Source organism: Ruegeria sp. AE3 (genome assembly GCF_056542225.1).
This window is the reverse complement of sequence record NZ_JBQFZL010000011.1, coordinates 1-53,595: the sequence shown is the minus strand read 5'-3', so window position 1 is coordinate 53,595 and position 53,595 is coordinate 1. Positions and strand designations below refer to the sequence as shown.

At 57.4% G+C, this 53,595-nt stretch carries 69 protein-coding genes and 1 tRNA gene (1 of these 70 only partly in view); 35 read left to right on the top strand and 35 right to left on the bottom strand.

All coding sequences use genetic code 11. From position 1 onward, the window contains the following. A protein-coding gene (locus ACR0NZ_RS16425; protein WP_480520379.1) for an SDR family NAD(P)-dependent oxidoreductase crosses the window boundary here: on the top strand, positions 1–804 show its 3' portion. The gene continues 39 nt to the left of window position 1, outside the view; 804 of the gene's 843 nt are visible here — the last part of the coding sequence; the start codon falls outside the window, past its left edge; its stop codon occupies positions 802–804. 182 nt (positions 805–986) lie between these two features. Here ACR0NZ_RS16425 and ACR0NZ_RS16420 read toward each other — a convergent pair whose 3' ends face one another. The 10 genes from ACR0NZ_RS16420 to ACR0NZ_RS16375 all read right to left on the bottom strand — a co-directional run bounded on the left by ACR0NZ_RS16420 (position 987) and on the right by ACR0NZ_RS16375 (position 10,161). Continuing rightward, positions 987–1,679 (bottom strand): substrate-binding domain-containing protein, encoded by a 693-nt coding sequence (locus ACR0NZ_RS16420; RefSeq protein ID WP_480520377.1) that lies wholly within the window; start codon positions 1,677–1,679, stop codon positions 987–989. A gap of 431 nt (positions 1,680–2,110) precedes the next feature. Next, positions 2,111–2,746 carry a hypothetical protein gene (locus ACR0NZ_RS16415; RefSeq protein WP_480520375.1) on the bottom strand — a complete coding sequence of 212 codons (636 nt, stop codon included), beginning with the start codon at positions 2,744–2,746 and terminating at the stop codon, positions 2,111–2,113. A 31-nt stretch (positions 2,747–2,777) separates the two neighbouring features. After that, positions 2,778–3,194 (bottom strand): MarR family transcriptional regulator, encoded by a 417-nt coding sequence (locus ACR0NZ_RS16410; RefSeq protein ID WP_480520373.1) that lies wholly within the window; start codon positions 3,192–3,194, stop codon positions 2,778–2,780. A 628-nt stretch (positions 3,195–3,822) separates the two neighbouring features. Further along, the gene (locus tag ACR0NZ_RS16405; RefSeq protein ID WP_480520371.1) at positions 3,823–4,032 is read right to left on the bottom strand and encodes a MerR family transcriptional regulator; all 210 of its coding nucleotides are present in this window, start codon (positions 4,030–4,032) and stop codon (positions 3,823–3,825) included. A 111-nt stretch (positions 4,033–4,143) separates the two neighbouring features. Beyond that, positions 4,144–5,127, bottom strand: a complete 984-nt coding sequence (locus tag ACR0NZ_RS16400; protein WP_480520369.1) for a hypothetical protein — start codon at positions 5,125–5,127, stop codon at positions 4,144–4,146. 2 nt (positions 5,128–5,129) lie between these two features. Next, positions 5,130–6,317, bottom strand: coding sequence for a tyrosine-type recombinase/integrase (locus tag ACR0NZ_RS16395; RefSeq protein ID WP_480520367.1), 1,188 nt, complete (start codon positions 6,315–6,317; stop codon positions 5,130–5,132). 148 nt (positions 6,318–6,465) lie between these two features. Then, positions 6,466–6,542 (bottom strand) — tRNA-Arg (locus tag ACR0NZ_RS16390). A 64-nt stretch (positions 6,543–6,606) separates the two neighbouring features. Then, positions 6,607–7,989, bottom strand: coding sequence for an ATP-binding protein (locus ACR0NZ_RS16385; protein WP_480520365.1), 1,383 nt, complete (start codon positions 7,987–7,989; stop codon positions 6,607–6,609). An 18-nt stretch (positions 7,990–8,007) separates the two neighbouring features. Continuing rightward, entirely contained in the window at positions 8,008–9,426 is a 1,419-nt protein-coding gene (locus tag ACR0NZ_RS16380; protein ID WP_480520363.1) for a dihydrolipoyl dehydrogenase family protein, read from the bottom strand. Between the two features lie 3 nt (positions 9,427–9,429). After that, the gene (locus ACR0NZ_RS16375) at positions 9,430–10,161 is read right to left on the bottom strand and encodes a TVP38/TMEM64 family protein (RefSeq protein ID WP_480520433.1); all 732 of its coding nucleotides are present in this window, start codon (positions 10,159–10,161) and stop codon (positions 9,430–9,432) included. Positions 10,162–10,457: 296 nt separating this feature from the next. On the opposite strand from ACR0NZ_RS16375, the gene rpmH reads away from it, so the two are divergent. From rpmH to yidD, 3 genes are read left to right on the top strand one after another with little or no spacing between them, the layout of a single operon-like run. Continuing rightward, positions 10,458–10,592: a 50S ribosomal protein L34 gene (rpmH, locus tag ACR0NZ_RS16370; protein WP_005980833.1), complete on the top strand. Its 135-nt coding sequence runs from the start codon at positions 10,458–10,460 to the stop codon at positions 10,590–10,592. Positions 10,593–10,618: 26 nt separating this feature from the next. Further along, positions 10,619–11,044, top strand: a complete 426-nt coding sequence (gene rnpA, locus ACR0NZ_RS16365) for a ribonuclease P protein component (RefSeq protein WP_480474021.1) — start codon at positions 10,619–10,621, stop codon at positions 11,042–11,044. After that, a complete protein-coding gene (yidD, locus tag ACR0NZ_RS16360; protein ID WP_480474022.1) occupies positions 11,041–11,274 on the top strand; it encodes a membrane protein insertion efficiency factor YidD in 234 nt (77 codons plus the stop codon). Before rnpA ends, yidD begins: the two co-directional genes overlap by 4 nt. Here the strand turns inward: yidD and ACR0NZ_RS16355 are convergent. Then, positions 11,271–12,206, bottom strand: coding sequence for an alpha/beta fold hydrolase (locus ACR0NZ_RS16355; RefSeq protein ID WP_480520361.1), 936 nt, complete (start codon positions 12,204–12,206; stop codon positions 11,271–11,273). The genes yidD and ACR0NZ_RS16355 overlap by 4 nt on opposite strands. Positions 12,207–12,320: 114 nt before the next feature. Here ACR0NZ_RS16355 and ttcA point away from each other — a divergent pair, with 114 nt between their 5' ends. From ttcA to ACR0NZ_RS16315, 8 genes are all read left to right on the top strand, one after another. Then, the gene (gene ttcA / locus ACR0NZ_RS16350) at positions 12,321–13,214 is read left to right on the top strand and encodes a tRNA 2-thiocytidine(32) synthetase TtcA (RefSeq protein ID WP_480520359.1); all 894 of its coding nucleotides are present in this window, start codon (positions 12,321–12,323) and stop codon (positions 13,212–13,214) included. Between the two features lie 44 nt (positions 13,215–13,258). Then, positions 13,259–14,815: a putative bifunctional diguanylate cyclase/phosphodiesterase gene (locus ACR0NZ_RS16345; RefSeq protein WP_480520357.1), complete on the top strand. Its 1,557-nt coding sequence runs from the start codon at positions 13,259–13,261 to the stop codon at positions 14,813–14,815. 126 nt (positions 14,816–14,941) lie between these two features. Continuing rightward, entirely contained in the window at positions 14,942–16,771 is a 1,830-nt protein-coding gene (gene yidC, locus ACR0NZ_RS16340) for a membrane protein insertase YidC (RefSeq protein ID WP_480520355.1), read from the top strand. Then, positions 16,768–17,505 (top strand): MOSC domain-containing protein, encoded by a 738-nt coding sequence (locus ACR0NZ_RS16335; protein WP_480520353.1) that lies wholly within the window; start codon positions 16,768–16,770, stop codon positions 17,503–17,505. Before yidC ends, ACR0NZ_RS16335 begins: the two co-directional genes overlap by 4 nt. Further along, entirely contained in the window at positions 17,502–18,155 is a 654-nt protein-coding gene (gene yihA, locus ACR0NZ_RS16330; RefSeq protein ID WP_480474029.1) for a ribosome biogenesis GTP-binding protein YihA/YsxC, read from the top strand. The genes ACR0NZ_RS16335 and yihA overlap by 4 nt, the downstream gene beginning before the upstream one ends. 60 nt (positions 18,156–18,215) lie before the next feature. After that, positions 18,216–19,079 carry an acetylglutamate kinase gene (argB, locus tag ACR0NZ_RS16325; RefSeq protein WP_480474030.1) on the top strand — a complete coding sequence of 288 codons (864 nt, stop codon included), beginning with the start codon at positions 18,216–18,218 and terminating at the stop codon, positions 19,077–19,079. Between the two features lie 22 nt (positions 19,080–19,101). Next, positions 19,102–19,788 (top strand): ferredoxin, encoded by a 687-nt coding sequence (locus tag ACR0NZ_RS16320; protein WP_480520351.1) that lies wholly within the window; start codon positions 19,102–19,104, stop codon positions 19,786–19,788. Then, entirely contained in the window at positions 19,785–20,282 is a 498-nt protein-coding gene (locus tag ACR0NZ_RS16315) for a SixA phosphatase family protein (protein ID WP_480520349.1), read from the top strand. Before ACR0NZ_RS16320 ends, ACR0NZ_RS16315 begins: the two co-directional genes overlap by 4 nt. A gap of 44 nt (positions 20,283–20,326) precedes the next feature. On the opposite strand, the gene ACR0NZ_RS16310 is transcribed toward ACR0NZ_RS16315, so the two are convergent. From ACR0NZ_RS16310 to rplO, 17 genes are all read right to left on the bottom strand, one after another. Further along, positions 20,327–21,118 (bottom strand): amino acid ABC transporter ATP-binding protein, encoded by a 792-nt coding sequence (locus ACR0NZ_RS16310; protein WP_480484762.1) that lies wholly within the window; start codon positions 21,116–21,118, stop codon positions 20,327–20,329. Positions 21,119–21,130: 12 nt separating this feature from the next. Then, a complete protein-coding gene (locus ACR0NZ_RS16305; protein WP_480484763.1) occupies positions 21,131–22,435 on the bottom strand; it encodes an amino acid ABC transporter permease in 1,305 nt (434 codons plus the stop codon). Position 22,436: 1 nt separating this feature from the next. After that, positions 22,437–23,705: an amino acid ABC transporter permease gene (locus ACR0NZ_RS16300; protein ID WP_480474035.1), complete on the bottom strand. Its 1,269-nt coding sequence runs from the start codon at positions 23,703–23,705 to the stop codon at positions 22,437–22,439. 128 nt (positions 23,706–23,833) lie between these two features. After that, a complete protein-coding gene (locus tag ACR0NZ_RS16295; RefSeq protein WP_480474036.1) occupies positions 23,834–24,850 on the bottom strand; it encodes an amino acid ABC transporter substrate-binding protein in 1,017 nt (338 codons plus the stop codon). 205 nt (positions 24,851–25,055) lie between these two features. Further along, on the bottom strand, positions 25,056–25,763 hold the full coding sequence (locus tag ACR0NZ_RS16290) for an ATP12 family chaperone protein (protein WP_480520347.1): 708 nt from the start codon (positions 25,761–25,763) through the stop codon (positions 25,056–25,058). Positions 25,764–25,766: 3 nt separating this feature from the next. Continuing rightward, complete coding sequence (locus tag ACR0NZ_RS16285; RefSeq protein ID WP_480520345.1) at positions 25,767–26,438, bottom strand: HAD-IA family hydrolase; 672 nt, start codon at positions 26,436–26,438, stop codon at positions 25,767–25,769. Then, positions 26,435–27,478: an RluA family pseudouridine synthase gene (locus tag ACR0NZ_RS16280; protein ID WP_480520343.1), complete on the bottom strand. Its 1,044-nt coding sequence runs from the start codon at positions 27,476–27,478 to the stop codon at positions 26,435–26,437. The genes ACR0NZ_RS16285 and ACR0NZ_RS16280 overlap by 4 nt, the downstream gene beginning before the upstream one ends. Before the next feature lie 186 nt (positions 27,479–27,664). Continuing rightward, a complete protein-coding gene (locus ACR0NZ_RS16275; protein WP_480520341.1) occupies positions 27,665–28,975 on the bottom strand; it encodes a replication-associated recombination protein A in 1,311 nt (436 codons plus the stop codon). Between the two features lie 3 nt (positions 28,976–28,978). Beyond that, a complete protein-coding gene (locus ACR0NZ_RS16270; RefSeq protein ID WP_480520339.1) occupies positions 28,979–30,364 on the bottom strand; it encodes a trypsin-like peptidase domain-containing protein in 1,386 nt (461 codons plus the stop codon). Positions 30,365–30,429: 65 nt separating this feature from the next. Then, positions 30,430–30,837 carry a glycosyltransferase gene (locus ACR0NZ_RS16265; protein ID WP_480520337.1) on the bottom strand — a complete coding sequence of 136 codons (408 nt, stop codon included), beginning with the start codon at positions 30,835–30,837 and terminating at the stop codon, positions 30,430–30,432. Between the two features lie 110 nt (positions 30,838–30,947). Continuing rightward, positions 30,948–31,370, bottom strand: a complete 423-nt coding sequence (gene rplQ / locus ACR0NZ_RS16260; protein WP_267363765.1) for a 50S ribosomal protein L17 — start codon at positions 31,368–31,370, stop codon at positions 30,948–30,950. A 175-nt stretch (positions 31,371–31,545) separates the two neighbouring features. Next, complete coding sequence (locus ACR0NZ_RS16255; protein ID WP_480474044.1) at positions 31,546–32,562, bottom strand: DNA-directed RNA polymerase subunit alpha; 1,017 nt, start codon at positions 32,560–32,562, stop codon at positions 31,546–31,548. A gap of 114 nt (positions 32,563–32,676) precedes the next feature. Beyond that, positions 32,677–33,066, bottom strand: coding sequence for a 30S ribosomal protein S11 (gene rpsK, locus ACR0NZ_RS16250; protein WP_170462414.1), 390 nt, complete (start codon positions 33,064–33,066; stop codon positions 32,677–32,679). Positions 33,067–33,081: 15 nt separating this feature from the next. Further along, entirely contained in the window at positions 33,082–33,450 is a 369-nt protein-coding gene (gene rpsM / locus ACR0NZ_RS16245) for a 30S ribosomal protein S13 (RefSeq protein WP_480474045.1), read from the bottom strand. A 201-nt stretch (positions 33,451–33,651) separates the two neighbouring features. Next, positions 33,652–34,296 (bottom strand): adenylate kinase, encoded by a 645-nt coding sequence (locus tag ACR0NZ_RS16240; RefSeq protein ID WP_267363761.1) that lies wholly within the window; start codon positions 34,294–34,296, stop codon positions 33,652–33,654. Continuing rightward, a complete protein-coding gene (gene secY, locus ACR0NZ_RS16235; RefSeq protein WP_480474046.1) occupies positions 34,293–35,657 on the bottom strand; it encodes a preprotein translocase subunit SecY in 1,365 nt (454 codons plus the stop codon). Before secY ends, ACR0NZ_RS16240 begins: the two co-directional genes overlap by 4 nt. Positions 35,658–35,767: 110 nt before the next feature. Beyond that, complete coding sequence (gene rplO / locus ACR0NZ_RS16230) at positions 35,768–36,241, bottom strand: 50S ribosomal protein L15 (RefSeq protein WP_480496037.1); 474 nt, start codon at positions 36,239–36,241, stop codon at positions 35,768–35,770. Between the two features lie 320 nt (positions 36,242–36,561). Here rplO and ACR0NZ_RS16225 point away from each other — a divergent pair, with 320 nt between their 5' ends. Continuing rightward, on the top strand, positions 36,562–37,596 hold the full coding sequence (locus tag ACR0NZ_RS16225; RefSeq protein WP_480520431.1) for a fatty acid desaturase: 1,035 nt from the start codon (positions 36,562–36,564) through the stop codon (positions 37,594–37,596). 121 nt (positions 37,597–37,717) lie between these two features. Here ACR0NZ_RS16225 and ACR0NZ_RS16220 read toward each other — a convergent pair whose 3' ends face one another. Further along, a complete protein-coding gene (locus ACR0NZ_RS16220; protein WP_480520335.1) occupies positions 37,718–37,966 on the bottom strand; it encodes a hypothetical protein in 249 nt (82 codons plus the stop codon). A 126-nt stretch (positions 37,967–38,092) separates the two neighbouring features. Here ACR0NZ_RS16220 and ACR0NZ_RS16215 point away from each other — a divergent pair, with 126 nt between their 5' ends. The 22 genes from ACR0NZ_RS16215 (at position 38,093) to ACR0NZ_RS16110 (ending at position 49,130) form a co-directional block, all read left to right on the top strand. Then, positions 38,093–38,269 (top strand): hypothetical protein, encoded by a 177-nt coding sequence (locus ACR0NZ_RS16215; RefSeq protein WP_480520333.1) that lies wholly within the window; start codon positions 38,093–38,095, stop codon positions 38,267–38,269. Positions 38,270–38,539: 270 nt separating this feature from the next. Beyond that, entirely contained in the window at positions 38,540–39,382 is an 843-nt protein-coding gene (gene rplB / locus ACR0NZ_RS16210) for a 50S ribosomal protein L2 (RefSeq protein ID WP_480474051.1), read from the top strand. 3 nt (positions 39,383–39,385) lie between these two features. Continuing rightward, positions 39,386–39,664 carry a 30S ribosomal protein S19 gene (rpsS, locus tag ACR0NZ_RS16205; protein WP_005980699.1) on the top strand — a complete coding sequence of 93 codons (279 nt, stop codon included), beginning with the start codon at positions 39,386–39,388 and terminating at the stop codon, positions 39,662–39,664. A 3-nt stretch (positions 39,665–39,667) separates the two neighbouring features. Further along, positions 39,668–40,048 carry a 50S ribosomal protein L22 gene (gene rplV / locus ACR0NZ_RS16200; protein WP_480520331.1) on the top strand — a complete coding sequence of 127 codons (381 nt, stop codon included), beginning with the start codon at positions 39,668–39,670 and terminating at the stop codon, positions 40,046–40,048. Continuing rightward, positions 40,048–40,758, top strand: coding sequence for a 30S ribosomal protein S3 (gene rpsC / locus ACR0NZ_RS16195; protein ID WP_209505853.1), 711 nt, complete (start codon positions 40,048–40,050; stop codon positions 40,756–40,758). Before rplV ends, rpsC begins: the two co-directional genes overlap by 1 nt. Positions 40,759–40,770: 12 nt before the next feature. Continuing rightward, complete coding sequence (gene rplP, locus ACR0NZ_RS16190) at positions 40,771–41,184, top strand: 50S ribosomal protein L16 (RefSeq protein WP_267364819.1); 414 nt, start codon at positions 40,771–40,773, stop codon at positions 41,182–41,184. 235 nt (positions 41,185–41,419) lie between these two features. Next, the gene (locus ACR0NZ_RS16185) at positions 41,420–42,040 is read left to right on the top strand and encodes a 2OG-Fe(II) oxygenase family protein (protein WP_480474052.1); all 621 of its coding nucleotides are present in this window, start codon (positions 41,420–41,422) and stop codon (positions 42,038–42,040) included. A 253-nt stretch (positions 42,041–42,293) separates the two neighbouring features. Next, the gene (locus tag ACR0NZ_RS16180) at positions 42,294–42,500 is read left to right on the top strand and encodes a cold-shock protein (protein WP_480474053.1); all 207 of its coding nucleotides are present in this window, start codon (positions 42,294–42,296) and stop codon (positions 42,498–42,500) included. 184 nt (positions 42,501–42,684) lie between these two features. After that, entirely contained in the window at positions 42,685–43,188 is a 504-nt protein-coding gene (locus ACR0NZ_RS16175) for a hypothetical protein (RefSeq protein WP_480496043.1), read from the top strand. A gap of 202 nt (positions 43,189–43,390) precedes the next feature. Beyond that, positions 43,391–43,597 (top strand): 50S ribosomal protein L29, encoded by a 207-nt coding sequence (rpmC, locus tag ACR0NZ_RS16170; RefSeq protein ID WP_209505847.1) that lies wholly within the window; start codon positions 43,391–43,393, stop codon positions 43,595–43,597. A 4-nt stretch (positions 43,598–43,601) separates the two neighbouring features. Next, a complete protein-coding gene (gene rpsQ / locus ACR0NZ_RS16165) occupies positions 43,602–43,832 on the top strand; it encodes a 30S ribosomal protein S17 (RefSeq protein WP_209505845.1) in 231 nt (76 codons plus the stop codon). 75 nt (positions 43,833–43,907) lie between these two features. After that, positions 43,908–44,276, top strand: a complete 369-nt coding sequence (gene rplN / locus ACR0NZ_RS16160; protein ID WP_480520329.1) for a 50S ribosomal protein L14 — start codon at positions 43,908–43,910, stop codon at positions 44,274–44,276. A gap of 2 nt (positions 44,277–44,278) precedes the next feature. After that, positions 44,279–44,590 (top strand): 50S ribosomal protein L24, encoded by a 312-nt coding sequence (rplX, locus tag ACR0NZ_RS16155; protein WP_480484776.1) that lies wholly within the window; start codon positions 44,279–44,281, stop codon positions 44,588–44,590. Further along, the gene (gene rplE, locus ACR0NZ_RS16150) at positions 44,583–45,143 is read left to right on the top strand and encodes a 50S ribosomal protein L5 (protein WP_480484777.1); all 561 of its coding nucleotides are present in this window, start codon (positions 44,583–44,585) and stop codon (positions 45,141–45,143) included. Before rplX ends, rplE begins: the two co-directional genes overlap by 8 nt. Positions 45,144–45,162: 19 nt before the next feature. Further along, positions 45,163–45,468 (top strand): 30S ribosomal protein S14, encoded by a 306-nt coding sequence (rpsN, locus tag ACR0NZ_RS16145; RefSeq protein ID WP_142639784.1) that lies wholly within the window; start codon positions 45,163–45,165, stop codon positions 45,466–45,468. 13 nt (positions 45,469–45,481) lie between these two features. Then, entirely contained in the window at positions 45,482–45,874 is a 393-nt protein-coding gene (rpsH, locus tag ACR0NZ_RS16140; protein WP_209505841.1) for a 30S ribosomal protein S8, read from the top strand. Between the two features lie 11 nt (positions 45,875–45,885). After that, positions 45,886–46,419: a 50S ribosomal protein L6 gene (gene rplF / locus ACR0NZ_RS16135; protein ID WP_039523384.1), complete on the top strand. Its 534-nt coding sequence runs from the start codon at positions 45,886–45,888 to the stop codon at positions 46,417–46,419. An 11-nt stretch (positions 46,420–46,430) separates the two neighbouring features. After that, a complete protein-coding gene (rplR, locus tag ACR0NZ_RS16130) occupies positions 46,431–46,790 on the top strand; it encodes a 50S ribosomal protein L18 (protein WP_010437103.1) in 360 nt (119 codons plus the stop codon). A gap of 147 nt (positions 46,791–46,937) precedes the next feature. Then, the gene (gene rpsE / locus ACR0NZ_RS16125) at positions 46,938–47,507 is read left to right on the top strand and encodes a 30S ribosomal protein S5 (protein WP_480474056.1); all 570 of its coding nucleotides are present in this window, start codon (positions 46,938–46,940) and stop codon (positions 47,505–47,507) included. 12 nt (positions 47,508–47,519) lie between these two features. Continuing rightward, complete coding sequence (gene rpmD / locus ACR0NZ_RS16120; RefSeq protein ID WP_480496045.1) at positions 47,520–47,708, top strand: 50S ribosomal protein L30; 189 nt, start codon at positions 47,520–47,522, stop codon at positions 47,706–47,708. A gap of 134 nt (positions 47,709–47,842) precedes the next feature. Continuing rightward, on the top strand, positions 47,843–48,670 hold the full coding sequence (locus tag ACR0NZ_RS16115) for a VOC family protein (RefSeq protein WP_480520327.1): 828 nt from the start codon (positions 47,843–47,845) through the stop codon (positions 48,668–48,670). 247 nt (positions 48,671–48,917) lie between these two features. Beyond that, positions 48,918–49,130, top strand: coding sequence for a DUF1127 domain-containing protein (locus ACR0NZ_RS16110; RefSeq protein ID WP_209505835.1), 213 nt, complete (start codon positions 48,918–48,920; stop codon positions 49,128–49,130). 281 nt (positions 49,131–49,411) lie between these two features. Here ACR0NZ_RS16110 and ACR0NZ_RS16105 read toward each other — a convergent pair whose 3' ends face one another. From ACR0NZ_RS16105 to ACR0NZ_RS16080, 6 genes are all read right to left on the bottom strand, one after another. Further along, positions 49,412–49,708 carry a 50S ribosomal protein L23 gene (locus tag ACR0NZ_RS16105; protein WP_170609990.1) on the bottom strand — a complete coding sequence of 99 codons (297 nt, stop codon included), beginning with the start codon at positions 49,706–49,708 and terminating at the stop codon, positions 49,412–49,414. Next, entirely contained in the window at positions 49,705–50,322 is a 618-nt protein-coding gene (gene rplD / locus ACR0NZ_RS16100; protein WP_480474058.1) for a 50S ribosomal protein L4, read from the bottom strand. Before rplD ends, ACR0NZ_RS16105 begins: the two co-directional genes overlap by 4 nt. Next, a complete protein-coding gene (gene rplC, locus ACR0NZ_RS16095; RefSeq protein ID WP_171638102.1) occupies positions 50,319–51,044 on the bottom strand; it encodes a 50S ribosomal protein L3 in 726 nt (241 codons plus the stop codon). Before rplC ends, rplD begins: the two co-directional genes overlap by 4 nt. A gap of 18 nt (positions 51,045–51,062) precedes the next feature. Beyond that, positions 51,063–51,377 (bottom strand): 30S ribosomal protein S10, encoded by a 315-nt coding sequence (gene rpsJ, locus ACR0NZ_RS16090; RefSeq protein ID WP_008756422.1) that lies wholly within the window; start codon positions 51,375–51,377, stop codon positions 51,063–51,065. A gap of 175 nt (positions 51,378–51,552) precedes the next feature. Next, a complete protein-coding gene (locus ACR0NZ_RS16085; RefSeq protein ID WP_480520325.1) occupies positions 51,553–53,280 on the bottom strand; it encodes an amidohydrolase in 1,728 nt (575 codons plus the stop codon). Positions 53,281–53,520: 240 nt separating this feature from the next. Further along, positions 53,521–53,595, bottom strand: a 75-nt coding sequence (locus ACR0NZ_RS16080; protein WP_203238105.1) for an EF-Tu C-terminal domain-related protein, incomplete at its 5' end; no start/stop codon positions are given.

The window sequence follows — 53,595 nt, the reverse complement described above, 5'->3', positions numbered from 1 at the left end:
GTAACCGGGGCCGCAAACGGTGTCGGTAAAGCTGCGGCCCAACGATTTATTCAGGACGGTCTGGGGGTTGTGCTGGTTGACCTGGCAGGTGAGGCCTTGGACAGAGCCGAGGCGGAATTGCGCGATCTGGCTGGGGCGTCCGCAACTGTTCAGGCGGTTCCAACGGATGTCACCGACGCTACTGCTGTGAACGCCTTGGCAGATCAAGCCTTTGCGCTCGGCGAGGTGGCTGTCCTGATGAACAATGCCGGTATCGCGGCGCCGTCCGGCAGCTGGGAAAACGCGGAAAACTGGCGCAAACTGTTAGAGGTCAACCTATTTGGGGTCATGAATGGCGTGCATGCTTTCCTGCCGCGCATGATCAAGGTGGCGCGTCCGGCTGTGGTGATCAACACCGGGTCTAAACAGGGCATCACCACACCGCCCGGAAACCCCGCTTACAATACCAGCAAAGCTGCCGTGAAGGTCATGACGGAAATGTTGGCGCATGATTTGCGGCAGGCCGAAGCGGATATCACCGCCCATCTGTTTGTGCCGGGGTTCACCTATACCGGCATGATTCAGAAATTCATGCCGGAAAAACCTGCCTCAGCTTGGACAAGTGAAGAGGCAATTGACTATCTGCTAAGGCGCATGTCGGACGGGGATTTCTATATTCTTTGCCCCGACAATTATGTGTCCGAAGAGCGCGATCGCAAACGCGTTGAATGGGCCGTAGGCGATATCATCAACAATCGCCCGGCTCTTTCGCGCTGGCATCCCGACTATGTGGATGCCTTCGCGGCGCACGAGGCTTCGGAATAGCCGGTCCCAAAGAGCGGTCAAGCATAGAGCCAGTGAATCAGTTGACCAAACAACAAGGCTTACACCACTTCTAAATTCCTAACGGACGTTTATGCCAAGCGCAGCATTGGTCGAAATAGGGCTCTCAGCGGACTTTGCGGTCGTCGCGAAAGGCCCAGCTGTTCTAGTGCGTCGTCGTCATGTCAATCTAATGCAAATCGAAATATGCCTGCCGCTGCAAGCTCGTCATCCAGCTCACTTGACGTCAGAAAAGAGAGTGCCTGTGATGCACCCGGGTGGGCTTTGATGCCGAGGAAAACCGATATGTCGATATGCGTTCCAAGTTCTTCGGGAAACACGGCTGCCAGAACGATATCCGGGGTGGAAAGGATCGTCGTGAGGGGGGCGACCGCGAGTTCTGCTTCACCGGCTGCGACAGATGCAACGGGTTCACCGCCACCCATGGCCTTGCTTTTGGGAAAGACATCATCTGTTAGACCGATCCTTTCCAACGCCTTAAGATAAGTGCGGCCGCTTGTGCCGACCCCAGTGAAAGCAATGCTTTCAGCCTCACGAAAAAGGGCTTTGAGATCCTCGACATTTTCCTTCACTCGATCCTGTCGCCCTGGCCTTTGAGCAACCGCAAGCGGGACGCGGCCAAAGGCACGATGACTTCCAACTTCCGCATAACCCGCTGCAATCAATGCCTTTGCGTAGCCTGGATTGGTCATGCCCAGATCATATGCCTCTCCAGCTGAAACGCGTTCGGAAATTGTCGGGTTAAGATCGATCATTTGCTTGATCGACGCACCTGCGGCAACTTCGATGCGTTGAACGACGCCGTTGACGAACGCTCGTATGGCGGTCGGCACGAAGAAGCGAATTTCATTCGACATCACGTTTGGAAACCCCTCGGGCCTTGCGGCGCTTGATCTGCATGATGCTCATGAGCTCAGAAGTGGGCAACTGTTGCAAATACAATTACCGCTTCGGGCTCGAAGCGGCCATCGAAACAGCTCTGTCGAATGACTGCTTTAACCTTGCTTGCGAGGCAGTGCCTGGTCAGCCGATCAATTTCTGCAGTTCCCTGTCAGCGCGGATAAGTTCATTGATCGTCTTGCGCATTTCCTCGGTTTCTCTCGATCGTTCTCCGTGCTTCCATGACGGATGGCTTGGCCCAGCGGCTTGCCCACCTCCAGCCCCATGCATGCGACAAACACTCCAGCCTTGAACGGCGGGTGCGCGGCACCGCTTGCCAGTGGACTTCGCCGTTGCTGTGCACCTGGGCGCATCATTGAGCCGTTTGGTGGGGTCCATGAGGTTGTCGTTACTTTTTGTCATCCGACTGCCCCCCGTTGTGCACGTTTCCAACAATTGCCTGACCACCTTCTTTGACTTCAACGCGTTCGACCCGGACGGTTTGATCTGCCTTGGAGCGATACCGTTTCAGGGTTTCAACCTGGTTAGTGAAGGTCCGCGCAAGTTTGTTGAGCGCCCGTTCCGCCGAGTCTTGCTGCGTGAGAGTTTTTACGTGGTTCAGGCGGCGTGCCATCATCATCGTCGCCTGATGGATCGCGCCCATCTGGATCGCAAGCATCGCTTCGATCTCCTCTCGCGGCCCAACCCCGGCAACAACAGACATCACGAAGTTTGATGCTGCCTCAGAAACAGAGCTGTCCTGTTGCCCGAGAGTCGCGACTTGATCCATCACGCCTTCGAAGAACCGATAATCGACTGTGCCTAGCTCATGCATCGCCAATGCGCAGGCCGCCGTTGGGTCTTTTCCTGTGTGCCCCACCGTGAGCCTTCGTGTGTCTTCATCAAAATCCAACGTGATATCCGGGGCCCGGACGCGTGATCGCTTCCGTTCCCTCAGATCGGCAACCGCATTGGTCTCCGCTTCGGTAAGCTCGGGGTCCTTTGTCTGCAGATCATTGCCATTGTCTTTCTGTGCCTTGCTCATGTCCGCCTCGCGTAACAGGGAGTGGTTAGTATTAGTGTTCCGATTCAGAACCGAAGGACCGACGAAAAACCGGCCTGACGGGTTCTGATTTGGAACCATGCGGGGTCTTTGGGTTCTCAAACGGAACCACAGAGGATGCTGACGGGTCCGTACCAGAACCGCGTTTTGTTTTTTCGGGCTGCCAGAAACGCCAGTTGTTAGTGGCGGCTTTTTTGCCGGACCGGGTTTGTGTGGTCTTAGTCGTTAACCGCCATTCGTGGGCGCGACGGTGATACCAGTTGCCTTCCTGCTCCAGCACAAGGAAGCCTTTGTCCTGCAGATCCTCGAAAGCGCGTTGAACGGTGGCCTTACCTAGGCCTAGAATCTCTGTCGCTTCGTTCATCGACAGGAACAGCTTGCCGTTGTTGCTGCCGTTGAAGCGGGTGTGAAGCTCCAGCCAGAGCTTCACTGCAGGTCCCGACAAAGCCCGCCACGCCGGAGATTTGATCATTGCGTAGGGCAGAGGGATGTATTGCCCCTCATCCGACCGTTTGCCCTTGGGAGACCGCCGTCTACTCATCGCGACACCTCCGCTGGAAACGCTCGGGAAGGGCATCCAACTCCGGAACGTCGCAGCCGATATGCGCCCGGACGAGCCGGGTTAGGCCGGATTTGATCACACAGTACCCGAGCGTGTCCCACGCCGCTCCCCCGGCCGGAAATTTGGGTCTCTGGCGCTGAAACAGCCATTGGATACCATCGCGGCAGTCAGAGACGCGGTAGATACCATGACGAAAGAGTTCGCCGCCGTAGTTCTCAGCAGTTTCCCGATGATCGGTTCGTGAAAGAAGGCCAGTGTCTGGCCCCCTGTCGAGACTCGTGCTGTTCGGCTTGGAAAAGGACATATCAGCCATGCTTGATCCGTCCTTTCCGTATGATCACCCATTCGACCGAGTGGCTCAGGGGCGACCAGTAGTACCGGCGCTCGTTTTGTCTTGTCGGCGCGGGACATCCTGTGGCATCAACTGGACTTGCTAGGGTGGCAGTTGATGTCACTAGAAAAGCCCCATCTCCGCGCTTGGAGTTGGGGTTTTTCATTATGCAGCCTCGTTGTTGGGATCTGTGCGCCGTGCTGCCAGCCAGGCGTTCAGATCGGCGCCATGATAGGCGATCCGCCGACCGATGCGGAGAAAGGCAGGACCACACATACGGTGGCGCCATTGAGCCAGCTTTTCGCGGTTTCCCAGCAATTGCATTTCAGGGTCTTCTGGGAAATAGACCCGGTCGTCGTTGAAGACGCTTGCCATCGTTAAAGTCCCCTTGGATTAGTTTCGATGGCTCCCAATTATGGGCAGCATTCTAGACTTGTCACCAGACTTTTTCCTGCGCCTAAGCGCTTTCCAGAAGCGAGAAAACGCTTAGGCGTTTTTCTTGAACACTGCTTCGTACCTCGATTTGAAATGCTCTATTGACCGCAACTCCGTTCCGTAGTCCGCATGAGTTTTTTGCGATTTGGGGAAGTCCTTATGTTTCTCAACTGCCTTTTCCAAAGCTTGATCAACAATGCGTTCTTCACTGACAAGATTGACGGCGTCTGACAGCAGTTCAATTTCCTGCATCAACAGCTCCAAGTTTTTGAGCCTGCGTTGTCGTGATGCACGTGCCCCGGCTTTTCCCGCGTTCTCTTGAGTTTTTTTTGCAAGAATTGCGGCCTCTTCTGTCCCGCCTGCAATCGACTGTATTTCCTTGGTGTAGTAACCAGCGGCAAAATCGTCGTAAGTCACAAACTGGAACAAAAACAAATGCGCCGCAAGACTAGCCAGTGAAGAGTCCGGGAAATGGTTCAGGCAGTACTCAAATTCCGCAACGACGGACCAATTCTCTCCAAATTTCTCTTTCATCCAAGCAATGTGCTCGTCACCTAGCCATTCAAGTACACGAGGGGCTGTCTCGTAATCCCATTCATTTTTGACACCAGCTTCAGAAAGAGCCCGATAGCACACCGAGTGAACATCATCATCGTCGCAACGCCTAAACATCGCAGTCATCACCCTGCATGGATCGTCATCGGAACCAAACAAGTCTTTTAGTCGTTTTGGGTAACCGCAGTGTTCTCCGTACGTCAGGCCGATCGGCATAGACTTCAAGAATTCACGAGCCGCATCCTCGGTCGGGAAATATGAAAACCCTGTTTGTTCTTTATCCAGACCAGTACGACTTGTAACGCAAACTTGCCAAATTGTGTCTCCTTCTTGGAGTTCTTCGAAACGATCTTGGTAATACGCGCCAGTGAGCAGTTCTAGACTGGGCGAAAGCTTATCCCCTATCACTACCGGAAAGATGTGATGTGCGACTATTTCTGTGAGCCTGTTGGGTTTAACCCACTTGTTGTCTTCCGCCATCTCTAGCAGCCCTCAAGACTGGTGTTACTCACAAATCTATTCCAATCAGAAATTAAGCTTCTTCGCCGTTCCAGCAAATCCGACCGCGCGTAAGCCCTTTCCACATCTGATCCTACCTGATGGGCCAAAGCCGCCTCCGCCAGTTCGCGCGGCGCATTAGCAGCCTCTGCCGCCCAGTCCCGAAACGAGCTACGAAAGCCATGCACGGTGACGCCATCCTGCCGCATCCGGCGCAGCAACATTAGCATTGACATGTTCGACAAGGGATGATGCCGCCTTTGCCCCTCGAACACATAGTCGGAGGCCAGCGCACGCAGCGGCTCCAGAATGGCCAGCATTTCGTCAGTGAGAGGAACACGATGGACTTGCCCACCCTTCATGCGCTCCGCCGGGATGGTCCACAGGCGCGCATCAACATCGACCTCGGGCCATTTCATCTCCAGGACCTCTGAGGTTCGGCAGGCGGTCAGAATGGCGAACTGCAGCGCCTTGGCGGCCATAGCTGAGCGGGTCTGCAACTCGGCATAGAACGCGGGGACCTCCTGCCACGGCATTGCGTCGTGGTGTTGGACCTTGGCTTTGACGGTTGGCAGCACTTTACCTTCGCGGATAACGGTCACCGGGTTCTCGCCCGAGCGGAACCCCTTGGACTTTGCCACGTCGAGCACCGTTTTGATCCGCTGAGACAGTCGCTTCGCGGTTTCGTGTTTCTCGGTCCAAATGGGCGACAGGCACATCAACACTTCGGGTTGATCAATGCTGTCGACTGGCATGCGCCCGATCTTGGGGAACGCATAGTCGCGCAAAGTGTTGAGCCACTGCTGCCCATGCTTGGCATTCTTCCATGTTGGCAGGCGGTCAATGTGAACTTGTCGGCTGAGTTCCTCAAAGGTCGGGATTTCACGCTGGGCATTGAACCGAGGGTTCAGCCCTGACTTTGCCATGCGTCGATATTCGAGGGCTCTTTCTCGAGCCTGGTTCAGAGTGACAACATCAGCGCCACCCAACCCAAAATCCGTGCGCAGCGGAGCGCCCTTGCGGTTCTTCTGTCCTTTGACCGTTACACGCACGATCCAGCGCCGCGCACCAGAGGGATCAACAACAAGATACAGACCAGAACCGTCGCCATGCCGACCCGGGCCAAGATTTTCTACCAGCTTCTTTGTCAGCTTCCCGCTGAGAGCAGCCATGAAAATACCACAAAATATACCACTCAACGAAAGTATACGGGTATGATCGGACAAAATCCAACGAAACCAGCCAACGCGGCCACAGCCATAAAACACAGAGGTTTAAGAAACCTAGTGTATCTCGTTGAGATTTGGGAAAATCACCAAGTGGCGGACCGAGGAGGATTCGAACCCCCGACCCCTTGATTCGTAGTCAAGTACTCTATCCAGCTGAGCTATCGGTCCGCGTTGGTGAGGCGCTGTTTAGACCTGTGGTCAAAGACGTGCAAGCCGATTCTTCAAAAAAAAATCAAAAAGTCATGTCTCCGCGCGGAAGCCTTATTTCAAAGATCGTTCCTTCGGGCCCGGTCTCTTTCAGTGTCAGGTTACCGCCATGCCCGCGCACCAGTTCCTGAGAGATTGCAAGGCCCAGGCCAGAGCCTCCTTTGCGGACCCCACCCTGAAACGGTGTGAACAGGTTTTCACGTGCTTTTGGCGGAAGACCCGGCCCGGTGTCGCGAATTTCAAGACACCAGGCGTCCTGATATTCACACCCGTCGATGGTGATAAGACCCGGCTTACCCGAAGCTTCCAACGCCTGTCTTGCGTTACGCACGAGGTTCATGATGACACGAAACAACTGCTCGGGGTCGGCGCGGGCGATCAGATCTTCAGGCACTTCGTTCACAATCTCGACGCAGCCCCCCGCGACTGCCAGCTGTTCACTGGTGGCGACGTCAGCCGCAATTGTCCGCAAGGGCACCATCGTCAAAGTGGGTGCAGGTTCTTCCGCGCGACCGAATGCCAATGTGCTTTCACACAGCGATACAGCACGGGTGATCGAATTCACCAACTTCGGAGCCATTCGCCGGACCAGCGGGTCATCACTGGATTCGATCCTGTCCGTGAACAGCTGCGCCGATGTCAGGATGTTACGCAGGTCATGACTGACCTTTGCAACCGCCCCACCCAGTTGCGCCAGCCGCTCGCGCTGTTTGAGCGCCTGCGTCAGTTCCGTTTGCAACATCTTCAGCGCTTCTTCGGCCTCGCGCAATTCCGTCACTCTGGAATTCGGCGAGATGATGCCGCGCGCATCCTCGGGTGCGCTGGCATAGCGCTGCATATATCCCACTACGCTTTTGATTGGGCGAACAAGAACCACGCGCACCGCAAGGAACAGTAAGGACGCCGTGATGATTGAGATGACAAAGGACAGCCCCAGAATGCGCAGGCCGTAGTCAACCATCGCCATACGCAGGGGGGCGCTGTCGATCGTAACCTCAATCAGCAACCCCGCGCCCTTGACCGGCTCGCCAATGATACGGATGACTTCATTTTCGGGTATGAATATCCGGCTCACCGCATCCCGGATCAAAATCCACGGACCGGCATCCCGTAGATCGAATGTTTTGGTGATTGCCTCGGGAATTGGTGACGACAGCATGAGTTGGCGGACTTCATCCCGACGCAACACAACGTTGTAAACACCGGCATTCGCCAGCAATTCCGCCTCAAGATCTTCGGCCAGCATATCGTCAGCCAGCAACGCCAGCGATGCGATCTGGGCGCGTTCCAGACGGTTTAGCAGGAAATCCTCGCGGAACCGGGCAATCGACGGGACAAAGATCAAGATTTCGGCCAACATAACGAAGACCGTCGTCAGGATCAGAAATCGGCCCGACAGCGAGTTCAAATTACGCTCCTCTTCAGGTCAGGGAATCAAGCGCTGGACGAACCTGACCACACGTTTAACTGTCTGATTCTCAAACAGCCTTGGAGAGAAATAAGCGCCAGCAACGCGTTTGTTAAGCTCTCCGATCGTTGGATAAGGTGAAACCATAGCAGCGATCTGCCCCATCTTCAGATTATTGGCCAAAGCCAGCGACCACATGTTGATCAACTCGCCCGCCTGATGGCCCACAATCGTGGCCCCGACGGGCCTGCCCTTCACCACCATGACCTTGATGAACCCTTTGATTTTGCGCTCGGCCAAAGCGCGGTCATTGTGGTGATAGTCAAAGCGCGCAACCTGCACCCTGTCGCCATGCCGGTCGCGGGCCTGAGTTTCGGTCAGACCAACCTGCGCCAGTTCAGGGTCGGTGAACGTTGCCCATGGGATATGCGCCGTTTTCGCCCTAGCGGGCAGGCCGAACAAGGCGGATCGAATGATGATACCCGCATGATACCCGGCTACATGGGTGAATTGCAGCCCCCCCAAGACATCGCCAATCGCATAGACCCGGCGGTTTGACGTCCGCAAGCTGTCATCCGTCTTGATCCCGGTTCGGGTGCGGTCAATTCCTGCCGCGGCCAGGTTCAGACGCTCGATATTGGCTTTGCGCCCTACGGCGATCAAAAGGTGAGAGCCCCTGTGAATATCGCCATTCTCGGTCACGATTTCCACAACGCCTTCCCTTCCGCGAATCTGGGCCACCACGGCATTTTCGTGGACCATAACACCTTCGCCGCGCAAAGCCTCCAGCACCACGGACGCGGCCTCGGGGTCGTCTTTGCCCAATGCCTTCTGCCCTTCAACAACTGTTACCTTGCTGCCCAACCGGACATGAGCCTGCGCCATTTCCATACCCACCGGACCACCGCCAATGATCAGCAAGTGTTCCGGACGCTCGCGCAGGTCGAAGATGGTTTCGTTTGTTTGATAAGGCACTGTGTCCAGTCCCGGGATCGGCGGAACCATTGGCGACGACCCGGTTGCAATCACGATCCGGCGCGCGGTGATGACATGATCTCCGGCCTGCACCTTGGTCGGGGAGATAAAGCTGCCAAACTCGCGGATCACCTTGACACCCAAACCTTCGAAGCGTTGCTGGCTGTCCATTGGTTCGATCTGGGCAATCACATCCCGCACATGATCCTTCGCCGCCGCATAGTCGATCTGAGGGTTTACATCGGCCACGCCAAACGCGGCGGAATGCGCCTGACCAAAGGCCGCTTTGCCGCTTGCGATCAGCGCTTTCGACGGGACGCAGCCGAAGTTCAGGCAGTCGCCGCCCATCTTGTGCCCTTCCAGAAGGATCACCTTCGCACCCATCTGGCTGGCACCGGCCGCAACCGATAACCCTCCGGACCCGGCCCCAATGACCAAGATATCTGTCTTGAGGTGTTGCATGGGTCAGGCGTCCTTTCCGCCACGCAGGGACTTGATGACAATCGGCAAAGCAGCCAGCACACACAAGCCGACAATGGGGCCAATGACGAAGGGTTCCCACAACAAAGAAACGTCCGGTGTTTCGCCACGGTCGAACACACCGCCCAGCCCAACGCCGATCCAGGTGTAAACGATACCCCCCGGGATAATGCCCAGCGCCGTCGTGATCAGAAAATTGCGAAATTTGACGCCCACCAGCGCAGGCACCAGATTGGCCACAAAGAACGGCACAACCGGGACAAGCCGCAGCAGGAACAGCACCGAGATTTCGTTCTCGCGCAACCTGTCTTTCAGCTTCCCAATCGTCCCCTTTGAGGCATCCAACCGGGTCGTCAAAGTATTGCCCAACCCCCAGCGGGCGGCCAAAAAGATGGCCGATGCGCCTATTGTGGCCGAAAATACATTGAACACCGTTCCGGCAAACAGTCCAAACAGGAACCCACCGGTCATCGAGGTGACAGCAGCCCCGGGCAGCGAAAACGCGACGATCACGATATAGACGGCAACGAACCCGGCCACCATGGCCCAGTAGTTTGCGTCCCGCCACGCCAGCAACGCTTCGCGGTTGTCGCGCAGGGTTTCGAAAGTCAGGTAATCACCCAGCGTGAAAAACCCCACCGCGGCGACACCGAGAATCACCAGCAAAGGGATTTGGCGCGCCAACCCGTTTCGTGGAACGTGGCTTGTTTCGGACATCTGGTCTTCCGGTTCTTCTTGTTTCATCTTACGCCCAACATGCGCTGCATGCGCTTTTGGCAACAGGGGGTTCACGGGGCCTTGATCTATGCGGCCGCGAACGTGACAGTTTCAGACGATAATCGACCGATTTGAAATCTTTTCAGCAATCGGTTTACAGAATTGTTGCAAAAGCCGCGAAAACCGGACCGTTGGGGTTTGACTTACACTTCGCTTGGCAGTAGAGGACGGGCTTCGAACACTAGGGCCAGGCGAATCCGCGCCGCACCCGACCGCTATAGATTGGAGACGGAGCGATGAAACGCACCTATCAGCCTTCGAACCTGGTTCGCAAACGCCGCCACGGTTTCCGCGCGCGCATGGCCACAAAAGCCGGCCGCAAGATCCTGAATGCGCGCCGCGCCCGCGGCCGCAAATCGCTGAGCGCGTAAAACCGCCCACTGATCAGGGTATGAACATGATGCCGCCGGAGGCCCCTGAGGATGGTAAGAACCACCCCGGGAATACGCCCCCGGCGGCTTCTGTTTGTCTACCCACATCTCTGACGATCCTAAAAAAAAGAGCCGATTTCCTGAAAGCCGCGCGCGCGCGCAGACAGGGAACGTCTTCGATGATGGTGCAGGCCCGCCGACGCGCTCCGGATGAAGCGGTCGGGCTGCGCGTTGGCTTTACCTGCTCAAAGAAAGTCGGAAATGCCGTGGCCCGCAATCGTGCCAAGCGCCGCCTGAGAGAAGTCGCACGGGCGGTCTTGCCTGTGTCCGGTCTTGAGGGATGGGACTATGTGCTGATCGGGCGGGCTGATGTAACCGCCGATCTTCCTTATGATGTCCTGCTGAGCGACTTGCGGTATGCGCTTCGCAAAGTGCATGCGGGCCACAAATGACCTTCCTGTCCCATATCGTCGCCCTGCCCGTTCGCGCGTACCGGCTGATTTTCAGCCCCTGGGTTGGTTTCAATTGCCGCTATCAGCCCACATGCTCGGCCTATGCGCTGGAAGCATTGGAAAAACATGGCGCGATCCGGGGATCATGGCTGGCTGCGCACCGGATATGCCGGTGCCATCCCTGGGGCAGTGACGGTTACGATCCGGTGCCCGACAATACAGACCCTTAAATCAACGCCAGATTGCCGCGGTCGGTGAAGCTGCGGGTCGGAATGACCTCTCGGTCCAGTTTTCCCATCAATGTATGGTGCAGGTCTTCGAAAAACCGGGGCGAGTCAAAATACCAGTTGTGTGTCGCAGATGGCCCATCCCCGTATTCATCGCGGGTATTTTTGAAATAGGACCCGCAATACAGATTAACCGCTTTTTCAGGCCGGTCGTTTGGCATTCCGACACGGCCCAGTCGGCGCGATACTCCGACACGCTTGACCTCTGAGATCGACAAAACCTCGTCAAACGGGCTGTAATAACATGTCAGCCTAGTACAACGTCGCATCAGAGAGGACGTCTTGGAACTGCCGTCGCGGAACGATTTCGCGGATACATCCGCCGCGACAAACGCGATCTGGCTGGTCATCCAGCTGTGTTGCGCGGTTTCGTGGTCGTCATCGGCATAATCCATGGCTTCTCGCACCAAGAACGTGCCCATGGAATGTGCCAGAACATGGACGTTGTACCGGCAATCCGCAGTCTGCATCCGGGACAGCCCCGTGATCCCGTGACTGAACAATTTCTCTGCCGCACGCCGCGCGTCAGCCCGGTCAACGTTATAGCCCAGAACCGATCCATCGCTTGGCCAGTCATAGCTGATGACCACACCGTTAAAGCCATGCATCTCAAGACCGGTGCGAATTTTGCGGTGACGTTCCAGCATCTGGTATTGCTCGGTATTGAACCCGTGCACGAAGACAACAATATGCCCGTTCTCGGTAGCCGTCGCCCCGGCTTCGGCCTGAATCCGGCTTATCCATTGAGATTGCGGTATTTCATGCTGCCGTGCCGGTTGCCCGACATTCCCCGGAATAGCCAGATATCGCGCGGTGCCCATCTTGTTTGAATAGTGTTCGCCGCTGCGGGCGCGGACGGAAAAGAAATAGTCCATAATATACCTCCTGAAAAATACGCGCAGGGTAACACGGGTGTAACTACTATCCAAATGCGGTTGATCCTGCTTCTACGCCTTGCCCGGGCCTTCGGTCCGCTGTAACCACGGCGCATGTTTGATGATGCAGACGATATCCACCCGCTGTTTGCCGGCGCGCCCTCGACAACCGAGTTCAAGAAGCTGCGTAAACGCATTGTGCGCCAGACCCGTGAAGCGATCGAGCAATACGGGATGGTGGATCCGTCCGCCCACGACAAGGATGGCAAGCCACCCCGCTGGCTGGTCTGTCTTTCGGGTGGCAAGGACAGCTATACATTGCTGGCCGTTCTCTACGAGCTCAAGTGGCGGGGCCTGTTGCCTGTCGATCTGCTGGCCTGCAATCTGGATCAGGGCCAGCCGGGCTTTCCGGCGACGGTCCTGCCCGAGTTTCTGGGTCGAATGGACGTGCCGCATCGGATCGAATATCAGGACACATATTCCGTTGTGATGGACAAGGTTCCGCAGGGCCGGACCTATTGCGCCCTGTGTTCCCGTTTGCGCCGTGGCAACCTCTATCGCATCGCGCGCGAGGAAGGGTGCTCGGCGGTCGTCCTGGGGCATCACCGCGACGATATCCTTGAGACGTTTTTCATGAACCTGTTCCACGGCGGCCGCCTGGCCACGATGCCGCCGAAACTGGTGAACGAAGAAGGCGATCTTTTTGTATTCCGCCCGCTCGCCCATGTCGCCGAAGCCGATTGCGAGAAATTTGCCAAGGCGATGCAATACCCGATCATTCCCTGTGACCTGTGCGGCAGTCAGGATGGATTGCTGCGCCAGCAGGTCAAACAGATTCTGGATCAATGGGAAAAGAACAGCCCGGGTCGGCGACAGGTTATGTTCCGAGCGTTAACAAACGCGCGGCCATCGCACCTTCTGGATGGAAAGCTGTTTGATTTCATTAACCTTTCACTAAATTCCGACGAAAAATCTGGGAACTTAGAAGAGATTCCGCTTCTGCGTTAACGACTGACTTAGACTGGTTTCATAGGCTTTGCCTTGTGCAGATCATGCCCAAGGCCAGAAAGCTGATGCGGAACCATCCCCTTACCGACCGTTTTGTCCATTCGTTGAAAACCGTTCTGGGCGGCCCAGCCGCGCTGGCCTTTGTTCCTGCGCTTTGTCTGAGTGCGTTCTGGATTGGGGGTGAACAGGCCCTGGTTGCACTGGCCCTGATTTTGCCTCTGATCGTCGCAGGCATCAATGCATTCGCAGCCAATCCGTCGCGTAAGGGGCTTTGGCGCCCCGGCGGTCTGCTGTCAAAGGACCAGTTTGAAACATTTTTGGAGAAGGCATTTGCCGACGCCCGCCTGAAGGGGGAAAACTCGGCCTGTTTCGCGGTGGTTCTGGATGATTTCACGCAATTGCTTGATCTGCACGGACAGGCGGCGGCAAACCACGTTGCACAGCAATTCTGCTCGCGCATTTTGTCCATGATCCGCTCCAATGATTGCGCAACCCGGATGGGTGGAAACAGGATGATGGTTGTTCTGCACCCGGCACGGCAACTGGATCTGGAAGCATGTATTCAGATGTCGGGCCGTATGCAAAACGCCGTTGAAGACCCCATCATGTTGAATGGCACCGGCGTGTATATGTCCTGTTCCATTGGCTTTTGCCTGAGCAGCAATATCACTGACGGCTCGGCAATCGAATGGCAGGAAGCCGCAAATAACGCCCTTTTGGAGGCGCAACAAAACGGGCCTTCCACGATTCGCGCTTTTTCCTCTCAGACGCGCAGACGGGCGCAGGTCAGGATCAACTTGCGCAAAGAGTTCGAGGCGGCGCTGGACAGCGGTGAAATCCGCCCGTGGTTTCAACCCCAGATCTCCACCGATACCGGGCGTATCAGTGGGTTTGAGGCTCTGGCCCGCTGGGAACATCCGAAAAAAGGGGTTCTTGCCCCCAATGTGTTCCTGCCCTTTGCCGAACAGGCCGAACTGATGGACCGGCTGGGGCAGGCCATGCGGCATCATTCCTTCTCTGCAATGCGCGAATGGGATCGGTCCATGCTGTCGGTGCCGCGCATCGGGATCAATTTCTCATCTGACGAACTGCGCAATCCGGGCCTGATCGACCGTCTGAAATGGGAATTGGATCAATTCGATCTGACTCCTGACAGGCTGGCGGTCGAGGTGTTGGAAACCGTGTTCTCCAGACGGCCCGACGATGTCATCACCCGCAACGCCACCGGGCTTGCCGCAATGGGGTGCTGTATTGATCTGGACGATTTCGGGACAGGACATGCCTCGATCGGTTCTATCAAACGGTTCAACGTATCCCGTATCAAGATCGACAGGTCATTTGTTGCCAAAGCGGATCTGGACCCAAGCCAGCAACAGCTTGCCAGCGCCATTCTGATGATGGCGGAACGTTTGCATCTGGAAACTTTGGCCGAAGGTGTCGAAACACCGGGTGAACACGCTCTGATGGCCCAACTGGGTTGCGATCATGTTCAGGGGTTTGGCATCGGCAAACCCATGCCATTTGAGAAAACCAAGGATTGGATCTCGTCTTACCGCAACAAGATCGAAGGAGTTCCAAAAATCGGGCGGCAAACGCGGTAGGGAACTGGAAATCGTGACAAAGAAGACCCCTCCGTGACGAAATGACGGGCGATTCCGCTTGACCTTTGGGTCTGCACTCTGTTGAACCCTGCGGGTGTCTTTCACTGCTCAAGGTGGCTGTCCCCGATGGACGATCAGAACAAGAACCTTATCCTCGCAACCGCGCTCAGCTTTCTCGTGATCCTGGTCTGGTTCGTGCTGTTCCCCCCTCCGGAACAAACGATAACGCCGGATCAGGCTGAAATAACCAGCGTCGAAGGCAGGGAGGTTCAGACGCCCAGCACAGCCGATACCAGCACTGTCGGAGAGGCAACCGCGGCAGCTGCCGAAGCTGAACCCGAGGCCGAAGCGCCCCGCATCAATATCGACACGCCTCGCCTGACCGGTAGCCTGTCCCTTGCTGGCGGTCGGATCGACGAGCTGTCTTTGAAAGACTACAAGGTCTCACTGGCCGAGGATTCTCCGATTGTCGAGCTGTTGTCGCCGGTCGGGTCGCAATCCGCCTATTACGCCCTCTATGGTTGGGCCCCCGGCGCGGGCCTGACCGGTACAGACGTACCCGGACCAAATACCATCTGGATGCTTGAGCAGGGTGAAACCCTGGGTGTTGACACACCTGTGACACTGGCCTGGGAAAACGGCAATGGACTGACATTCCGCCGCACCATTGCGGTTGACGAGAACTATATGTTCACGGTCACGCAATCTGTCGAAAACGCCACCGGAACCGAAGTTGGACTGGCACCTTATGGCATTCTTGCGCGCCACGGCATTGGCGAAGACGGCGACCTGCCGGACCTGAAAAACTTCTTCATTCTGCATGAAGGTGTGATCGGTATGGCCGACGGCACTCTGACCGAAGTGGATTATGGCGACGTTCGTGATTTCGATATCGATCCGGACGAACGCGCGCAGGCCGAGGTATTCCAGGTCAAGGAAAACGGCTGGATCGGGTTCACCGATCATTTCTGGATGACCACGCTGATCCCGGAACCCGGTTCTGCTTTCAAGGCGGCTGCCAAATACGACTCGCGTCGCAAGATTTACCAGACAGAAACGGTACTTCCGACGCTGACCGTGGCACCGGGAACAACCGAGCAGGTGACAACGCAGCTGTTTGCTGGCGCAAAGGAATGGGAGACCATCCGCGAATACCAGGCTGACGGTGTGCAGAAATTCATCGACAGTATCGACTGGGGCTGGTTCTTCTTCCTGACCAAGCCGATTTTCTGGCTGCTGCACAACATTCATGCGCTGATCGGCAACATGGGTTGGTCCATTATTGGCCTGACGCTGATCATCAAGGCAATCCTGTTCCCGCTGGCCTTCAAGTCCTACGTCTCGATGGCGAAGATGAAGGAACTGCAACCGCAGATGGAAGCCCTGAAAGAAGCCGCGGGCGACGACCGCCAGAAGATGCAGCAGGGCATGATGGAGCTGTACAAGAAGGAAAAGGTGAACCCCGCTGCCGGTTGTTTGCCAATCCTGTTGCAGATCCCGATCTTCTTCTCGCTGTACAAGGTGATTTTCGTCACAATCGAACTGCGTCAAGCACCGTGGTTTGGCCCCTTCCAGGACCTGAGCGCACCTGACCCGACCTCAATCATGAACCTCTTTGGCTTGCTGCCCTGGGCCGGCCCGCAACCGGATACCCTGATGGCGCTGATCTTTATCGGTATTCTGCCGCTGCTGCTGGGGATCTCGATGTGGCTGCAACAGAAACTGAACCCGGCACCAACTGATGCCACACAAGCGATGATCTTCGCGTGGATGCCCTGGGTCTTCATGTTCATGCTGGGCGGCTTTGCAAGCGGTCTGGTCGTGTACTGGATTGCGAACAACACGATCACCTTTACCCAACAGTATCTGATCATGCGCAGTCAGGGCTATTCGCCGGACGTATTCGGAAACATCAAATCCGGATTTAAGCGATTGCCGAACACGGACAAGAAATGAGCGGAACTGTTTCAGGCCTTTGGCGTCACCCGATCAAAAGCCATGGGCGTGAAGCCCTGAGCCTGATTACCCTCAACCCCGGGCAGACCATGCCCGGGGATCGCGTTTGGGCGGTTGCCCATGAAGCGGCCAAGACCGACGGAACGGAATGGGCCCCGTGTGTGAATTTCAGCCGCGGTTCAAAAGCTCCCAAGCTGATGGCAATTTGGGCGAAACTGGACGGCGACCAGGTCACTTTGCACCACCCGGACCGCCCGGATCTGAGCTTTCACCCCGACACGGAGCAATCGGTTTTCCTGGATTGGGTAAAGCCGCTTATGCCCACAGACCGTGCTGCGTCTGCCCGAATTGTCCGGGTGCCCGGGCGCGGCATGACCGATACCGATTTCCCGTCAATCAGCCTGTGCAACATGGCCTCTCATCGCGCTGTTGAACAAAAGCTGGGCCAGTCTTTGTCTGCGGCGCGGTGGCGCGGAAACATCTGGTTCGAAGGCCTGCCTGAGTGGGATGAATTCGACTGGCTGGGCCGTGACCTTCGCATTGGCGAAACCGTACTCCGGGTTCGCGAGCGTATCACCCGCTGTCTGGCCACGACCGCAAATCCGGAAACCGGCGAACGCGACGCGGATACTTTGGGCGCGCTGAACAGCTGGGATCATCAGGATTTCGGTGTTTATGCAGAAGTTGTTCAGGGTGGTGAAATCCGTCTGAATGATACGCTGGAGTTGCTATGACCACGCTTCCGTTTCCGCTGGCTGAAGAGCCGGATGACTTCGCCAAAGAACGCGGTCGCAAACTGTTTGCCGGCCCGTCTGAATTTATCAAAGGCGTGGTCGCCATGACGGGCCTGCCCGCCCCTGACCGGTTAGAGGTTTGCTTTGCCGGACGCTCGAATGTCGGCAAATCCAGCCTGATCAATGCGTTAACCGGAACAAAGGGTCTGGCGCGTGCCTCGAACACACCTGGCCGCACGCAAGAAATCAACTTCTTCACGCAAGGCCCCGACCTCTATCTGGTGGACCTGCCGGGCTATGGGTATGCGAATGCACCGGTTAACGTGGTGGAAAAATGGCAGAAGCTTCTCAAGCAATACCTGAGCGGTCGTCAGACACTGCGCCGTGCCTTTGTCCTGATCGACGCGCGACACGGGGTAAAACCGGTCGACGCTGAAATCATGAAATTGCTGGATACCAGTGCCGTGACCTTTCAATGCGTTCTCACCAAGGCTGACAAGGTCAAGGCCAACGAGCGCGAAAAGGTTCTGGAGCAAACCCGCGCGGCCTTGTCCAAACATCCCGCAGCATTCCCGGAAATCGTCCTGACTTCGTCCGAAAAAGGCGACGGGATTCCGACCCTGCGCTCGATCATTGCACATCTGGAATAGCTTCGCCCTTGGCAGCGCGGTGCAAAGGCCCTAACACGGACGGTCAGAGGGACCTTAGCAATGAAGACACGTGACATGAACCGGGACTGGATCGCCACCGCAGCAACCCTGAACAGCGCATTGCCCTATCTGCAGCGCTATGATGGAGCCATCGTCGTCATCAAGCTGGGCGGGCACGCCATGGGCAGTGACGAGGCGATGGAGAGCTTTGCGCGCGATGTCGTCTTGATGCGTCAGGTCGGCGTGAACCCCGTCGTTGTGCATGGCGGTGGTCCGATGATCAACGCGATGCTGGACAAGCTGAATATCCAGTCCGACTTTGTGAACGGCAAGCGCGTGACTGACACGGCAACCGTCGAAGTTGTCGAGATGGTTCTGTCTGGCCTGGTGAACAAGCGCATCGTTCAGGCGATCAATGGTCAGGGCGGTTCGGCCGTGGGTTTGTCGGGCAAGGATGCAAACCTGATGATCTGCGACCAGACGGATGCGTCGCTGGGTTATGTCGGCACCCCTGCCGAGATGAACCCGAAAATCCTGCATGATCTGTTCTCACATGATGTGATCCCGGTAATCGCCCCGCTGGGTGCGGGCCGTGAGGGTGAAACGTTCAACGTGAACGGCGATACGGCAGCCGGGGCGATTGCCTCGGCATTGAAAGCTGACCGCCTTCTGCTGCTGACTGATGTCTCGGGCGTCAAGAACGCGGCTGGTGAAGTGGTGACCGAGCTGAAAGCCGGCCAGATCCGCGAGATGACCCGCGAAGGCACCATCGCAGGCGGCATGATCCCCAAGACCGAAACTGCCCTGGACGCCCTGCGCAGCGGCGTTCGGGCCGTCGTGATACTTGACGGGCGTGCGCCAAATGCGGTTCTGCTTGAACTGTTCACAGAACATGGCGCCGGGTCTCTGATACGGCCAGACTGATCACTGCAACAGCCGAGGGAAGATGACAGATCTCGCGCGACCTTCCTCTGGCCCGGATGCGGGAACTTATGGCCGCGTTGAACACGCGGCGCGTCAGGCGGGGTTGATTGTCATGGGCGCGCTGCATCCCCATCACGTGGCAGCCCGGCAACTCGACACAGGCACGCTGATCTTGCTGGGCGCGGGTTCTGATTTCTGGCCTGCTCTGAAAGCCTCGCCCGAATGGCGGGGGCCTGATCCAGTAGACCGCTGGTCAACCAGAGTCGTCGGCCAGATGGCACATACGTTCGGTGCACAGGCCTATTTCCCCTTTGGTGATCCACCCTATGCGCCTTTCATCGACTGGGCCCTGAAATCGGGACGCACCTTCAGCAGCCCGGTGGGGGCCTTGGTACATGACACGGTCGGCATGATGATCTCATATCGCGGCGCACTGCATTTCGCCCATGAGCTTACCATCCCTAAGGCGCCCGGCGTTTCCCCCTGTGACACCTGCGCCGCCCCGTGCACGACAGCTTGCCCTGTCGGCGCACTGAACGCGCAAAACTTCTATGACCTTGTTGCCTGCCACGACCATCTTGAAACTGCTGAGGGTCAGACCTGCATGACAGGCGGCTGTCTGGCCCGTCTCGCCTGCCCGCTCAGCGTGGGCGCAGGGCGCAACCCCGAACAATCAGCCCATCATATGAAGGCTTTTCATCCGTCATGACCCGCACCCTGATCCTGACGCGACACGCAAAATCCAGCTGGGATAACCCAGGACTTGCCGATCATGAACGCCCCCTGAACAAGCGCGGGCGCAGGTCGGCCCCGGCCATTGGTGCATGGCTGCGCGAAAACGGCTGGATGCCGGATGAAGTGCTCAGCTCGACGTCTAACCGCACCCGCGAGACATGGGATGGAATGGGGTTAAAGGCCGATAAGGTCCGCTTTCACAAAGCGCTCTACCACGCCGACGCAGAAGACATGTTGCGTGAATTGGCAGGCGCTACGGAACCCGTAATATTGATGCTGGGCCATAACCCCGGCATCGCCGAGTTCGCCAGCCAACTTGTGCGACAGTCGCCGGATCACATGCGCTTTTTAGACTATCCGACTTGTGCAACAACTGTGATGACATTTGACGCCGACAGCTGGTCGGACGTGCGCTGGCATACGGGCACTGTGCTGGGTTTCACCACCGCGCGTGAGTTGCTGGAATAGAAAAAGGCGGGACAAAACCCCGCCTTTCCACCATCTTGAAACGTTCAGTGTCCCAGAATCTGGCTGAGGAACAGTTTGGTCCGCTCACTTTGCGGGTTGTTGAAGAACTCTTCCGGTTCGTTCTGTTCCACGATCTGGCCCGCATCCATGAAGATCACGCGGTTGGCAACCTGACGGGCAAAGCCCATCTCGTGCGTCACGCACAGCATGGTCATGCCTTCCTCGGCCAGTTCGATCATGGTGTCGAGCACCTCTTTGATCATCTCCGGGTCCAACGCCGATGTCGGTTCGTCGAACAACATGATCCGCGGCATCATGCACAGTGAGCGGGCGATCGCCACACGCTGCTGCTGACCACCCGAAAGCTGACCAGGATACTTGTCGGCCTGCTCGGGGATTTTCACCTTTTCAAGGAAATGCATCGCGCGCTCTTCGGCCTCTTTCTTGGGCGTCTTGCGCACCCAGATCGGCGCCAGCGTGCAGTTCTCCAGAATGGTCAGGTGCGGGAACAGGTTGAAGTGCTGGAACACCATGCCAACCTCGGACCGGATCTTGTCGATGTTCTTGAGGTCATTCGACAACTCGGTCCCATCCACGATGATCGTGCCCTGCTGGTGTTCCTCCAGCGCGTTCAGGCAGCGGATTAGGGTGGATTTCCCCGATCCAGACGGGCCCGCGATAACAATCCGCTCGCCTTGGTTGACGGTCAGATTGATGTCGCGCAGCACGTGAAAGGACCCGTACCACTTGTTCATGTTGGTGATTTCGATGGCAACCTCGTCGCTCACCTGCATTTTGGAACGGTCGATTTCGCGGTCAATTGCAAGTTCAGACATGTGTTGAACTCCTTAACGATGGCCAGTCTGAAGCTTGCGCTCCAGATACATGGAATAACGGGACATAGAGAAGCAGACGATGAAGAACAGGAACGCGATGAACGCGAACAGTTCCCAATAGATGCCGTTCCAGGCTGTGTCGGCGCGGATAGCAGATGCCAATCCGATCACGTCGAACAACCCGATAATCGACACCAGCGTCGTATCCTTGAAGATCCCGATGAATGTGCTCACGATGCCCGGAATTGAGATTTTCAGGGCTTGCGGCATGATGATCAGCCTCTGCGCCTGCCAGTAGTTCAGGCCCAGACTGTCGGCGCCTTCGTACTGTCCTCGTGGCAGGGCAGCCAGACCACCCCGGATCACCTCGGCCATGTAGGCCGCCGAGAACAGGGTCATCATGATCATCACCCGCAGGATGATGTCAAAGTTGGTGCCCGGTGGCAGGAACAGGTTCAGAAGCAGCGACGCCACGAACAACAAGGTGATCAGCGGCACACCGCGAATGAACTCGATAAAGCCCACGCACAGGTATTTGACGATTAGCAGGTCCGACTGACGCCCCAGCGCCAGAACGATACCGATCGGAAGTGAGACACCAATGGCCACAACGCCCAGCAGGATCGCCAGCATGAAACCACCGAACTGACGGCTTTCAACAGCTTCGATGCCAATCGGCAGAACCGAGTCCAACGCGCCCGTGAAATAGCTGGACAGCACCAGCCACCAGATCACTGCGGCAACGACCGCACCGATCATACCCACCAGTTCACTCACCTGCTTGCTGAGGACCGAATACACGAACCAACCGACGACAAACCCAAGCGCGGCCGAGATTGGCCCCCAGATGGTTCCGCCCCACATCAGGAACGGCATCAGGAACGGGTAGATTGCCGTGAAGATCAGCATCTTGGTTGGGACGCGATCCGAATACAGAACCGGCGCCAATGCGACCAGCAACAGAACCAGCGCAAGGATCGGTCTCCAGTACAGATGGCTTGGATAGAAGCCGAACAGCAACTGTAACCATCGGTCATTGATAACCGCCCAGCAGGCGTGCCCATGGGTCGACCCCCAGGTGGCCATCATGATCTCGCGGCACTCGTTGAGAGAGTCGGCATTCCACACGGACTGGAAAATCCATGGCAGAACACCTGACAGCACGTAGTAGATCGCATAAAGCGAAACCACCGTCAGGATCGTGTTAAACCAACTTGAGAACAGGTTGTGCTTGACCCATCCCAGCGCACCGACCTCGGAAGCAGGCGGTGCCTGCTCGGGCAGCATTTCCGTGCGGACAAATGAAACATCACTCATATTACCGCTCCACCAGTTTTACACGGTTGTTGTACCAGTTCATCACCCCTGAGATGCTCAGCGAGATGGACAGATAGACCAGCATCAACAGCAGAACACATTCCAGCTCGCGACCGGTCTGGTTCATGGTGATGCCGCCAAGGGTCCCCGTGATGTCCATATATCCGACCGCGATCGCCAGTGACGAGTTCTTGGTCAGGTTCAGGTAGTTCGAGATCATGGGCGGAATGATCACCCGCAATGCCTGCGGCAGGATCACAAGGCGCATGGTCCGGCCCGGGCGCAGACCCAGCGCCGATGCGGCTTCGGTTTGGCCTTTTGAGATGGCCAGGATACCCGCACGAACGATCTCGGCGATGAAGGCCGCCGTGTAAAGCGACAAGGCCAGCCACAGCGCGATCAACGAGTTACGCAAATGTGTGCCGCCGGTAAAGTTGAAGCCTTTCAGCTCAGGGAAACCAAGGTGAAACCCCAGGATGGTGAGAAGGACAATCATCGGCACAAACAGAATACCCAGCTGGATGTGCCAGATAGTCGGACGATCACCGGATGCCTCTTGCTTGGCTTGTGCCCAGGCGGACACCTTGCGCATCGCAAAGATGCTGCCACCAAGCACGATCAGAATGGCGATCAGGTCCAGCGAGATATCGAACCGCAGGCTCGACGCACCGAAGATGTGTATATCACCCAGGCTGCGCGAGAACAGGAACTCCGGGATATAGACCCCGCGATTGGTCACCGCGACAGAATCGAACAGATTCATCGTGGCTTCTGGGTTTTCTCCGCGGAACGCCCTTGGTGCTGGCAGGCTTTCGATCAGAATGGCCATGGCCAGAACGATCCACAGCAGCACAGGTACGTTGCGGAACATCTCGACATAGACGGTCATGATACGCGCAACCAGCCAGTTGTTGGACAGGCGCAGAACACCAACCAAAACACCGACTATCGTTGCTGTGATACAACCAAGAACCGCCACAACCAGTGTGTTCAGCAAGCCGATAAAGGCCGCGCGCAAGTGACTGTCGCGCGAATCGTATTCAAGCAAGCGCTGGTTGATATCGTAACTGGCCGGTTCTGCGAAAAAGCCGAACTCAACCGGTTTTCCAAGCGCTTCGAGGTTTTGGATGGTATTGGAAATGATCCAGGCTGCCAGAAGCATAAAACCAATCATTGCAATGACCTGGATGGTCGCAGATCGGTACCGCGTATCATAAAGGAGCATGGACAGCCGGAACTGCTCCTTCGGCGGGTCAGTGAGAGTCGTCATGACCTATGTATATCCCCGTGCATCCCGTAAATATGTCGGCAGAGTTGATCCCTGCTCAAAACCGTACGGGCGTGATTCTTATGGATGGAAAAAGGGCGCAGGTTGCCCTGCGCCCTTCTCCGTCGATATTAGCGGAAAGGCGGCGAGTACAGCAGGCCGCCTTCGGTCCACTGTGCGTTCAGGCCGCGTGCCAGACCAATCGGGGTTTCTTCACCGATGTTCTTGGCAAACACTTCGCCATAGTTGCCGCCGGCTTTGATCGCCTTGGCTGCCCAGTCAGCGTTCAGACCCAGCATCTCGCCCAGGGTGCCTTCGGTACCCAGCAGGCGGTTGATTTCGGGGTTTTCGGTGCCAGCGGCCAGTTCATCGATATTGGCCGAGGTTACGCCCAGTTCTTCAGCCGAGATCAGCGCGTTCAGAGTCCAGCGCACAACGTCGCCCCACTCGTGGTCGCCGTGACGGACCAGCGGGCCCAGCGGCTCTTTCGAGATGATTTCAGGCAGCAGGATGTGATCACCGGGGTTTTCGAATGTGGCGCGGGTTGCCGCCAGACCCGAAGCGTCGGTGGTGTAAACGTCACATGCGCCAGCCAGGTACTGCTGCTGTGCTTCGGCGTTGGTTTCGATCGGAACCGGTTCGTAGCTGATGTTGTTCGAACGGAAGAAGTCCGCCAGGTTCAGCTCGGTTGTGGTGCCGGTCTGGATACAAACGGTTGCGCCGTCCAGTTCCTTGGCCGAGCTTACGCCCAGTGCCTTGGGAACCATAAAGCCCTGACCGTCATAGTAGTTCACACCGGTGAATTCGAACTTCAGGTCGACGTCGCGGCTGAAGGTCCAGGTGGTGTTACGCGCCAGCATGTCGATCTCGCCCGAGGCCAGAGCGGTAAAACGTGTCTTACCGGTGGTCGGAACGAATTCTACCGCGCTTGCATCGCCCAGAACAGCAGCAGCAACGGCACGGCACAGCGATACGTCAAAGCCCTGCCATTCGCCATTGGCATCGGGAGCAGCAAAGCCAACCAGACCGGTGGTCACGCCACAGTTCAGCTTGCCGCGCGCTTTAACGTCGTCAACGGTCCCTGCCACGGCTGCGCCAGCAGCAAGACCGGCAATCGTTGCCGCGCCCAAGATTACGGATTTTTTCATTTTTACCTCTTCCTGATTTCCCGCCCCATCAGAGGCGGCTCTGCCCGGCAAGTGGATGCCGGATAGGTTACTCCAAAGGTGTCTCCCCTTTAGTGGCACTGAGTTTGGGCGTATTCATAAACAAACGTCAAGGGTCGGATCATCGAAAACGATGGATCAGACCCCAACCAATTTGAACATTTGGCCAAAAATCGGAAAATAAGGATCAAACCGACATATCAAAGAAGCGTTTAGCATGCAGAAACGCGGCTTTCTTCGTTTCGGCGACCACATGGGCCTCGTCATCGTGACCCCATTGTTCGACCTGCCAGGTTTCGTCCAGCCGCGAAATGTGCCAAATTTCGGCTGGTTCGCGCCAATCCATGGCCGCCGCAAACCCGAGAATCAATGACCCCGACAAGCTGACCAGATCGTGGAACGCCGCCAGTTGAAACGCATCCAGCGCGTGGACGCGAGCACGCAGCGCCGACAGGGCAGCATCAGATTGCGGCTTGTGCAGCACACCGATAACTGGCTGCAAGCGAGCAGACAGCGCGGCCTCGGCCCAGTCCAGCGCCGGGTCCCATTCGGCGCTTTGACGTTCCTGCAACTCTGACGGGTGTGTCGCCCGATAACATAGCAGGTCGGAATCGCCATAATCCGCAAGCATATCGGCAACTTCCCCGTGCTGGGACCGAACCTTGTCGATTGCCGCATTCGCCGAACGGGTGCATGGCATTGTCGACGGATCTACCTCTTTCTGCTGGGCATCCCATTCTGCCGCAACCGCTTCGGCCATGGCGCGGGTCGGCAGGATCAACGCCGCTTTGGCAGGGGTCTTGACGCGGCGGCCATCTAGTTCAACCGTAAACCCGCCGTCGACCTCGGTGATCCGGCTTTCTTTCCAGAAGCGTTTCGGTTTCCAGTCGCTCATGTTTCAGTTCCATATCCCGGCCAGCGCATTGGGCAACTGGTCAAAGGTCTCAATCACGCAGGTGGCCGAGGTCAAAGCAGACCGATCATGGTACCCCCATGCCACGCCGATGCCGCGCACTCCGGCAGTGGCAGCCATGTCCATGTCATAGCTTGTATCGCCGACCATCACCGCGCAGTCGGGTTCGACACCCGTCTCGGCCAACGCGGACTGCACCATGGATGGGTGCGGTTTCGACGGATGGTGGTCGGCAACCTGCCGGGTGACGAAGTAGGGCTCAAGCCCATGCACTTCGATCAACGCATCAAGACCGCGCTGGGATTTGCCGGTTGCCACCCCAAGAAGCACTTCGGGCACGGCGTGCAAGGCTTCAATCGCCTCTCTTGCACCGGGATAGAGCGGAGAGCTGGCCGCGCCCAAATCCAAGCGATGCGCGTGATAGGCTTCCTTATACCCTTCAACGAGATCGTTCTGGACCAAGGAAGATTGGTCCGGCACCAACCGTGCGATGGCATGTGGCAGGGACAGCCCGACGATGGACAGGATCACCTCTCGCGTCGGTACAGGTACCGAAGCGGCCTGAAAGCTGGTGGTCATGGCGTGAACGATACTGCCCTGACTGTCGACCAGAGTGCCATCTACATCAAACAGAACCAACCGCAGGGGTGCGCTCATTGCAGCGCCTCAAACGGGTCGTCGGCGGCCAGATCCTCGGTCCAGCCGAAGGTGTCCCAGCTGTGTTTCATATGTTCCGGCAAGGGCGCTGTCACGATCACAGGTTTGCGCGTTATCGGATGCAGGAATGACAGTCGCCGCGCGTGCAGATGCAGCTTTTTGCTGATGATCCCACCCAGTTGCGCGCCCCAGCCATCACCCAGGTTTTCCTGCCCCGAGCCACCGTATTTGCCGTCGCCGATGATCGGATGCCCGATCGCTGCCATATGCGCGCGCAGTTGGTGGGTGCGGCCCGTGATTGGCTCCATCGCGACCCAAGCGGCGCGCCCGGCCACACGGTAGAGGGTCGCATAATGTGTATGTGCCCGTTTCGCACCGGGGGTGCTGTCGATCTCGTTCATATGGACGGGGATCATCTTTTCACCCTCGCCGTGCGCGCCATGACCAGCTGCTTTCACAAGACCCGTCTTGATTTCACCCAGATATGGCGTGGGAACACCTGCAACCAGCGCCCAGTAAATCTTGCGTGTATCGCGGTGGCGGAAAGCGGCTGTCAGCCCCTTTGCGGCTTCGCGCGTGCGGGCCAGCAGCAGAACTCCTGACGTGTCCTTGTCCAGGCGGTGAACCAGACGCGGGTTTTCGTCATACCCAAACCGCAACGCCTCGGACAGGCTGTCGACATGCCGGGTCTGCCCGCTGCCGCCCTGTACCGGCAGGCCCTGCGGTTTGTTCAGGGCCAGAATGTGATCATCACGGTAGATCACGCAGGACTGGATCATCTTGGCATCCGCATCCGAGATACGATGCTTAACCTCAACCGGTTTGTGATCAGGCCCCGGCAATGGCGGTACACGAACCACCTGCCCGACCTCCAATCGGGTCGAGGCCTTGGCCCGGCTGCCATCCACACGCAGTTCTCCCTTGCGGCACATCTTTTCGATGCGGCCCTGGCTGACATGCGGGAACAGGCGGCGCAACCAGCGGTCCACACGCTGATCGCCGTCCCCTTCAGCGACTGTAATCATCTGTACGCCACTCATGCCATTGCCCCTTGCGCCGCGCGGGTGATCCGCCCGGATTGTGTCTTTGTCCGTGTCCCAGAAATCATGGGGGTCTCTCGCGCGCAACGCGGCAAGAGTCAAGGTATCAGACAGGAACCTTTGGCGTTCGAGGGGGCTCAGCACCGCCCGCCACTTCTCGGCACGATCAATACATTCCCAGCCAGCCTAGCTGTTGCGCTGGGTCCGAAGCTTGGCGAAGTAATCGAGGCGCTTTTTCAGCTCACGCTCGAACCCACGCTCGACCGGTTGATACAGAACCGGGCGTTTCATCGTTTCGGGGAAATAGTTCTGACCGGAAAACCCGTCTTCGGCGTCATGGTCATACGCATAGCCGGCACCATATCCCTGATCCTTCATCATTGATGTAGGGGCATTCAGGATATGTTTGGGCGGTGGCTCGCTGCCCGATTGCTTGGCCAGCCGCATCGCTGCCTTATAGCCGACATAAGCACCGTTGGATTTCGGGGCCAGGGCCAGATAGACCAGCGCCTGCGCCAGCGCCAGCTCACCTTCGGGAGAGCCGAGCCGCTCATACGTTTCCCAGGATTGCAGGCAAATGGCCTGTGCCTGCGGGTCGGCCAGGCCGATATCCTCGACCGCCATCCGTGTGATCCGACGCGCCAGATAGCGCGGGTCTTCGCCCCCAGTCAGCATTCGCGCGAACCAGTACAGCGCCGCGTCCGGGTCGGACCCGCGTACCGATTTGTGCAAGGCTGAAATCAAGTTGTAATGTTCATCGCCCGACTTGTCATATTTCGCCGCCCGCCGCATCAGACGCGTCGACAGCGCGTCCGTGTCCAACGGCGCATCCACCTTCCAGGCCGAAACCTGTTCGATCAGGTTCAGCAAAGCCCGTCCGTCCCCATCGGCCATTTCCTGCAACGCATCGCGGGCTGCGGGTGTCAACGGCAGCGCGCGGTCCAGCTCTTTTTCGGCGCGCTGGGTCAGGCGTTCAAGATCGGAAAGGCCAAGCCGTACCAGCACCAGAACCTGCGACCGGCTGAGAACGGCAGCGTTCAGCTCAAAGGACGGGTTCTCAGTCGTGGCCCCGACCAGAAGGATCGTGCCGTCCTCCATATGCGGCAGAAACCCGTCCTGCTGTGCCTTGTTGAAGCGGTGAATCTCGTCCACGAACAGCAAGGTCCCCTGCCCATTCTGACGCCTGATCTTGGCCGCTTCGAAAACCTTCTTCAAATCCGGCACACCGGTGAAAATCGCACTGATCTGAACGAAATGCAGATCGGTTTCCTGCGCCAGCAACCGTGCGATCGTCGTCTTTCCGACACCGGGCGGCCCCCAGAAGATCAAGCTGGACAGACTGCCCGACGCCAGCATGACCCCCAGCGGCGCATTCGGGCCAAGAACCTGTTCCTGACCGATGACCTCGGCAAGAGTCTGCGGGCGCAACCGGTCCGCCAGGGGACGGTGTGGCGCAGCGGTGGGTTCCGTTGGCCCGGTATCGAACAGATCGCTCACGGGTTACAGCCGGAACCGCAATGAGACTGACCGGCCACCGCGCAGAAGACCCATCTGCACACGACGACCCGGATCTGTCAGCGCATTCTCTACATCCCCAGGACGTTCGATGTCATTGGAATTGATGCTTTCAAGAATATCCCCCGATCGCAAACCCGCGCGTCCACCATAGGGACCGGGATCAACAACAACGACACCTGTCTGGGACAGTGGCAAGCCCATATCAGAGATCACCGCAGGGTTGACGCGGGACACCACCAGCCCCGGCAGGACAGTGTCTTCATCCAATGTCGTCTCTTCAGCCGCCGGGACTTCGGGCGCTTTGATCAGTGCCACCTCAACCTCTTCGCTCTGGGTGCCACGCAGCCGTGTCAGAACCGATGTTCCCCCAACCCCTGCGACAGACATGCGAAACTTCATCTCGGCAGGTGAGTTCACTTCGTCCCCGTCCACATGGGTCACGACATCCCCCACCTTAAGCCCCGCCTCGCGCAGCGGGCTAAGGTCATGCAGGTCCGAGATGACAACACCCAGTGGGATGGCAAGACCAAGGGATTCAGCAATATCCGCGCTCATATGCTGACCGGTCATGCCTGCCCAAGGGCTGACAAAACTGTCATTGCCCTGCTGTGCCTGTTTCAGGAACTCGGCCACAAGATTTGCGGGGATGGCAAAACCGATGCCATTCGACCCGCCCGAGCGTGTCAGAATAGACGTGTTGATCCCGATCAGGTCCCCGTTCATATCAATCAGCGCACCGCCGGAATTCCCCGGATTGATCGCTGCATCTGTCTGAATGAAATACCCGCGCGCATTGCCCGTCGCCGTTCCTGTACGCGCCAAGCCCGAGATGATACCAGAGGACACCGTCTGCCCCACCCCGAACGGGTTGCCGATGGCAAGGGCCAGTTCGCCAACCTCGACCTGATCGGAATCGCGCAGGGTCAGGTAGGGCAGATCTTGCGCCTCCTCCAGACGCAGGATCGCAATATCGCTTTCTTCGTGCCCCAGTACGACCGTGGCAGAAAACTCGCGCCGATCGGTTGTCACGACCCTGATCTCGGTCGCCGAGCCTACAACATGGTAGTTGGACACAACGTAACCATCTTCAGACAGGATGACCCCGGAGCCCAGCGAGTTCTGAACCCGCGGCTGCGGTGTTCCCAGGCTGCCGCCGAAGAAATCCCGAAAGAACGGGTCCGAATAAAACGGGCTGGCCCGCCCCTGCCGCACGATCTTGGCGTAGATATTCACCACCGCAGGCGAGGCCTTTTTGACCACCGGAGCAAAGCCCAGAGAGATTTCGGACTGTGATTGCGGGACGCGGGTTTCGGCAAATGCTGGCAGGGCCATGACAAGCATAAGAGCGATAAAGGATGCGCGGATCATGGGGGCTCCGGATTTGATTATCCTTGGGATATGCGGGGCAAAGGCGATAAATGCAAGCCGCGCGCTCAGCTTCGGCGGCGCAGGAACTTGAGCCCGGACCAATCGGCGTCAACCGCGCAAACCTGCACGTCGACCCAGCCCAGCGGCAGGATTTCATTGCGCAGCATATCCTCGGTCACACCTGCGTGCAGGGGCGAAGATTTCTTGGCCCAGGAGACCCACAGCATTCCTCCGGGCCGTATGTGGGCGATTTGCTCAGCGGCCATTTCGGCGATCTGGTCCGGGTGGTTCAGGAACATGTGAACCGCATCCGCGAGATCGGCTACGGGGTCGAACAGAACACCGTCGGCACCCGCTGTCAGGTTGGGATAATGGGCCGGAGCGTTGAGCGTGCGGACCGCATATCCGGGTTTGAAACCCAGTTTCGCCCAGAGCGGTTTGCCCGAGTATCCAGTTGCAGGTTTATTTGTCATAACGGTTTGAACTTAATGGACAAACCACATGATGACAATTGGCTGGCTGAGGCACAAAAAAAGCCTGCCCGATTGCTCGGGCAGGCGCATTAGGTCGATGACCTTAGTGCTTATTCTTCGGCTGCGGCTTCTTCGGCGGCAGTACGGGCTTTGTCCGCGGCGCCTTTGGCATCAACATCGCGATCGACGAATTCGATGATCGCCATCGGAGCCATGTCACCATAGCGGAAGCCGGCTTTCAGGATGCGGACGTAACCGCCCTGACGCTCGGCATAGCGGGGGCCCAGAACTTCGAACAGCTTGGCGACGTCTTTGTCTTCTTTCAGCTGTGCTGCGGCCTGACGGCGGGCGTGCAGGTCGCCGCGCTTGCCCAGGGTGATCAGCTTTTCGATGATCGGGCGCAGTTCTTTTGCCTTGGGCAGAGTTGTCTTGATCTGCTCATGTTCGATGAGCGAGCCAGCCATGTTTGCAAACAGAGCCTTGCGGTGCTCATGAGTACGGTTCAGGCGGCGGTAACCACGTGCGTGACGCATTTTTCAATTCCTTCTTTCGCGTTTTGCTTTGTCCGGCCTCCGATGCGTGTCAGAGGCTCACCTTGGGGCGGGATTGCCCGGATTGTACGTTTTGTACCGGCTTTCAGACCCCATTGGCCCGAAATGTACAAAACCTGCGACGGCAGGTGGACCCCGCCGCCGCAGCCGAAGATGCTTAGAATGCGTCTTCGAATTTCTTTGCCAGATCTTCGATGTTGTCGGGCGGCCAATCCTCGACATCCATGCCGAGGTGCAGACCCATGCCGGACAGCACTTCCTTGATCTCGTTCAGCGACTTGCGGCCGAAGTTCGGGGTGCGCAGCATCTCGGCTTCGGTCTTCTGGATCAGGTCGCCGATATAGACGATGTTGTCGTTCTTCAGGCAGTTTGCCGAACGGACCGACAGTTCCAGCTCGTCCACTTTCTTCAACAGCAGCGGGTTGAACTCCAGACCATCGTCTTCGTCCTGACGGTTTGCCGATTCCGGCTCGTCGAAGTTGACGAAGATCGACAACTGATCCTGCAGGATGCGCGCGGCGTAGGCCAGTGCGTCATCGGGAGTGATCGAACCGTCGGTATCGATCTTCAGGGTCAGCTTGTCATAGTCCAGAACCTGACCTTCGCGGGTCGGCTGCACGTCATAGGCGACTTTCTTGACCGGCGAATAGATCGCGTCGATCGGGATCAGGCCGATGGGCGCATCTTCCGGCTTGTTCTTTTCGGCCGAAACGTAACCCTTACCGGTGTTGACGGTCAGCTCCATGAACAGGTCGGCGCCGTCGTCCAGGTGACAGATGACGTGATCGCGGTTCAGAACCTCGATACCTGCGCTTTCGCTGATGTCACCTGCGGTAACGATTGCCGGACCTTTGGCATTGATCGACAGGCGCTTGGGGCCTTCGACTTCCATGCGCAGGGCAACCTGCTTGAGGTTCAGGATGATGTCGGTGACGTCTTCGCGCACGCCTGCAACCGAGGAGAACTCGTGCAGGACGTTGTCGATCTGGACGCTGGTGATGGCCGCGCCTTGCAGCGAGCTCATCAGGACGCGACGCAGGGCGTTGCCCAGGGTCAGACCAAAACCACGCTCCAGCGGTTCGGCAACCAGAGTCGCCTGACGCGCAGGGTCGTTGCCCGGCTTGGCTTCCAGCTGGGTCGGCTTGATCAATTCTGCCCAATTCTTGTGGATCATGTAATCCCTCCATTCCTGCCCGCGCCCCATGACCAACAAGGTGCAGACGCCCGAGGTTCAAAATGACGTGCTGGGGCCGTGTAAAAACACAGCCCCAGCTTAATTTCAGATCGCTTAGACGCGACGACGCTTCGGCGGACGGCAGCCGTTGTGAGCAATCGGGGTCACGTCACGGATCGACGTGATGTTGAAGCCCACGGCAGCCAGTGCGCGCAGAGCCGACTCACGACCCGAACCGGGGCCCTGAACTTCGACTTCCAGCGTCTTGACGCCATGTTCCTGCGCTTTCTTGCCTGCGTCTTCCGCAGCCATCTGCGCGGCATACGGGGTAGATTTCCGCGATCCCTTGAAGCCCATGGTACCGGCAGACGACCACGAGATGGCGTTGCCCTGTACGTCCGAGATCAGGATCTTGGTGTTGTTGAAGGTCGAGTTCACATGGGCAACGCCCGATGCGATGTTCTTGCGCTCTTTGCGCTTGATGCGAGTCTTATCGCGTGCCATCAGTCAGACCCTCCCTTATTTCTTCTTACCGGCAATGGCCTTTGCGGGGCCTTTGCGGGTACGAGCGTTGGTGTGGGTACGCTGACCGCGAACCGGCAGGTTGCGGCGGTGACGCAGACCGCGATAGCAGCCCAGGTCCATCAGACGCTTGACGTTCATCTGAACTTCGCGACGCAGGTCACCTTCGACGGTGTAGTTGGCGTCGATATGTTCGCGGATGGCCAGAACTTCGGCATCCGACAGTTCATTGACGCGGCGGTGCGATTCAATGCCCACGGCTTCGCAGATCGCGTTGGCCGAGGTGTTGCCGATACCGGTGATATATGTGAGGGCGATTGGAACCCGCTTTGCAGTCGGGATGTTTACGCCGGCAATACGTGCCACGTGTCACTTTCCTTTTTGTTGCGGTTCCGTAACTCCGGAACCTTTTTTCACAACACTTTACCGTGGCAGTGACGCCAGAGGGTCCAGTATTATTCGAGGTGGTCGGGTCAATTGGGACGAATCCCGCATGCAGTCTTGATTCCCTTTAGGGATGGGGGTCGATATGGGCTTTTGGTGGGGCCGTCAAGCCCCAACTTTCGGTCAACCCAGTATCGCCTCGATCGACGCGGTGACTTCCTTGATATCCGCCAGCCCATTCACCGGACGCAGATCGCCCTTGGCGTAGTAATAGCCAATCAGCGGCGACGTCTTCTTGTAGTATTCCATCAGGCGCGTGCGCAGGCTGTCTTCGTTGTCGTCGGCGCGGCGTTGGAAATCATTTTCCTTGCCGCAATTGGTGCATTTACCATCTGCCGGGATCGGTTTGGTGTTGTCGTTATAGACCTCACCACAGCCACCACAGGTCGAACGCGCCGTGATCCGGCCCACCAGCGCGTCGTCATCAACGCGCATCTCGATCACGGTGTGCAGCGACTGGCCCAGCTTGGCCAGCAAAGCGGCCAGAGCATCGGCCTGCGCCAGTGTGCGGGGAAAGCCGTCAAAGATGAAACCGGCCCCTGTTTCGGTGGTCAGTTTCTCTTCGATCAGGCCGATCACGATTTCATCGGTGACCAGCTTGCCCGCGTCCATGATCGCCGCAACCTTCCGGCCCATCTCGGTGCCCGAGGTCTTGGCTTCGCGCAGCATGTCGCCCGTGCTGAGCTGCACCATGCCACGTGTTTCCACCAGGTGACGGGCCTGCGTTCCTTTCCCAGCCCCCGGGGGGCCCAACAGAATGATATTCATCGACGAGAGGGTCCCTTCCTGCCGCGTTTCTTGCTTTTGCCGCGCAGTTGAGACTTTTCGATAAGCCCTTCGTATTGATGCGCCAGAAGATGGCTCTGAACCTGCTGGATCGTATCCATGGTCACGGAGACGATAATCAGAACCGAGGTGCCGCCGAAATAGAACGGGATGGCAAACTGGTTGCGCAGAATCTCGGGCAGCAGGCAGACCAGTGCCAGATAGGCCGACCCCAGAACCAGCACGCGGTTGACCACGTATTCCAGATACTCGGCGGTTTTCTTGCCCGGACGGATACCGGGCACGAACCCGTTCTGCTTTTTCAGGTTGTCCGCCACATCATCCGGTTTGAACGACACGTTGAACGTGTAGAAATATGCAAAGAACACGATCATCGACGCGAAGAACAGCAGATACAGCGGCTGTCCGGGGCCGAAATTGGCCAGCAGCCACGACATGACCGGCCCATTTGCCGCGCCCGACGAGAAGGTCGAGATCGTCACCGGCAGCAGCAGCAGCGAGCTGGCAAAGATCGCCGGGATCACGCCCGCGGGGTTGACCTTGACCGGCAGGTGGCTGGAGCCGCCTTCGTAGATTTTCATCCCGGCCTGACGGCGCGGGTACTGAATATGGATCTTTCGCAGCGCCCGTTCCATGAAGACCACGAACATGATGACGGCAATCACCATCACGATCACGCCAACGATCACGGCGGGGCTGATTGCGCCCGAACGGCCCGACGCGAAGAACTGCGCCAAGGCGGCGGGGACCTCGGCGATGATGCCGACGAAAATGATCAGAGAGATACCGTTGCCGATGCCGCGTGCGGTGATCTGCTCACCCAGCCACATCAGGAACATGGTGCCGCCGACCAGTGTGATCATGGTCGACATGCGGAAATACAGCCCCGGATCGGTCGCCAGATCGCCCGATTCCAGCGAAACGGCCAGACCATAGGCCTGGACGGTGGCCAGCGCCACGGTGCCGAAACGGGTGTATTGGTTGATCTTCTTGCGGCCCTGCTCGCCCTCTTTCTTGAGCTGTTCGAGCGCGGGAACCATCGACGTCAGCAGCTGCACGATGATCGAGGCCGAGATATAGGGCATGATGCCAAGGGCAAAGATGCCCATTCGGCCAAGCGCCCCGCCCGTAAACATCGAAACCATGCCGCCGATGCCCTGCCCCGCCTGTTCCATGAACTCGCGCAATGCTGCTCCGTCGATCCCCGGCACCGGAATGAAGGTGCCCAGACGATAGACGATCAGCAAACCCAGCGTGAACAGGATGCGGTTGCGCAGATCGGTGGCCTTGCCAAGGGCAGCCCAGCTTGTGTTGGCTGCCATTTGTTCTGCTGCTGATACCATAAAGTCGGTCTCTCTTATGCAAACGCCGCCCGGAACCGTTTTCCGGCTCGGACGGCGTCTTGGAAAACTCTGAAGTCTATGTAAGCGGGTCTTTGCCCGCTCACAAGCGCTTACTCTGCCGCAGCGGCTTTTGTGACTTTCAGTGAACCGCCCGCTTTTTCAACTGCCTCGACAGCAGCTTTCGACGCACCGGTCACTTCCAGATCAACCTTGGCGCTGATCTCGCCTTTGGCCAGAACGCGGATACCGTCCAGCTTGCGGCGGACCAGACCGGACGCAACCAGAGCGTCTTCGGTGATCGCGGCCTTGGCGTCCAGCTTGCCGGCTTCGACGAATTTCTGGATCAGGCCCAGGTTGATGACGGCGAATTCCTTGCGGTTGGGCTTGTTGAAGCCACGCTTGGGCAGACGCTGGTACAAGGGCATCTGACCGCCTTCATAGCCATTGATGGCCACACCCGAGCGGGATTTCTGGCCTTTGATACCACGGCCACCCATTTTACCTTTGCCGGAACCCGGACCACGGCCAACGCGGGTGCGTTTTGGGGCGGCGCCAGGATTGTCGCGCAATTCGTTCAGTTTCATTTCGCTTCTCCTAAGCCGGATATGACCCCCGAAGCGTGATGGGCCAAACACGGCATTTCTTGGTTTTGATTCTCGCGGCCAAAAAGCCACCGCAGGCGTATAGGCCCGATGATCCCCCTTGGCAAGCCTGTAGATCGCCAGCCGCTTGGCCTGATCGGCCAAAGCCCCGGGACCGGCCCCGCAAGGTGAACCCAAAAGGACACCTTCACCGGGGTCTGTCCGAAAATTGAGCACGAAATATGGCGATTTTGGCAAATATCGCTTGCCATGACCGGGCGGTAGTCTATCCGGATTGCCACAAACAAGAACTTGGCAGGCGCATGACTGAAACCACTCTCTCGACCCGGAAACAGCCGGAGACTACCGCTGCACGTGACTGGGTAACAACGCTTGCCAAATATCGCGAACCCGACCAGCTGCGCAGCGCGTTTGAACTGGGCGTCAGTATCATCCCCTTCTTCGCGCTTTGGGCCTTGTCCTGGATGTCGCTGTCGGTCAGCTATTGGCTGGCTTTTGCGATTTCCGTTCTCAACGCGGCCTTTCTGTTGCGCCTGTTTGCCATCCAGCATGATTGCGGGCACGGCGCGTTCTTCAAGAACCGCACGGTCAGCGACTGGGTTGGACGCACGATCGGAGTTCTGACGCTGACACCGTATGATGTCTGGCGCCGCACGCATTCCACACATCACAACAGTTCCGGCAATCTGGGCAAGCGCGGGATGGGCGATATCCACACCCTGACCGTGGCCGAATATCAGGCGAAAACCCCGATGAACCGGTTCTGGTATCGTGTGTATCGAAACCCGATCACCCTTTTTGTCTTTGGCCCCGGTTATCTGTTCCTGTTTCAGAACCGCCTTCCACTGGGCCTGACCGACAGCGTCCGGTTCTGGGTCAGCGCGATGGCCACCAATCTTGCCATTCTGGTTGCGCTTGTGGCCATCTACTATTTTGGCGGGCTGATGCCGATGGTTCTGATCTTCCTGCCCTCGACCCTGATTGCCGCCACCGCCGGGGTATGGCTGTTCTATGTGCAACACCAGTTCGAGGACACGCATTGGGACGCCGATGAAGACTGGCAGTTGCACGAAGCGGCGCTGCACGGAAGCTCTCATTATATATTGCCGTCCGTGTTGCAGTGGTTCACCGCCAATATCGGTATCCACCACGTGCATCACCTCTACAGCCGCATTCCGTTCTATCGCCTGACCGAAGTGCTGCGCGACCATGATGAACTGGCCAACAGCAACCGGATGACCATCCGCGAAAGCCTCGCCAACGCGCGGCTGCATTTGTGGGATGAGCAAAGCCGCCGTCTGCTGTCCTTTGCCGAGGCCCGCGCGCTTTATGGGTGAGGAATTCGTTCAACGGCTCTGAACGCCGGAAAGAAAACTTCGAAAAAGCAGGAGTTCTTTTACTTAGATGAGTTTCTGCTGGGAGCCCAGACTGTATGAAAAGAACTAAGCTGGATGACATTCAGCTTCGTCTTTCCTCGCCTGCGGCATACCTACCTAAATCATCAATTGCCTCGAGAAACGCCTGACGGATTTCGGTTTGACTGAAACCATGATCCCACAACTCCGTCATCGTGTCGTGCATGATGTGTGTTAGTGGATTTACAGGTTTGCTTGGGTCCGCGTCACACAGTTCGCGGCAAATCACTGCAAAGCTCTGCGCTGTGTCAATTGCGCGCGAGTTCCAAATAGTCTCGTTATCCAGTTCCATAACGCTCTCTCTTGAGTACGAACACAACTCTAGCTATCTCAAGCCCAGTAACGCCAGAGCGAATGACTGCTCTGTCCCGCATTGCGGTCATTGCCCCTAGAGTTTGATGCGGATAGTGTCATTCTCATGAAATATATCCCCAAAGAAACGACAGATGACGCCCTTATTAAAGAGTTCCTAGATAAGGGAGGCAAAGTCAGCGTCGGAAAAACCAAACCTGCACGCGTTGAGCTGGGTTTAAGCAACAACGTTTGGAACAACAAGCTGACCAAGGACGAGAAGGCCGCGCGCGACAAAAAGTGATCGTGCAGGAGCGGATCGTCTTTCGCGCTCTTAAACGCCGAAACGTGCGTGTGCAGGCTTTCTGATATGTGCTAAGAGAATGTGCTTTATCCTATAGACACCCACCGCCAACACTGCTAAACGCTCCCAATCTTGCGGCCTCGGATTCGTTCCGGGGCCTTAGATATTTTGCAACCGGGGACCTTCGGGGCCCTATACCTTTGGCACCTACGGGGGCCTATCACATAGCGGGGGACCTCCCCTGCACTTGCTAAACGGAAGACAGAAAGCATGGCACTCAAGTCGTACAAGCCGACGACGCCGGGCCAGCGCGGGCTGGTGCTGATCGACCGTTCGGAGCTTTGGAAAGGACGTCCGGTCAAGTCTCTCACAGAGGGTTTGACCAAATCGGGCGGCCGGAACAACACCGGACGGATCACTTCACGCCGCCGCGGCGGTGGCGCAAAGCGTCTCTACCGGATCGTTGACTTCAAACGGAACAAATTTGATGTCGCGGCAACCGTCGAGCGGATCGAATATGACCCGAACCGGACCGCGTTCATCGCACTGGTAAAATACGAAGACGGCGAGCAGGCGTATATCCTGGCTCCGCAGCGTCTGGCTGTTGGTGACAAGGTCATCGCGTCGGCAAAGGCCGATATCAAGCCGGGCAACGCAATGCCGTTCTCGGGCATGCCCATCGGTACCATCGTCCACAACATCGAGATGAAGCCTGGCAAAGGCGGTCAGATCGCACGTGCGGCCGGTACTTACGCGCAATTCGTGGGCCGCGATGGCGGCTACGCTCAGATCCGTCTGAGCTCGGGCGAGCTGCGCATGGTCCGTCAGGAATGCATGGCCACCATCGGTGCCGTGTCCAACCCCGACAACAGCAACCAGAACATCGGTAAAGCCGGTCGTATGCGCCACAAGGGCGTGCGTCCGTCGGTTCGTGGTGTTGCTATGAACCCGATCGACCACCCGCATGGTGGTGGTGAGGGTCGTACCTCGGGTGGCCGTACGCCGGTTACGCCGTGGGGTAAGGACACCAAGGGTAAGCGTACCCGCAACAAGAACAAAGCGTCCCAGAAGCTGATCATCCGCTCGCGGCACGCCAAGAAGAAGGGACGTTAATCCATGTCTCGCTCTGTTTGGAAGGGTCCTTTCGTCGATGCTTACGTGCTGAAAAAAGCCGAAGCAGCGCGCGAGTCGGGCCGCAACGAAGTTATCAAGATCTGGTCGCGTCGTTCCACCATCCTGCCCCAGTTCGTGGGTCTGACCTTTGGTGTGTACAACGGCCAGAAGCATATCCCGGTAAACGTCTCGGAAGACATGATCGGTCAGAAGTTCGGTGAATACTCGCCGACCCGGACCTATTATGGCCACGCCGCAGACAAAAAAGCGAAGCGGAAGTAAGTCATGGGCAAGGAAAAGAACCCCCGCCGCGTGGCTGAAAACGAAGCAATGGCGAAAACGCGCATGCTTCGCACCAGCCCGCAGAAACTGAACCTGATAGCAGCTATGATCCGCGGCAAGAAAGTCGAGAAGGCCCTGACCGACCTGACTTTCTCGAACAAGCGTGTCGCGCAGGACGTCAAGAAGTGCCTGCAGTCCGCAATCGCGAATGCCGAAAACAACCACAACCTGGACGTTGACGAGCTGATCGTCGCCGAAGCCTGGGTTGGCAAGAACCTGGTCATGAAGCGCGGTCGCCCGCGTGCCCGTGGCCGTTTCGGCAAGATCATGAAGCCGTTCTCGGAGATCACCATCAAGGTGCGTCAAGTTGAGGAGCAAGCCTAATGGGACATAAAGTCAATCCGATCGGCATGCGCCTTCAGGTCAACCGCACCTGGGACAGCCGCTGGTACGCAGATACCAAGGACTACGGTGATCTTCTGCTGGAAGACCTCAAGATCCGTGAGTTCATCCAGAAAGAGTGCAAGCAGGCCGGTGTTGCCCGTGTGATCATCGAACGTCCGCACAAGAAGTGCCGCGTTACGATCCACACCGCACGTCCGGGTGTCATCATCGGCAAGAAAGGTGCGGACATCGAAGTCCTGCGCAAGAAGCTGGCTGCGATGACCGACAGCGAACTGCACCTGAACATCGTCGAAGTGCGCAAGCCCGAACTTGACGGTCAACTGGTTGCCGAGTCGATCGCTCAGCAGCTGGAACGCCGTGTTTCGTTCCGCCGCGCGATGAAGCGTGCCGTACAGAACGCTATGCGCATGGGCGCCCTGGGTATCCGGGTGAACGTCGCTGGCCGTCTGGGTGGTGCCGAAATCGCACGGACCGAATGGTACCGCGAAGGCCGTGTGCCGCTGCACACGCTGCGCGCCGACATCGATTACGCACATGCCGAAGCGATGACCCCCTACGGGATCATCGGGATCAAGGTCTGGATCTTCAAAGGGGAGATCATGGAGCACGATCCGCAGGCACGTGACCGTAAAGCACAGGAACTCCAGGACGGCCCTGCACCTCGTGGTGCTGGTGGCGGTCGTCGCTAAGGAGGGAAAGATATGCTTCAACCAAAGCGTACAAAATTCCGCAAGTTGCACAAAGGCCGGATCAAGGGCGAAGCCAAGGGCGGCTCTGATCTGAACTTTGGCACCTACGGCTTGAAAGCGATTGAGCCTGAGCGTGTAACCGCACGCCAGATCGAGGCTGCACGTCGTGCCATGACGCGTCACATGAAGCGTCAGGGCCGTGTCTGGATCCGCATCTTCCCCGACACTCCGGTCACGGCAAAGCCGATCGAAGTTCGTATGGGTAAAGGTAAGGGTTCGGTCGACCGCTGGGTTTGCAAGGTCAAGCCCGGTCGCGTGATGTTCGAGATCGACGGCGTCAATGACGACATCGCCCGCGAGGCCCTGCGCCTGGCTGCGATGAAGCTGCCGATCAAGACCCGCGTCGTGGTTCGCGAAGACTGGTAAGCGATCCGGGGCACCCCCGCTCGTGACTAGATTGACCCCCGTCGAAACATCGGCGGGGGTTTTTCTTTAGGGGGCTCTGCCCCCGCCGCGCGTGCCGCGCGCCTCCCCCGGGATATTTTGGGCCAGATGAAGCAGGGGATCCGTTCTTCATCTGGCTGCAAATATCCCGGAGCGCGAGGCAGAGCCTCGCAAAACAGCCATCGCCTTCACCGCGCGGCTGGTTTAAGACAGCCCCATGCCACAGATTGAATCACTCTTCGTCACCCGCCTCTATCGTGCCTCTTTGTCCGAGTTTGGTCCCCCGATCGATGCGGAGGAGTTGGAAAGCTCGTGCCTTGTCATCGCCGAGGATGACGAGGCCGGTCAGGACTGGTGCGAAGAAAACGGCTATCCCGGTTACACCAGCTATGCTTCGCTGACCGACCTGCCCTGGCGGTTTCCGATATTCGCCGATCTGGTCAAGGCGCTGGACAGCCATGTGGCGGCTTTTGCCAAGGATCTGGAGTTTGATCTGGGTGAGGGTAAGCTGAAGCTGGAAGACCTGTGGATCAACATCCTGCCCGAGGGTGGCATGCATTCCAGCCATCTGCACCCGCACAGTGTGATTTCCGGCACCACCTATGTGGCGATGCCCGAAGGCGCGAGCGCGCTGAAGCTGGAAGACCCCCGCTCAGGTCGCATGATGGCCGCGCCGACGCGGCTGAAAGGCGGGCGGCGCGATTTGCAGCCCTTCATCTATGTGAAGCCGCAGGTGGGCGATGTCCTGCTGTGGGAAAGCTGGCTGCGCCACGAAGTGCCGATGAACATGGCCGAGGAAGAGCGGATATCAGTGAGTTTCAACTATAAGTGGGAATGAGCATCAGCTCATTGCACGGTAGTTGTTCAGTGTAGCGTTTGCGAGACGAACGGGCGGCCCCCTACCAATCACGATTCACAAAGAGTTTTCGATAACACTTGCAATATGTGCCGACATGGACCATGTGAGGCACGCTTACGTTTTTCTTTTTCGACCACTGTCTCCCGATATTCGGCGTTCAGTCTCTCGATCCAGACCGACCACGCCGCGCTGTCGCAATTCCGCGGACAGCAATTATTTGGAGAATACGGATATGGCCAATGGCACCGTAAAATGGTTCAACACAACTAAAGGTTTTGGCTTCATCGCACCGGAGACCGGTGGCAAAGACGTGTTTGTACACATCTCTGCTGTCGAACGCTCGGGTCTGACCGGTCTGGCCGACAACCAGAAAGTAACATTCGACATCGAGCCCGGCCGTGACGGCCGCGAGTCGGCTGTGAACATCGCTCTGGCGTAAGTCGCCCAGACTTAGACAGTTGCAGACGCGGTCTCGTGCAAACGGGGCCGCGTTTTTCGTAAAAGCGAAATTGAGCCATCTGATCTCAATCATTCCATTGGGTTCAGACACACGATAGAATCCAAACTATGCACCCGCCCGTCATGTTGAGGTGTATTGTTCAGGATTTGGTCAGGCATTTACGATGCAAGCCCTATTCTCATTCGTTCTGGTTGCGACAATTGCCTGCACGACAAGTGCTGTGGGGCAAGTTGCGAACCCGCACCGCATATACGAAGACAGCTGTGCCGGATGCCACGCCCCCCATTCCGGTGATTTCGTTTGGGATGAGCTTGGTGTATCAGATGGCGTGCTGGTCGGAGCCCGGTCCGGACGGGCGGTCGAAAATTACCTGCGCTCCGGTCATGGCGGGGTGACTACGGACAAGGCCGAGGTACTGCTTGCTCATTTCCGGATTATCCGGGACTCGGGCGGTGTCTTCATCGAGAAATGCCGTATTTGCCATGTGACCGCCGTGGAGCTTGCGCGAAACAATCTGATCCTTGACGAAGGGAAGCTGACGGGGCGATATACCGGGCGTGACATCGGAGCGTTCCTGGACGGTCATGGCCGTCTTTCGCCGGAAGAGGTTTCCGAGATGCTGTCCGTATTGACCAGAGTGGCAAATAGCCAGGGTCTGACACGGTGACACAAGCGGGTTTTTGATTTCGGGAAATTCCCTGTTCCCGCATGGCAAACTTTCCCTTGCCACCCCACCCCTAACCCCCTATAGAGCGGCATCTTGCGGTCTCCCGGCGTTGTCGGGCGATTCGTATGTCTATCATTCATCCACCAGGTCAAAGGTGACCCGAGTACGGGGCCTTCTGGTGTTTTGAGCAAAGGAAAAGGCGATGAACGCCCAAGAACTGCGTGACAAGACCCCTGATCAGCTCCGCGAGGAACTGGTCAACCTGAAGAAAGAAAGCTTTAACCTGCGCTTTCAACAGGCAACCGGTCAGCTGGAAAACACTGCTGGCATCAAAGCGGCCCGCCGCAACGCTGCCCGCGTCAAAACCATCCTGAACGAAAAGGCCGCTGCTGCGGCATCCGAGGAGTAATCAGATGCCCAAGCGTATCCTGCAAGGCACCGTGACCAGCGACGCCAACGAACAGACCATCACCGTGCTGGTCGAGCGCCGTTTCAAGCACCCGCTGCTGCACAAAACCGTTCGTAAGTCCAAGAAATACCGGGCTCATGACGAAAAGAACGCCTTCAAGGTCGGCGACTCTGTACGCATCATCGAATGCGCGCCGAAATCGAAGACGAAACGTTGGGAAGTTCTGGAAGCGTAAGCTTCCGGGATTTTTCATTTGTCGAAACCCTGGGGGATTTAATCAGACCAGCCCCCACAGGTCGGGAGAAACCACATGATCCAGATGCAGACCAATCTGGATGTCGCTGACAACTCTGGCGCACGCCGAGTTCAGTGCATCAAGGTCCTGGGTGGTTCCAAGCGTAAATACGCCTCCGTTGGCGACATCATTGTCGTCTCGGTGAAGGAATCCATCCCGCGCGGCCGCGTAAAGAAAGGTGACGTCCGTAAGGCCGTCGTCGTACGCACCGCCAAGGAAGTCCGTCGCGAAGACGGCACCGCGATCCGTTTCGATCGCAACGCCGCCGTCATCTTGAACAACAACAACGAGCCCGTAGGTACCCGTATCTTTGGCCCCGTTGTTCGTGAACTGCGCGCGAAGAACTTCATGAAAATCATCTCGCTGGCTCCGGAGGTGCTGTAATCATGGCTGCTAAACTCCGCAAAGGCGACAAGGTCGTCGTGCTGTCCGGCAAGGACAAGGGCAAAGAGGGAACTATCACCTCGGTTGACCCCAAAGCCGGCAAAGCTGTGGTCGATGGCATCAACATCGCCATCCGCCACACCCGCCAGTCGCAAACCTCGCAAGGCGGCCGCCTGCCCAAAGCTCTGCCGGTCGATCTTTCGAACCTGGCACTGCTGGACAAGAACGGCAAAGCAACCCGCGTTGGCTTCCGCGTGGAAGGCGACAAGAAAGTTCGCTTCGCCAAGACCACAGGGGACGTGATCGATGCTTGATAACGCAACCTACACCCCGCGTCTGAAAGCGCAGTACGCCGAGACCATCCGTGCCGCTCTGAAAGAAGAGTTCGGCTACAAGAACGACATGCAGCTGCCCAAGCTGGAAAAAATCGTTCTGAACATCGGCTGTGGTGCCGAGGCCGTCAAAGACTCGAAGAAAGCGAAAGCTGCTGTCGAGGATCTGACTGCAATTGCCGGTCAACAGGCCGTTTCAACCAAGGCGAAGAAGTCGATCGCGGGTTTCCGCGTCCGGGAAGACATGCCGCTGGGTGCGAAAGTGACCCTGCGCGGTGACCGGATGTACGAATTCCTGGATCGTCTGATCACGATCGCAATGCCGCGTATTCGTGACTTCCGCGGTGTTAAGCCTTCTTTCGACGGTCGTGGCAACTTTGCCATGGGCATGAAAGAGCACATCGTGTTCCCGGAAATCGACTTCGACAAGGTCGACGAGGTCTGGGGCCTGGATATCGTAATTGCCACCACAGCGAAAACCGACGCTGAAGCAAAGGCATTGTTGAAAGCATTCAACATGCCGTTCAACGCGTAAGCGCCGGGAGGATTGAGACATGGCTAAAAAAGCAATGATCGAACGCGAAAAGAAGCGCGAACGCCTGGTGGCCAAATATGCCGCAAAGCGTGCCGAGCTGAAAGAAATCGCGAATGACGAGAGCAAGCCGATGGAAGAGCGTTTCAAAGCGCGTCTGAAACTGGCGAAACTGCCGCGCAACAGCTCGGCTACCCGTCTGCACAACCGTTGTCAGCTGACCGGTCGTCCCCACGCTTACTACCGTAAGCTGAAGGTCAGCCGTATCATGCTGCGCGAGCTGGGTTCTGCTGGTCAGATCCCCGGCATGGTGAAATCGAGCTGGTAAGGGAGACATAGATATGAATGATCCTATCGGCGATATGCTCACCCGTATCCGCAACGCGCAAATGCGCGGCAAATCCACCGTATCCACTCCGGCGTCAAAGCTGCGTGTTTGGGTTCTGGACGTGCTGGCGGACGAAGGCTACATCCGTGGCTATGAAAAGACGACCGGCGAAAACGGTCATCCGGCCATCGAAATCAGCCTGAAATACTACGAAGGCACTCCTGTCATTCGCGAACTGAAGCGGGTTTCGAAACCCGGTCGCCGCGTATACATGGGCGTCAATGACATCCCGCAGGTCCGTCAGGGTCTGGGCGTGTCGATTGTCAGCACTCCGAAAGGTGTGATGTCGGACGCAAACGCTCGCTCCAACAATGTTGGCGGCGAAGTGCTCTGCACCGTCTTCTAAGGAGGTCTGCAATGTCTCGTATTGGTAAAAAACCGGTCGAGCTGCCCAGCGGCGTAACCGCCTCTGTGTCGGGTCAGACCATCGAAGTCAAAGGTCCGAAAGGCACCCGCAGCTTCACCGCCACCGACGACGTGACGCTGTCGGTTGAAGACAACGTGGTCAAGATCGACCCTCGCGGCATGTCCAAGCGTGCCCGCCAGCAGTGGGGCATGAGCCGCACCATGGTTGCCAACCTGGTAACCGGTGTGACTGAAGGCTTCAAAAAAGAGCTGGAGATCCAGGGTGTTGGTTACCGGGCGCAGATGCAGGGCAACACCCTGAAGCTGAACCTGGGCTATAGCCACGATGTTGATTTCACGGCTCCGGAAGGTGTCACCATCACCGCACCGAAGCAGACCGAAATCGTTGTGGAAGGTATCGACCAGCAGCTGGTGGGCGAAACCGCGGCCAAAATCCGCGAGTGGCGCCGCCCCGAGCCGTACAAAGGCAAGGGCATCCGCTATAAGGGCGAGTTCATCTTCCGCAAGGAAGGCAAGAAGAAGTAAGGACGCAGACAATGGCAAACAGCAAAAGAACCCTGTTTCTGAAGCGCCGCCTGCGCGTTCGGAACAAACTTCGCAAGGTCAACGCGGGTCGTCCGCGCCTGTCCGTACACCGTTCGAACAAGAACATCTCTGTTCAGCTGATCGACGACGTACGTGGCGTGACCCTGGCCTCGGCCTCGACCCTGGAAAAAGATCTGGGTGTTGTTGGCAAGAACAACGTCGAAGCGGCGACGAAAGTCGGCGCGGCCATCGCCGAGCGTGCCAAGAAGGCAGGCGTCGAAGAGGCCTATTTCGATCGTGGCGGCTTCCTGTTCCACGGCAAAGTGAAGGCTGTCGCCGACGCTGCGCGTGAAGGTGGCCTGAAGATCTGATGGTGTGCCGGGCTTCAGCCCGGCACCGGCACTTTGAAGGCGGGTCCGCCCGCCTCGATGATCGGGGAGCCCCAGAATGTCATTCACGGGTTCACTTCGATTGAGTAATTGGCGCCGCAAGCGCCTCTAGAGGAAAAGGGATGCCAAATGGCAGAACGTGAAAACCGTCGGGGCCGTGGCCGCGACCGTGAAGAAACACCGGAATTTGCAGATCGCCTGGTCGCAATCAACCGCGTGTCGAAAACCGTAAAAGGTGGTAAGCGCTTTGGCTTCGCCGCTCTGGTGGTTGTCGGCGATCAGAAAGGCCGCGTCGGCTTTGGCAAGGGTAAAGCGAAAGAAGTACCTGAGGCCATCCGCAAGGCGACTGAGCAAGCCAAGCGTCAGATGATCCGCGTGCAGCTGCGCGAAGGTCGGACCCTGCACCACGACATCGAGGGCCGTCACGGCGCCGGTAAAGTGGTTATGCGCGCCGCGCCTGAAGGTACCGGTATCATCGCCGGTGGTCCGATGCGTGCCGTGTTCGAAATGCTGGGCGTCAAGGACGTTGTGTCCAAGTCGCTGGGCTCGCAGAACCCGTACAACATGATCCGCGCCACCATCGACGGCCTGCAGAAAGAGCAGAGCCCGCGTTCGGTTGCTGCACGTCGTGGCAAAAAGGTTGCTGACATCCTGCCCAAGCGGGACGAAGCACCGGCTGCTGCTGAAGCAGAAGCATAAGGAGAGCACGTCATGGCAAAAACCATCGTCGTCAAACAGGTCGGTTCGCCGATCCGTCGCCCCGCCGAACAGCGCGCAACCCTGATCGGCCTGGGCCTGAACAAGATGCACAGAACCCGTGAGCTGGAGGATACTCCTTCGGTGCGCGGCATGATCCGCAAGATCCCGCATCTGGTTGAGATCGTCGAAGAGCGCGGTTAAGCCCGCCTTCATCGGAAAGAACAAAAACGCCTCCGGTCAATTCGGGGGCGTTTTTTGTTGGCACTTCAGCTTCTTGGGGATTCCTTCCTCCAACCCGGATCTCAGGAGCGGCGTGTTCTGATTGATCTGTATCAATGACCAAATGGGTTGTGATGAACTACCCAGCGTGTTCCACGCAGGAGGTTCTTGAAGTGAGTGCGGATAAGACAGGACGGATCGTATGGCATGACCTCTTTACGCCTGATCTGAACGCTTCCGAGGCTTTCTATGGCCGTGTAGCGTTGTGGGATTTCATTAAGGAAAGCACCGAAGACTATGTCTGGGGTCGGGGAAAAGGGGAATTCACTCTTGCTCTTCTGAATGGGGAGGCCGGAAGTGGATTGACCAAAACTCCAGCGGGTTTTGATGCCGGCTGGCTTCCCTATTTCGAAGTTCCCGATGTTGACAAGTATTCAAAGCGTGCCGAGAAGCTGGGCGCGCACATCATTCGACGCCCCTTTGATGTGCCCGGCGTTGGGCGAAACTGCCTATTGTTGGACCCCTTGGGAGCCAGGTTTGGCATTTCCGTTTCACAACACGATTACCCGATACCTACACAACAGTTCACAACAGAGGTTTATCTGAGCGAAAGCCCGGAGTTTCCAGTCGAATTCTACCAATCGTTGTTTGACCGAACATCTTCGAAGACGGATGGCACGGGCGCGGCCGGGCCAGGTCAGTGGCTTACACATATTCCTGTGGTTGCTTCACCAGATATAAAGATACGTGAAAGATGCGCCTGGCTACCTGGAATTAAGGTCACCGCTATCGAGGATGCGGTACGTGATGCTTTGACGCTTGGAGCGTCCGAAGTGCGTGTTCGATCACGGCAAAGCGCGCAGCATGCACCGCGTGTGTTTCGTGATCCGACGGGACTTTATTTTGCATTTCAGCAGGTGGGTCCGGTATTGGGAACAAACTGAAAGTCGCTGCAAACCGCAGATGGCCATCGCGTCAATCTGCAGGTCAACTGCAAAATCCATGCCAATAGGAACAGGAACCAGGCTACGAGCAATCCAACCAGCGAAAGTTATTCGCCGCATGCATACCGGCTAGACCAAAATCTGCGTTGTTAGCGATAGCAAACGCTCCTATCTCTGCCTTGTCCAATGAAGGAACTCAAAAGGAAACGTCAGGGAATACGCCCTGATACGAGAAAGGAATACAGAGATGACAACTGCGACACTGACCCATACCGGCTTCAACTTCGGCACCCGGATCGCTGACATGATCACACGGATCAAAACAGCCCGCGCTCGTGCTGCTGAGTATCAACGCACCTATACCGAGTTGCAGCGTCTGAGCAACCGTGAGCTGGACGATATCGGCATCCGCCGCTGCGACATCGCAGATATCGCGCACCGGCACGTATATTGCTCATAACCACGCACACAATTAAAACGACCCAAAGGCGCCTTAACGGCGCCTTTTCTATATCCGTTGCAGGCTCTGCCCCGCTTGCAGGCCGCTCAGAGGCCGCCAGAGGGTGCGATGGCTGTTGAGGCGGCCAATGAGCCCGAAACGTCAGAACCGCCCTGAGGCGACCGCTGGAGGGCGTGTGACCGCCCTGCCCTGACGCGCGTCCCCAGCTTCGACGCCTGAAACGAAATCGGCCCCGGCGGAGTGATCCACCGGGGCCGTAAAGTGTCGCTGTAAGCGTCGGATCAGAGACCGGTGCTTACGTCGATTGTGTTACCCTCTTCCAGGGTCACATATGCTTTCTTGACGTCCTTCCGACGGCCCAGCTGGCCGCGGAACCGCTTGACCTTGCCTTTGGTCACGGTGGTGTTCACCGCCTTGACCTTCACACCAAACAGCGCCTCAACGGCCTCTTTGATCTGCGGCTTGTTGCTTTCGATCGCCACTTCAAAGACAACCGCGCCATTTTCGGACGCCATGGTCGACTTTTCGGTGATGATCGGCTTGCGGATCACGTCGTAGTGTTCTGCCTTCGCGCTCATTTCAGACGAGCCTCCAGTGCTTCGACAGCCGCTTTGGTGAGCACCAGGGTGTCACGCTTGAGGATGTCATAAACGTTTGCACCCATCGACGGCAGGATATCCAGACCTTCGATGTTGCGCGACGCCTTCAGGAACCCTTCGTTCACGGTCGCGCCGTCGATGACCAGAGCGCGTTTCCAGCCCAGGTTTGCAACCTGTTTGGCCAGTGCGGCGGTCTTGCCTTCGGCTTCGGCGTTCTCGATCACAACCAGTTCACCTGCTTTGGCTTTTGCCGACAGAGCATGGCGCAGGCCAAGCTTACGGAACTTCTTCGGCAGGTCGTGGCCGTGCGAACGAGGGGTCGGGCCCTTGTAAACACCACCCTTGCGGAAGATCGGTGCGTTACGGTCACCATGGCGTGCGCCACCGGTGCCTTTCTGGCGATAGATCTTCTTGGTCGAGTAGCTGGTTTCCGAGCGGGTCTTGACCTTGTGGGTGCCGGCCTGCGCATTGTTGCGCTGCCAACGGACCACACGGTGCAGGATGTCCGCGCGCGGCTCGAGGCCGAACAGGTCTGCATCCAGCTCGATGTCGCCGGCCTTGCCGCCGTCCAGTTTGATTACATCAAGTTTCATGCTTCACCACCTTCCGCGGATACTTCTTCCGCAGGTGCTTCGGTTGCAGCCGATTTCACAGCAGCCGGGAAAGGCAGGCCTTCCGGTGCTTTCTTCTTCACGGCGTCCTTGACGGTGACCCAGCCCGATTTCGGCCCGGGAACGGCGCCTTTGATGAAGACCAGACCACGGTCGGCGTCGGTTTTGACAACCTCGAGGTTCTGGGTGGTAACACGGGCAGCACCCATGTGACCGGCCATCTTCTTGCCTTTGAACACCTTGCCCGGATCCTGACACTGACCGGTCGAACCGTGCGAACGGTGGCTGATCGACACACCGTGCGAGGCGCGCAGACCACCGAAGTTGTGGCGCTTCATCGCACCGGCAAAGCCTTTACCGATCGAGGTGCCCGAAACGTCAACCTTCTGACCGGCCAGGAAATGCTCTGCCGAGATTTCGGCACCCACTTCGATCAGGCCATCTTCGGAGACGCGGAACTCGGCCAGCTTACGCTTGGGCTCGACCTTGGCAGCGGCATAGTGGCCGCGCATGGCCTTCGAGGTGCGTTTTGCCTTGGCAGCACCAGCGCCCAGCTGAACGGCGGTGTAGCCGTCTTTTTCAGCGGTCCGCTGTGCTACAACCTGCAGGTTGTCCAGGTGAAGAACGGTCACAGGGATCTGCTTGCCGTCTTCCATGAACAGGCGGGTCATGCCAACTTTTTTTGCGATAATACCAGAGCGCATAATCTATACCCTCCGATCTTACGACTGCAGCTTGATCTCGACATCCACACCAGCAGCCAGGTCGAGCTTCATCAGCGCGTCCACAGTCTGGGGGGTCGGATCAACGATGTCGAGCAGACGCTTGTGCGTGCGGATCTCGAACTGGTCGCGGGATTTCTTGTCAACGTGAGGGCCACGGAGAACCGTGAACTTCTCGATCTTGTTCGGCAGCGGGATCGGGCCGCGCACATTCGCGCCGGTCCGCTTGGCAGTGTTGACGATCTCTTGCGTGCTGGCATCCAGAACGCGATAGTCAAATGCCTTCAGCCGAATACGGATATTTTGGCTTTGCATAATAACAGCCTTTTATCAGGCGTTGAGGTTGAGAGGAGGACAGACGCGCATCGCCAACCCTCATCGAACCCAAAAGGCGGGAATCATCCCGCCTTGATGTTCTTGTTGAGAACCTGCGCGTATTAGTGGGGTTGGCGGGGTTTGGCAAGGGGCAAACGTCACAAAGAACACCGTTTTATTCGCCGCCAGACACGCCATTGGTTAGCCATGCGTCTTCTACCTTCATCCCTTGGTAAACCGCATGCAGATACAGATGGGCAATCACAGGATCATTTGAGAACGGCGAGTAATCCAATTTGCCCTCTCGGACACCCACTTCGGCTTCATAAACAATCTCGTCGCCCTTCACGGTTACAAGCACTTCTAGTTCCGCCAGTGTTTCTGGGTCAACGGATGTGGGGTCGTCTGACAGGATCACGAAATCCGCAACTTTGCCAACCTCAATGGACCCCTTTTCATCTTCCTCGAAATGCTGCCAAGCGGGCCAGATTGTCATGGCTTTCAAGGCAGTCATAACATCGACCCTCTGATGCGGCCCCAAAATATCTCCAGAGCGTGTGCGTCGAGTAACCGTCGCAGCAAGAACACGCATGCTATCTGGAAAGGCCACCGGGGCATCGTGGTGTGTGCCAAACATCATGTCCCGCTCGAGCAGCCATCCTGTGGGTGAGATATTGTCTGCATTGACCGGCCCAACGGTGTGATCACGATGCCAATCCCCCCAGTAAAACGTGTGCATCGGGAAAAGCGATGGGAATACGCCGAGGCGTTTAAAACTCGCAACCTGATCCTCTCTTAGAAACTGACCGTGGATCAGAACCGGACGATTCCCCGGGTCGCCATACTTCATCTGTGCCTCTTCGAGAGCTGCTATCAGCATGTCAGAAGCCCCTTCCCCGTTAGAGTGCACAAGGATTTGGAACCCATTTTCGTAACACCAATTAACGGCGTCCTGTAGCTGCTCCATCGTAATAGCAGCATACCCTGAATAACCGGCGGAGTAGCTTCCGACTGGATCATAATAGGGCCGATCCCTCAAAGCCGTGAAACCCTGAGGCGAGCCGTCAATCGTTAGCTTGCAGCCCCCGACCCGAACCCGGTCGTCGTAGTTCTTGGAGGTGTTTGCACCTATATATTCCCTGGCCCCAAGAACATCCGGGAAGGCTACCACGTCAATTGGGAGCCCATCTTCGGCGGCAACTTTCTTGAGAACGTCAACAATTTCTCCTGAGGTTCGGCCTTCTTGTCCGGTCGTGTATCCAAACTGTGCCCAAAGTTCGGTTCCAGCTTTGGCAAATGCCGCCAGGCCTTCTTCACCCAGATTTCCCAACATGGGCACAAGGACCGAAAAGAACGCATACTCTTCCAGAACACCGTTTGGCTCACCGGCGTCATCGCGTTGAATCACTCCGCCCGGAGGGGCTTTTGAAGCGGCTGTGATGCCTGCCAACTCTAGAGCTTTCGAGTTTGCTACTCCCAAATGCCCGGACTGATGAACGATAACGACCGGCAAGTCCTCAGACACAATGTCCAGTTCTTGTCGCGTAGGGTGGCGCAGTTCCTTTAATTGAGCATTGTCGTAACCAAAGCCGATGATCATTTTGACCTGTTCAACGGCTTGCGCATTTTCGTCGGCCCAGTCAGTCAACGTGGCTTGCAGACTGGCGATATCAACGACTTTCCCATCAGGCGGCGCAAGAAGGTTGGCGGACAATGCCTGCACCCCCCCCATGACCACATGACCGTGGCTATCTACAAAACCCGGAAGCATCGCGCGGCCTTCCAGGTCAAACGTTTCGGTTTCTTCACCGCGATGCATCGACAAATCAGACAACGAACCCACAGCAAGAACGCGTCCGTCTTTGACTGCGACCGCTTCAGCGGACGGAGCCTTATCGTTCATCGTTAACACAGGCCCTCCGAGATAAATCCTGTCCGCGATCTGCTGTGCGGACGCTGATGTGGATAAATAAACAAGTGCAGCAACTAGACCAACTGAACGCGCCAATAAGTGCATGCTGTGACCTCTTTCTAATTGTGATGCCTCAATATGAGAGAAGTAGCATTACAATCAGCTTAGGCAAAAACGAAAAAAGGGCGTCCCGAGGGAAGCCCTTTTCGTTGGTTCATTCGCTTGTGCGAATTATTCAGTAATCTTCGACACGACGCCGGCGCCGACGGTGCGGCCGCCTTCGCGGATGGCGAAGCGCAGGCCCTG

Excerpts from the sequence above, each read along its gene's own strand:
- ACR0NZ_RS16375 (WP_480520433.1), bottom strand. The coding sequence starts at position 10,161 with ATGTCCGAAACAAGCCACGTTCCACGAAACGGGTTGGCGCGCCAAATC.
- rplO (WP_480496037.1), bottom strand. The coding sequence starts at position 36,241 with ATGAAACTGAACGAATTGCGCGACAATCCTGGCGCCGCCCCAAAACGC.
- rplN (WP_480520329.1), top strand. The coding sequence starts at position 43,908 with ATGATCCAGATGCAGACCAATCTGGATGTCGCTGACAACTCTGGCGCA.
- rplC (WP_171638102.1), bottom strand. The coding sequence starts at position 51,044 with ATGCGCTCTGGTATTATCGCAAAAAAAGTTGGCATGACCCGCCTGTTC.
- ACR0NZ_RS16265 (WP_480520337.1), bottom strand. The coding sequence starts at position 30,837 with ATGACAAATAAACCTGCAACTGGATACTCGGGCAAACCGCTCTGGGCG.
- ACR0NZ_RS16255 (WP_480474044.1), bottom strand. The coding sequence starts at position 32,562 with ATGATCCACAAGAATTGGGCAGAATTGATCAAGCCGACCCAGCTGGAA.
- rplB (WP_480474051.1), top strand. The coding sequence starts at position 38,540 with ATGGCACTCAAGTCGTACAAGCCGACGACGCCGGGCCAGCGCGGGCTG.
- rpsJ (WP_008756422.1), bottom strand. The coding sequence starts at position 51,377 with ATGCAAAGCCAAAATATCCGTATTCGGCTGAAGGCATTTGACTATCGC.
- argB (WP_480474030.1), top strand. The coding sequence starts at position 18,216 with ATGAAGACACGTGACATGAACCGGGACTGGATCGCCACCGCAGCAACC.
- ACR0NZ_RS16335 (WP_480520353.1), top strand. The coding sequence starts at position 16,768 with ATGAGCGGAACTGTTTCAGGCCTTTGGCGTCACCCGATCAAAAGCCAT.
- ACR0NZ_RS16300 (WP_480474035.1), bottom strand. The coding sequence starts at position 23,705 with ATGACGACTCTCACTGACCCGCCGAAGGAGCAGTTCCGGCTGTCCATG.
- ACR0NZ_RS16310 (WP_480484762.1), bottom strand. The coding sequence starts at position 21,118 with ATGTCTGAACTTGCAATTGACCGCGAAATCGACCGTTCCAAAATGCAG.
- rpsE (WP_480474056.1), top strand. The coding sequence starts at position 46,938 with ATGGCAGAACGTGAAAACCGTCGGGGCCGTGGCCGCGACCGTGAAGAA.
- ACR0NZ_RS16295 (WP_480474036.1), bottom strand. The coding sequence starts at position 24,850 with ATGAAAAAATCCGTAATCTTGGGCGCGGCAACGATTGCCGGTCTTGCT.
- rplX (WP_480484776.1), top strand. The coding sequence starts at position 44,279 with ATGGCTGCTAAACTCCGCAAAGGCGACAAGGTCGTCGTGCTGTCCGGC.
- ACR0NZ_RS16405 (WP_480520371.1), bottom strand. The coding sequence starts at position 4,032 with ATGGCAAGCGTCTTCAACGACGACCGGGTCTATTTCCCAGAAGACCCT.
- rpsK (WP_170462414.1), bottom strand. The coding sequence starts at position 33,066 with ATGGCACGCGATAAGACTCGCATCAAGCGCAAAGAGCGCAAGAACATC.
- rplV (WP_480520331.1), top strand. The coding sequence starts at position 39,668 with ATGGGCAAGGAAAAGAACCCCCGCCGCGTGGCTGAAAACGAAGCAATG.
- ACR0NZ_RS16240 (WP_267363761.1), bottom strand. The coding sequence starts at position 34,296 with ATGAATATCATTCTGTTGGGCCCCCCGGGGGCTGGGAAAGGAACGCAG.
- ttcA (WP_480520359.1), top strand. The coding sequence starts at position 12,321 with ATGTTTGATGATGCAGACGATATCCACCCGCTGTTTGCCGGCGCGCCC.
- ACR0NZ_RS16085 (WP_480520325.1), bottom strand. The coding sequence starts at position 53,280 with ATGAACGATAAGGCTCCGTCCGCTGAAGCGGTCGCAGTCAAAGACGGA.
- ACR0NZ_RS16270 (WP_480520339.1), bottom strand. The coding sequence starts at position 30,364 with ATGATCCGCGCATCCTTTATCGCTCTTATGCTTGTCATGGCCCTGCCA.
- ACR0NZ_RS16225 (WP_480520431.1), top strand. The coding sequence starts at position 36,562 with ATGACTGAAACCACTCTCTCGACCCGGAAACAGCCGGAGACTACCGCT.
- rpsC (WP_209505853.1), top strand. The coding sequence starts at position 40,048 with ATGGGACATAAAGTCAATCCGATCGGCATGCGCCTTCAGGTCAACCGC.
- rpsN (WP_142639784.1), top strand. The coding sequence starts at position 45,163 with ATGGCTAAAAAAGCAATGATCGAACGCGAAAAGAAGCGCGAACGCCTG.
- ACR0NZ_RS16105 (WP_170609990.1), bottom strand. The coding sequence starts at position 49,708 with ATGAGCGCGAAGGCAGAACACTACGACGTGATCCGCAAGCCGATCATC.
- ACR0NZ_RS16110 (WP_209505835.1), top strand. The coding sequence starts at position 48,918 with ATGACAACTGCGACACTGACCCATACCGGCTTCAACTTCGGCACCCGG.
- yidC (WP_480520355.1), top strand. The coding sequence starts at position 14,942 with ATGGACGATCAGAACAAGAACCTTATCCTCGCAACCGCGCTCAGCTTT.
- ACR0NZ_RS16395 (WP_480520367.1), bottom strand. The coding sequence starts at position 6,317 with ATGGCTGCTCTCAGCGGGAAGCTGACAAAGAAGCTGGTAGAAAATCTT.
- ACR0NZ_RS16400 (WP_480520369.1), bottom strand. The coding sequence starts at position 5,127 with ATGGCGGAAGACAACAAGTGGGTTAAACCCAACAGGCTCACAGAAATA.
- ACR0NZ_RS16290 (WP_480520347.1), bottom strand. The coding sequence starts at position 25,763 with ATGAGCGACTGGAAACCGAAACGCTTCTGGAAAGAAAGCCGGATCACC.
- rpsS (WP_005980699.1), top strand. The coding sequence starts at position 39,386 with ATGTCTCGCTCTGTTTGGAAGGGTCCTTTCGTCGATGCTTACGTGCTG.
- ACR0NZ_RS16355 (WP_480520361.1), bottom strand. The coding sequence starts at position 12,206 with ATGGACTATTTCTTTTCCGTCCGCGCCCGCAGCGGCGAACACTATTCA.
- rpmH (WP_005980833.1), top strand. The coding sequence starts at position 10,458 with ATGAAACGCACCTATCAGCCTTCGAACCTGGTTCGCAAACGCCGCCAC.
- ACR0NZ_RS16185 (WP_480474052.1), top strand. The coding sequence starts at position 41,420 with ATGCCACAGATTGAATCACTCTTCGTCACCCGCCTCTATCGTGCCTCT.
- rplQ (WP_267363765.1), bottom strand. The coding sequence starts at position 31,370 with ATGCGTCACGCACGTGGTTACCGCCGCCTGAACCGTACTCATGAGCAC.
- ACR0NZ_RS16305 (WP_480484763.1), bottom strand. The coding sequence starts at position 22,435 with ATGAGTGATGTTTCATTTGTCCGCACGGAAATGCTGCCCGAGCAGGCA.
- yidD (WP_480474022.1), top strand. The coding sequence starts at position 11,041 with ATGACCTTCCTGTCCCATATCGTCGCCCTGCCCGTTCGCGCGTACCGG.
- ACR0NZ_RS16315 (WP_480520349.1), top strand. The coding sequence starts at position 19,785 with ATGACCCGCACCCTGATCCTGACGCGACACGCAAAATCCAGCTGGGAT.
- ACR0NZ_RS16420 (WP_480520377.1), bottom strand. The coding sequence starts at position 1,679 with ATGTCGAATGAAATTCGCTTCTTCGTGCCGACCGCCATACGAGCGTTC.
- rplF (WP_039523384.1), top strand. The coding sequence starts at position 45,886 with ATGTCTCGTATTGGTAAAAAACCGGTCGAGCTGCCCAGCGGCGTAACC.
- rplE (WP_480484777.1), top strand. The coding sequence starts at position 44,583 with ATGCTTGATAACGCAACCTACACCCCGCGTCTGAAAGCGCAGTACGCC.
- ACR0NZ_RS16345 (WP_480520357.1), top strand. The coding sequence starts at position 13,259 with ATGCCCAAGGCCAGAAAGCTGATGCGGAACCATCCCCTTACCGACCGT.
- rplD (WP_480474058.1), bottom strand. The coding sequence starts at position 50,322 with ATGAAACTTGATGTAATCAAACTGGACGGCGGCAAGGCCGGCGACATC.
- ACR0NZ_RS16320 (WP_480520351.1), top strand. The coding sequence starts at position 19,102 with ATGACAGATCTCGCGCGACCTTCCTCTGGCCCGGATGCGGGAACTTAT.
- ACR0NZ_RS16180 (WP_480474053.1), top strand. The coding sequence starts at position 42,294 with ATGGCCAATGGCACCGTAAAATGGTTCAACACAACTAAAGGTTTTGGC.
- yihA (WP_480474029.1), top strand. The coding sequence starts at position 17,502 with ATGACCACGCTTCCGTTTCCGCTGGCTGAAGAGCCGGATGACTTCGCC.
- rnpA (WP_480474021.1), top strand. The coding sequence starts at position 10,619 with ATGATGCCGCCGGAGGCCCCTGAGGATGGTAAGAACCACCCCGGGAAT.
- rpmC (WP_209505847.1), top strand. The coding sequence starts at position 43,391 with ATGAACGCCCAAGAACTGCGTGACAAGACCCCTGATCAGCTCCGCGAG.
- ACR0NZ_RS16380 (WP_480520363.1), bottom strand. The coding sequence starts at position 9,426 with ATGCAACACCTCAAGACAGATATCTTGGTCATTGGGGCCGGGTCCGGA.
- rplR (WP_010437103.1), top strand. The coding sequence starts at position 46,431 with ATGGCAAACAGCAAAAGAACCCTGTTTCTGAAGCGCCGCCTGCGCGTT.
- ACR0NZ_RS16215 (WP_480520333.1), top strand. The coding sequence starts at position 38,093 with ATGAAATATATCCCCAAAGAAACGACAGATGACGCCCTTATTAAAGAG.
- rplP (WP_267364819.1), top strand. The coding sequence starts at position 40,771 with ATGCTTCAACCAAAGCGTACAAAATTCCGCAAGTTGCACAAAGGCCGG.
- ACR0NZ_RS16285 (WP_480520345.1), bottom strand. The coding sequence starts at position 26,438 with ATGAGCGCACCCCTGCGGTTGGTTCTGTTTGATGTAGATGGCACTCTG.
- ACR0NZ_RS16220 (WP_480520335.1), bottom strand. The coding sequence starts at position 37,966 with ATGGAACTGGATAACGAGACTATTTGGAACTCGCGCGCAATTGACACA.
- ACR0NZ_RS16175 (WP_480496043.1), top strand. The coding sequence starts at position 42,685 with ATGCAAGCCCTATTCTCATTCGTTCTGGTTGCGACAATTGCCTGCACG.
- ACR0NZ_RS16415 (WP_480520375.1), bottom strand. The coding sequence starts at position 2,746 with ATGAGCAAGGCACAGAAAGACAATGGCAATGATCTGCAGACAAAGGAC.
- rpsH (WP_209505841.1), top strand. The coding sequence starts at position 45,482 with ATGAATGATCCTATCGGCGATATGCTCACCCGTATCCGCAACGCGCAA.
- rpsQ (WP_209505845.1), top strand. The coding sequence starts at position 43,602 with ATGCCCAAGCGTATCCTGCAAGGCACCGTGACCAGCGACGCCAACGAA.
- rpmD (WP_480496045.1), top strand. The coding sequence starts at position 47,520 with ATGGCAAAAACCATCGTCGTCAAACAGGTCGGTTCGCCGATCCGTCGC.
- ACR0NZ_RS16280 (WP_480520343.1), bottom strand. The coding sequence starts at position 27,478 with ATGAGTGGCGTACAGATGATTACAGTCGCTGAAGGGGACGGCGATCAG.
- ACR0NZ_RS16115 (WP_480520327.1), top strand. The coding sequence starts at position 47,843 with ATGACCAAATGGGTTGTGATGAACTACCCAGCGTGTTCCACGCAGGAG.
- secY (WP_480474046.1), bottom strand. The coding sequence starts at position 35,657 with ATGGTATCAGCAGCAGAACAAATGGCAGCCAACACAAGCTGGGCTGCC.